This window comes from Ruegeria sp. N8, assembly GCF_056531325.1.
In genome coordinates this window covers 276,904-330,097 of sequence record NZ_JBQFLQ010000003.1, presented here as the reverse complement: position 1 = coordinate 330,097, position 53,194 = coordinate 276,904, and the positions used below count along the sequence as shown (strand labels likewise).

At 59.8% G+C, this 53,194-nt stretch carries 64 protein-coding genes (1 of these 64 cut by a window edge); 34 read left to right on the top strand and 30 right to left on the bottom strand.

The genetic code is table 11. From position 1 onward, the window contains the following. The 4 genes in view from fliF to fliP are tightly spaced (each overlapping or abutting the next) and all read left to right on the top strand, a layout consistent with a single transcriptional unit that may run on beyond the window. A protein-coding gene (gene fliF, locus ACR0C5_RS09360; RefSeq protein ID WP_480876119.1) for a flagellar basal-body MS-ring/collar protein FliF crosses the window boundary here: on the top strand, positions 1–902 show its 3' portion. It extends 688 nt beyond the left edge of the window; 902 of the gene's 1,590 nt are visible here — the last part of the coding sequence; its start codon lies beyond the left edge, outside the window; the stop codon is at positions 900–902. Next, complete coding sequence (locus tag ACR0C5_RS09355; RefSeq protein WP_480876117.1) at positions 902–1,498, top strand: FliH/SctL family protein; 597 nt, start codon at positions 902–904, stop codon at positions 1,496–1,498. Before fliF ends, ACR0C5_RS09355 begins: the two co-directional genes overlap by 1 nt. Beyond that, complete coding sequence (locus ACR0C5_RS09350; protein ID WP_170789529.1) at positions 1,491–1,778, top strand: FliM/FliN family flagellar motor switch protein; 288 nt, start codon at positions 1,491–1,493, stop codon at positions 1,776–1,778. Before ACR0C5_RS09355 ends, ACR0C5_RS09350 begins: the two co-directional genes overlap by 8 nt. Further along, positions 1,778–2,506 carry a flagellar type III secretion system pore protein FliP gene (gene fliP / locus ACR0C5_RS09345; RefSeq protein WP_480876115.1) on the top strand — a complete coding sequence of 243 codons (729 nt, stop codon included), beginning with the start codon at positions 1,778–1,780 and terminating at the stop codon, positions 2,504–2,506. The genes ACR0C5_RS09350 and fliP overlap by 1 nt, the downstream gene beginning before the upstream one ends. 4 nt (positions 2,507–2,510) lie before the next feature. On the opposite strand, the gene ACR0C5_RS09340 is transcribed toward fliP, so the two are convergent. Then, on the bottom strand, positions 2,511–3,953 hold the full coding sequence (locus ACR0C5_RS09340; protein ID WP_480876113.1) for a sensor histidine kinase: 1,443 nt from the start codon (positions 3,951–3,953) through the stop codon (positions 2,511–2,513). Then, the gene (locus tag ACR0C5_RS09335) at positions 3,950–4,684 is read right to left on the bottom strand and encodes a response regulator transcription factor (RefSeq protein ID WP_480503458.1); all 735 of its coding nucleotides are present in this window, start codon (positions 4,682–4,684) and stop codon (positions 3,950–3,952) included. Before ACR0C5_RS09335 ends, ACR0C5_RS09340 begins: the two co-directional genes overlap by 4 nt. A 220-nt stretch (positions 4,685–4,904) precedes the next feature. On the opposite strand from ACR0C5_RS09335, the gene ACR0C5_RS09330 reads away from it, so the two are divergent. From ACR0C5_RS09330 to ACR0C5_RS09315, 4 genes are read left to right on the top strand one after another with little or no spacing between them, the layout of a single operon-like run. Continuing rightward, complete coding sequence (locus tag ACR0C5_RS09330) at positions 4,905–6,149, top strand: ABC transporter substrate-binding protein (RefSeq protein ID WP_170355923.1); 1,245 nt, start codon at positions 4,905–4,907, stop codon at positions 6,147–6,149. Between the two features lie 58 nt (positions 6,150–6,207). Next, positions 6,208–7,080 carry a carbohydrate ABC transporter permease gene (locus ACR0C5_RS09325; RefSeq protein ID WP_170387762.1) on the top strand — a complete coding sequence of 291 codons (873 nt, stop codon included), beginning with the start codon at positions 6,208–6,210 and terminating at the stop codon, positions 7,078–7,080. After that, positions 7,073–7,978, top strand: a complete 906-nt coding sequence (locus tag ACR0C5_RS09320) for a carbohydrate ABC transporter permease (RefSeq protein ID WP_480876111.1) — start codon at positions 7,073–7,075, stop codon at positions 7,976–7,978. The genes ACR0C5_RS09325 and ACR0C5_RS09320 overlap by 8 nt, the downstream gene beginning before the upstream one ends. 5 nt (positions 7,979–7,983) lie before the next feature. Continuing rightward, entirely contained in the window at positions 7,984–9,081 is a 1,098-nt protein-coding gene (locus tag ACR0C5_RS09315; RefSeq protein WP_480876110.1) for an ABC transporter ATP-binding protein, read from the top strand. A 58-nt stretch (positions 9,082–9,139) separates the two neighbouring features. Here ACR0C5_RS09315 and ACR0C5_RS09310 read toward each other — a convergent pair whose 3' ends face one another. Together ACR0C5_RS09310 and ACR0C5_RS09305 are read right to left on the bottom strand one after the other, a co-directional pair. After that, positions 9,140–9,742, bottom strand: coding sequence for an MlaC/ttg2D family ABC transporter substrate-binding protein (locus ACR0C5_RS09310; RefSeq protein WP_480876109.1), 603 nt, complete (start codon positions 9,740–9,742; stop codon positions 9,140–9,142). After that, positions 9,732–10,559 carry an MlaA family lipoprotein gene (locus ACR0C5_RS09305; RefSeq protein ID WP_480876108.1) on the bottom strand — a complete coding sequence of 276 codons (828 nt, stop codon included), beginning with the start codon at positions 10,557–10,559 and terminating at the stop codon, positions 9,732–9,734. The genes ACR0C5_RS09310 and ACR0C5_RS09305 overlap by 11 nt, the downstream gene beginning before the upstream one ends. A 285-nt stretch (positions 10,560–10,844) precedes the next feature. On the opposite strand from ACR0C5_RS09305, the gene ACR0C5_RS09300 reads away from it, so the two are divergent. From ACR0C5_RS09300 to ACR0C5_RS09285, 4 genes are read left to right on the top strand one after another with little or no spacing between them, the layout of a single operon-like run. After that, positions 10,845–11,300, top strand: a complete 456-nt coding sequence (locus ACR0C5_RS09300) for a RidA family protein (RefSeq protein WP_480503453.1) — start codon at positions 10,845–10,847, stop codon at positions 11,298–11,300. Further along, the gene (locus ACR0C5_RS09295; RefSeq protein WP_480876106.1) at positions 11,297–12,064 is read left to right on the top strand and encodes a glycerophosphodiester phosphodiesterase family protein; all 768 of its coding nucleotides are present in this window, start codon (positions 11,297–11,299) and stop codon (positions 12,062–12,064) included. The genes ACR0C5_RS09300 and ACR0C5_RS09295 overlap by 4 nt, the downstream gene beginning before the upstream one ends. A 45-nt stretch (positions 12,065–12,109) precedes the next feature. Next, positions 12,110–13,297 (top strand): GNAT family N-acetyltransferase, encoded by a 1,188-nt coding sequence (locus tag ACR0C5_RS09290; protein WP_480876105.1) that lies wholly within the window; start codon positions 12,110–12,112, stop codon positions 13,295–13,297. Next, positions 13,294–13,587 (top strand): 4a-hydroxytetrahydrobiopterin dehydratase, encoded by a 294-nt coding sequence (locus tag ACR0C5_RS09285; RefSeq protein ID WP_480876104.1) that lies wholly within the window; start codon positions 13,294–13,296, stop codon positions 13,585–13,587. The genes ACR0C5_RS09290 and ACR0C5_RS09285 overlap by 4 nt, the downstream gene beginning before the upstream one ends. Here the strand turns inward: ACR0C5_RS09285 and ACR0C5_RS09280 are convergent. The 4 genes from ACR0C5_RS09280 to ACR0C5_RS09265 all read right to left on the bottom strand — a co-directional run bounded on the left by ACR0C5_RS09280 (position 13,584) and on the right by ACR0C5_RS09265 (position 15,113). Further along, the gene (locus ACR0C5_RS09280; RefSeq protein WP_480876102.1) at positions 13,584–13,895 is read right to left on the bottom strand and encodes a hypothetical protein; all 312 of its coding nucleotides are present in this window, start codon (positions 13,893–13,895) and stop codon (positions 13,584–13,586) included. The two genes, ACR0C5_RS09285 and ACR0C5_RS09280, sit on opposite strands and share 4 nt — an antisense overlap. A gap of 28 nt (positions 13,896–13,923) precedes the next feature. Further along, a complete protein-coding gene (locus ACR0C5_RS09275) occupies positions 13,924–14,271 on the bottom strand; it encodes an EF-hand domain-containing protein (RefSeq protein WP_170789538.1) in 348 nt (115 codons plus the stop codon). Between the two features lie 10 nt (positions 14,272–14,281). Beyond that, complete coding sequence (locus ACR0C5_RS09270) at positions 14,282–14,527, bottom strand: glycine zipper 2TM domain-containing protein (RefSeq protein WP_170772870.1); 246 nt, start codon at positions 14,525–14,527, stop codon at positions 14,282–14,284. A 100-nt stretch (positions 14,528–14,627) separates the two neighbouring features. Continuing rightward, complete coding sequence (locus ACR0C5_RS09265) at positions 14,628–15,113, bottom strand: peroxiredoxin (protein ID WP_170755218.1); 486 nt, start codon at positions 15,111–15,113, stop codon at positions 14,628–14,630. A gap of 99 nt (positions 15,114–15,212) precedes the next feature. Here ACR0C5_RS09265 and ACR0C5_RS09260 point away from each other — a divergent pair, with 99 nt between their 5' ends. Genes ACR0C5_RS09260 through ACR0C5_RS09245 form a run of 4 tightly spaced genes read left to right on the top strand, consistent with a single transcriptional unit; the run spans position 15,213 to position 17,820 of the window. Then, the gene (locus tag ACR0C5_RS09260) at positions 15,213–16,424 is read left to right on the top strand and encodes an NAD(P)/FAD-dependent oxidoreductase (RefSeq protein ID WP_480876100.1); all 1,212 of its coding nucleotides are present in this window, start codon (positions 15,213–15,215) and stop codon (positions 16,422–16,424) included. After that, entirely contained in the window at positions 16,421–16,981 is a 561-nt protein-coding gene (gene rsmD / locus ACR0C5_RS09255) for a 16S rRNA (guanine(966)-N(2))-methyltransferase RsmD (protein WP_480876098.1), read from the top strand. Before ACR0C5_RS09260 ends, rsmD begins: the two co-directional genes overlap by 4 nt. Further along, a complete protein-coding gene (locus tag ACR0C5_RS09250; protein ID WP_480858049.1) occupies positions 16,974–17,609 on the top strand; it encodes an HAD family hydrolase in 636 nt (211 codons plus the stop codon). The genes rsmD and ACR0C5_RS09250 overlap by 8 nt, the downstream gene beginning before the upstream one ends. Positions 17,610–17,634: 25 nt before the next feature. Further along, complete coding sequence (locus ACR0C5_RS09245) at positions 17,635–17,820, top strand: hypothetical protein (protein ID WP_170785172.1); 186 nt, start codon at positions 17,635–17,637, stop codon at positions 17,818–17,820. Here ACR0C5_RS09245 and map read toward each other — a convergent pair. Then, positions 17,808–18,620, bottom strand: a complete 813-nt coding sequence (gene map, locus ACR0C5_RS09240; RefSeq protein ID WP_170772862.1) for a type I methionyl aminopeptidase — start codon at positions 18,618–18,620, stop codon at positions 17,808–17,810. The genes ACR0C5_RS09245 and map overlap by 13 nt on opposite strands. Positions 18,621–18,867: 247 nt before the next feature. Between map and ACR0C5_RS09235 the strand changes: the two genes are divergently transcribed. Then, positions 18,868–19,230 (top strand): hypothetical protein, encoded by a 363-nt coding sequence (locus tag ACR0C5_RS09235; RefSeq protein WP_480876096.1) that lies wholly within the window; start codon positions 18,868–18,870, stop codon positions 19,228–19,230. On the opposite strand, the gene sfsA is transcribed toward ACR0C5_RS09235, so the two are convergent. Beyond that, on the bottom strand, positions 19,227–19,937 hold the full coding sequence (gene sfsA / locus ACR0C5_RS09230; RefSeq protein ID WP_480876094.1) for a DNA/RNA nuclease SfsA: 711 nt from the start codon (positions 19,935–19,937) through the stop codon (positions 19,227–19,229). The genes ACR0C5_RS09235 and sfsA overlap by 4 nt on opposite strands. A gap of 51 nt (positions 19,938–19,988) precedes the next feature. Between sfsA and ACR0C5_RS09225 the strand changes: the two genes are divergently transcribed. The 4 genes from ACR0C5_RS09225 to ACR0C5_RS09210 are packed head-to-tail and all read left to right on the top strand — an operon-like array spanning position 19,989 to position 22,902. Further along, positions 19,989–20,711, top strand: a complete 723-nt coding sequence (locus ACR0C5_RS09225) for a competence/damage-inducible protein A (protein WP_170772855.1) — start codon at positions 19,989–19,991, stop codon at positions 20,709–20,711. After that, a complete protein-coding gene (locus ACR0C5_RS09220) occupies positions 20,708–21,415 on the top strand; it encodes a GNAT family N-acetyltransferase (protein ID WP_170772853.1) in 708 nt (235 codons plus the stop codon). Before ACR0C5_RS09225 ends, ACR0C5_RS09220 begins: the two co-directional genes overlap by 4 nt. A 15-nt stretch (positions 21,416–21,430) precedes the next feature. Continuing rightward, positions 21,431–22,003, top strand: coding sequence for a peroxidase-related enzyme (locus ACR0C5_RS09215; protein WP_170772851.1), 573 nt, complete (start codon positions 21,431–21,433; stop codon positions 22,001–22,003). Then, positions 22,000–22,902 (top strand): OmpA family protein, encoded by a 903-nt coding sequence (locus tag ACR0C5_RS09210; RefSeq protein WP_170772849.1) that lies wholly within the window; start codon positions 22,000–22,002, stop codon positions 22,900–22,902. The genes ACR0C5_RS09215 and ACR0C5_RS09210 overlap by 4 nt, the downstream gene beginning before the upstream one ends. Positions 22,903–22,907: 5 nt before the next feature. Here ACR0C5_RS09210 and ACR0C5_RS09205 read toward each other — a convergent pair whose 3' ends face one another. Beyond that, a complete protein-coding gene (locus tag ACR0C5_RS09205) occupies positions 22,908–23,870 on the bottom strand; it encodes a sodium-dependent bicarbonate transport family permease (protein ID WP_170772847.1) in 963 nt (320 codons plus the stop codon). A gap of 98 nt (positions 23,871–23,968) precedes the next feature. On the opposite strand from ACR0C5_RS09205, the gene ACR0C5_RS09200 reads away from it, so the two are divergent. Next, on the top strand, positions 23,969–24,886 hold the full coding sequence (locus ACR0C5_RS09200) for a hydrogen peroxide-inducible genes activator (protein WP_480876091.1): 918 nt from the start codon (positions 23,969–23,971) through the stop codon (positions 24,884–24,886). 52 nt (positions 24,887–24,938) lie between these two features. Here the strand turns inward: ACR0C5_RS09200 and ACR0C5_RS09195 are convergent, their stop codons facing one another. Both ACR0C5_RS09195 and ACR0C5_RS09190 read right to left on the bottom strand, forming a co-directional pair. Further along, positions 24,939–25,844 carry a LysR family transcriptional regulator gene (locus ACR0C5_RS09195; protein ID WP_170772843.1) on the bottom strand — a complete coding sequence of 302 codons (906 nt, stop codon included), beginning with the start codon at positions 25,842–25,844 and terminating at the stop codon, positions 24,939–24,941. Positions 25,845–26,127: 283 nt separating this feature from the next. Next, the gene (locus ACR0C5_RS09190) at positions 26,128–28,155 is read right to left on the bottom strand and encodes an NADPH-dependent 2,4-dienoyl-CoA reductase (RefSeq protein WP_170789551.1); all 2,028 of its coding nucleotides are present in this window, start codon (positions 28,153–28,155) and stop codon (positions 26,128–26,130) included. Between the two features lie 138 nt (positions 28,156–28,293). Here ACR0C5_RS09190 and ACR0C5_RS09185 point away from each other — a divergent pair, with 138 nt between their 5' ends. The 3 genes from ACR0C5_RS09185 to ACR0C5_RS09175 all read left to right on the top strand — a co-directional run bounded on the left by ACR0C5_RS09185 (position 28,294) and on the right by ACR0C5_RS09175 (position 31,069). Further along, positions 28,294–28,779 carry an RNA pyrophosphohydrolase gene (locus tag ACR0C5_RS09185; protein WP_480876089.1) on the top strand — a complete coding sequence of 162 codons (486 nt, stop codon included), beginning with the start codon at positions 28,294–28,296 and terminating at the stop codon, positions 28,777–28,779. 80 nt (positions 28,780–28,859) lie between these two features. Beyond that, a complete protein-coding gene (locus ACR0C5_RS09180) occupies positions 28,860–30,233 on the top strand; it encodes a radical SAM protein (RefSeq protein ID WP_170772835.1) in 1,374 nt (457 codons plus the stop codon). After that, on the top strand, positions 30,230–31,069 hold the full coding sequence (locus ACR0C5_RS09175; RefSeq protein WP_170772833.1) for a DUF547 domain-containing protein: 840 nt from the start codon (positions 30,230–30,232) through the stop codon (positions 31,067–31,069). Before ACR0C5_RS09180 ends, ACR0C5_RS09175 begins: the two co-directional genes overlap by 4 nt. A gap of 48 nt (positions 31,070–31,117) precedes the next feature. On the opposite strand, the gene ACR0C5_RS09170 is transcribed toward ACR0C5_RS09175, so the two are convergent. Beyond that, positions 31,118–32,107, bottom strand: a complete 990-nt coding sequence (locus ACR0C5_RS09170; RefSeq protein WP_170772831.1) for an adenosine kinase — start codon at positions 32,105–32,107, stop codon at positions 31,118–31,120. After that, positions 32,104–32,748, bottom strand: coding sequence for an endonuclease III (nth, locus tag ACR0C5_RS09165; RefSeq protein ID WP_170772829.1), 645 nt, complete (start codon positions 32,746–32,748; stop codon positions 32,104–32,106). Before nth ends, ACR0C5_RS09170 begins: the two co-directional genes overlap by 4 nt. A 116-nt stretch (positions 32,749–32,864) precedes the next feature. Here nth and ACR0C5_RS09160 point away from each other — a divergent pair, with 116 nt between their 5' ends. Continuing rightward, complete coding sequence (locus tag ACR0C5_RS09160) at positions 32,865–33,707, top strand: bifunctional helix-turn-helix domain-containing protein/methylated-DNA--[protein]-cysteine S-methyltransferase (RefSeq protein ID WP_170772828.1); 843 nt, start codon at positions 32,865–32,867, stop codon at positions 33,705–33,707. Positions 33,708–33,870: 163 nt separating this feature from the next. Continuing rightward, entirely contained in the window at positions 33,871–34,521 is a 651-nt protein-coding gene (locus ACR0C5_RS09155; RefSeq protein WP_170355987.1) for a peroxiredoxin, read from the top strand. A 38-nt stretch (positions 34,522–34,559) separates the two neighbouring features. Here ACR0C5_RS09155 and ACR0C5_RS09150 read toward each other — a convergent pair whose 3' ends face one another. From ACR0C5_RS09150 to ACR0C5_RS09140, 3 genes are all read right to left on the bottom strand, one after another. Beyond that, positions 34,560–35,282 (bottom strand): glycosyltransferase family 25 protein, encoded by a 723-nt coding sequence (locus tag ACR0C5_RS09150; RefSeq protein ID WP_170772827.1) that lies wholly within the window; start codon positions 35,280–35,282, stop codon positions 34,560–34,562. Between the two features lie 69 nt (positions 35,283–35,351). Next, a complete protein-coding gene (locus tag ACR0C5_RS09145) occupies positions 35,352–36,041 on the bottom strand; it encodes an outer membrane protein (RefSeq protein WP_170772824.1) in 690 nt (229 codons plus the stop codon). A gap of 132 nt (positions 36,042–36,173) precedes the next feature. After that, positions 36,174–36,659: a PACE efflux transporter gene (locus tag ACR0C5_RS09140; RefSeq protein WP_170772822.1), complete on the bottom strand. Its 486-nt coding sequence runs from the start codon at positions 36,657–36,659 to the stop codon at positions 36,174–36,176. A gap of 243 nt (positions 36,660–36,902) precedes the next feature. Between ACR0C5_RS09140 and ACR0C5_RS09135 the strand changes: the two genes are divergently transcribed. After that, positions 36,903–37,538: a DUF1326 domain-containing protein gene (locus ACR0C5_RS09135; RefSeq protein WP_170789560.1), complete on the top strand. Its 636-nt coding sequence runs from the start codon at positions 36,903–36,905 to the stop codon at positions 37,536–37,538. A 57-nt stretch (positions 37,539–37,595) separates the two neighbouring features. Beyond that, positions 37,596–38,117, top strand: a complete 522-nt coding sequence (locus tag ACR0C5_RS09130) for a GNAT family N-acetyltransferase (RefSeq protein WP_170789561.1) — start codon at positions 37,596–37,598, stop codon at positions 38,115–38,117. 64 nt (positions 38,118–38,181) lie between these two features. Here the strand turns inward: ACR0C5_RS09130 and pnp are convergent, their stop codons facing one another. Further along, positions 38,182–40,329: a polyribonucleotide nucleotidyltransferase gene (gene pnp / locus ACR0C5_RS09125; protein ID WP_480876085.1), complete on the bottom strand. Its 2,148-nt coding sequence runs from the start codon at positions 40,327–40,329 to the stop codon at positions 38,182–38,184. A gap of 346 nt (positions 40,330–40,675) precedes the next feature. Here pnp and ACR0C5_RS09120 point away from each other — a divergent pair, with 346 nt between their 5' ends. After that, positions 40,676–42,388, top strand: coding sequence for an adenylate/guanylate cyclase domain-containing protein (locus ACR0C5_RS09120; RefSeq protein WP_480503431.1), 1,713 nt, complete (start codon positions 40,676–40,678; stop codon positions 42,386–42,388). Between the two features lie 69 nt (positions 42,389–42,457). Here ACR0C5_RS09120 and ACR0C5_RS09115 read toward each other — a convergent pair whose 3' ends face one another. After that, positions 42,458–43,228: a nuclear transport factor 2 family protein gene (locus tag ACR0C5_RS09115; RefSeq protein ID WP_480858119.1), complete on the bottom strand. Its 771-nt coding sequence runs from the start codon at positions 43,226–43,228 to the stop codon at positions 42,458–42,460. 180 nt (positions 43,229–43,408) lie between these two features. On the opposite strand from ACR0C5_RS09115, the gene ACR0C5_RS09110 reads away from it, so the two are divergent. After that, complete coding sequence (locus ACR0C5_RS09110) at positions 43,409–43,786, top strand: winged helix-turn-helix transcriptional regulator (RefSeq protein ID WP_480876083.1); 378 nt, start codon at positions 43,409–43,411, stop codon at positions 43,784–43,786. 82 nt (positions 43,787–43,868) lie between these two features. Here ACR0C5_RS09110 and rpsO read toward each other — a convergent pair whose 3' ends face one another. The 6 genes from rpsO to rbfA all read right to left on the bottom strand — a co-directional run bounded on the left by rpsO (position 43,869) and on the right by rbfA (position 47,998). Further along, a complete protein-coding gene (gene rpsO / locus ACR0C5_RS09105; RefSeq protein WP_039528663.1) occupies positions 43,869–44,138 on the bottom strand; it encodes a 30S ribosomal protein S15 in 270 nt (89 codons plus the stop codon). A gap of 146 nt (positions 44,139–44,284) precedes the next feature. Further along, the gene (locus tag ACR0C5_RS09100; protein WP_480876081.1) at positions 44,285–45,283 is read right to left on the bottom strand and encodes a calcium-binding protein; all 999 of its coding nucleotides are present in this window, start codon (positions 45,281–45,283) and stop codon (positions 44,285–44,287) included. A gap of 95 nt (positions 45,284–45,378) precedes the next feature. Next, positions 45,379–45,882, bottom strand: coding sequence for a DUF1643 domain-containing protein (locus ACR0C5_RS09095; RefSeq protein ID WP_170772806.1), 504 nt, complete (start codon positions 45,880–45,882; stop codon positions 45,379–45,381). Positions 45,883–45,902: 20 nt separating this feature from the next. Next, positions 45,903–46,808, bottom strand: a complete 906-nt coding sequence (gene truB, locus ACR0C5_RS09090) for a tRNA pseudouridine(55) synthase TruB (protein WP_480876079.1) — start codon at positions 46,806–46,808, stop codon at positions 45,903–45,905. 54 nt (positions 46,809–46,862) lie between these two features. Further along, positions 46,863–47,606, bottom strand: coding sequence for a phosphodiester glycosidase family protein (locus ACR0C5_RS09085; RefSeq protein WP_480503425.1), 744 nt, complete (start codon positions 47,604–47,606; stop codon positions 46,863–46,865). After that, entirely contained in the window at positions 47,603–47,998 is a 396-nt protein-coding gene (rbfA, locus tag ACR0C5_RS09080; RefSeq protein ID WP_480876077.1) for a 30S ribosome-binding factor RbfA, read from the bottom strand. The genes ACR0C5_RS09085 and rbfA overlap by 4 nt, the downstream gene beginning before the upstream one ends. 90 nt (positions 47,999–48,088) lie before the next feature. Here rbfA and dapB point away from each other — a divergent pair, with 90 nt between their 5' ends. Together dapB and ACR0C5_RS09070 are read left to right on the top strand one after the other, a co-directional pair. Next, a complete protein-coding gene (dapB, locus tag ACR0C5_RS09075) occupies positions 48,089–48,898 on the top strand; it encodes a 4-hydroxy-tetrahydrodipicolinate reductase (RefSeq protein WP_170772800.1) in 810 nt (269 codons plus the stop codon). 38 nt (positions 48,899–48,936) lie between these two features. Beyond that, positions 48,937–49,620 (top strand): DUF2306 domain-containing protein, encoded by a 684-nt coding sequence (locus tag ACR0C5_RS09070; RefSeq protein WP_170772798.1) that lies wholly within the window; start codon positions 48,937–48,939, stop codon positions 49,618–49,620. Here ACR0C5_RS09070 and ACR0C5_RS09065 read toward each other — a convergent pair. The 3 genes from ACR0C5_RS09065 to tmpA are packed head-to-tail and all read right to left on the bottom strand — an operon-like array spanning position 49,607 to position 51,995. Then, positions 49,607–50,275 (bottom strand): ureidoglycolate lyase, encoded by a 669-nt coding sequence (locus tag ACR0C5_RS09065; protein ID WP_480876075.1) that lies wholly within the window; start codon positions 50,273–50,275, stop codon positions 49,607–49,609. The genes ACR0C5_RS09070 and ACR0C5_RS09065 overlap by 14 nt on opposite strands. Then, positions 50,272–50,862 (bottom strand): (R)-1-hydroxy-2-trimethylaminoethylphosphonate oxygenase, encoded by a 591-nt coding sequence (tmpB, locus tag ACR0C5_RS09060; RefSeq protein WP_480876073.1) that lies wholly within the window; start codon positions 50,860–50,862, stop codon positions 50,272–50,274. The genes ACR0C5_RS09065 and tmpB overlap by 4 nt, the downstream gene beginning before the upstream one ends. Then, the gene (gene tmpA, locus ACR0C5_RS09055) at positions 50,859–51,995 is read right to left on the bottom strand and encodes a 2-trimethylaminoethylphosphonate dioxygenase (RefSeq protein WP_480876071.1); all 1,137 of its coding nucleotides are present in this window, start codon (positions 51,993–51,995) and stop codon (positions 50,859–50,861) included. Before tmpA ends, tmpB begins: the two co-directional genes overlap by 4 nt. Before the next feature lie 99 nt (positions 51,996–52,094). Here tmpA and ACR0C5_RS09050 point away from each other — a divergent pair, with 99 nt between their 5' ends. Further along, positions 52,095–52,949, top strand: coding sequence for a LysR substrate-binding domain-containing protein (locus ACR0C5_RS09050; protein WP_480876069.1), 855 nt, complete (start codon positions 52,095–52,097; stop codon positions 52,947–52,949). A 4-nt stretch (positions 52,950–52,953) separates the two neighbouring features. On the opposite strand, the gene ACR0C5_RS09045 is transcribed toward ACR0C5_RS09050, so the two are convergent. Next, positions 52,954–53,136 (bottom strand): DUF1674 domain-containing protein, encoded by a 183-nt coding sequence (locus ACR0C5_RS09045; RefSeq protein WP_170789570.1) that lies wholly within the window; start codon positions 53,134–53,136, stop codon positions 52,954–52,956. Between the last annotated feature and the right edge of the window lie 58 nt (positions 53,137–53,194).

The window sequence follows — 53,194 nt, the reverse complement described above, 5'->3', positions numbered from 1 at the left end:
AGGTCCTGCGTTTGGTCGAAGCCCGCGTAGGTACGGGCAATGCCGTTGTAGAAGTCAGCGTAGATACGGTGACGAAAACCGAATCCATTCGCGAGCGTCGCTTTGACCCCAACGGTCGTGTGGCGATCAGCACCGATGTCGAAGAACGTTCAGACAGCGCGCGCAATCAATCCGCCGATGTCACCGTTGCGTCGAACCTGCCGGATGGTGACGGCGCGGGGGGCGACGAGTCGAACTCGAACGCCACCCAGACGCGCGAGCGGGTAAACTACGAGGTGTCCGAGACGGAGCTTGAGGTTCACAACGCCCCCGGCGCGATCAAACGTCTGACTGTGGCCGTACTGGTGAATGGAACGCGCAGTGTGGATGCGACGGGCACGGAAGGTTTTGCCCCCATGCCCGAAACAGAGATGGAGGCCTTGAAGGAATTGGTCGCCTCGGCTGTGGGGTTTGATGCGGAACGCGGCGACGTGATCACGCTGAAATCCATGGACCTGCCGGTTGTTGAACCGCAGGGCACGCTGGCCTCGGCTTCGATCTGGCAGAAGGTGCATTTCGACGCAATGTCGCTGATCCAGATGGCAGTTCTGGCGATTGTGTCTCTGATCCTTGGGTTGTTCGTGATCCGGCCTATTTTGACCAAGCCGGTTGTGACCACGGCACTACTACCTACCGGAAGTCTACCCGAACCAGGCTCGGTTTTGACGGGTGAGATTGCGACCGAAGAAGGCGGGCAATTCGCACCGATCGCGGGTCAGGCCACCGGCGGAGATGTTCCAGCACTGTCGGCTCAGCCCGGGGCGGACCCGGTAGATCGGCTGCGGGCGATGATTGGCGACAAGCAGGAGGAAACGGTCGAAATCCTGCGCAGCTGGCTTGAAGAAGGCGAGGAAAAGGTCTGATGTCGATCGCCCATTTGCTGGAAGATTTCACGTTGCAGGCTGGCGGTGGAAAGCTGCACTTGCTGGATGAGGACGGGTTGGAGGAACAGCGTCTGGCGGCGTTCGAACAGGGCTATGCCGCCGGTTGGGAAGATGCCGTTCAGGCACAGGAGCAAAACCGAGGCCGGATCTCGACCGAGTTGGCCAAGTCGCTTGAGGACATGTCCTTCACCTATCATGAGGCGGTAACACGGATGACTCTGTCGCTGGAACCGATGTTCAACAGCCTGATGCTCGCGGTCCTGCCCGAAACTTTGGAGCGGGGTTATACCATCCGGCTGGCCGAACAACTGACCGACATGGCTCGCGAACAGATCAATGAGCCGATACAGGTTTTCGTACCCGAAGGCCTCGCGGCTGAGGTGAAAGAGATGCTGCCCGAGGGGATGGCCAAGATGGCGCAAGTCATCTCAGACCCGCAGATCAAACCCGGCCAGGCTAGATTGCAGGTCGGTATCTCGCGGCGCGAGGTGGATTGCGGCGGCCTGCTGACGTCGATCCGCGCCGCGTTCGACGCGTATGTATTCGAGGCAAAAGAGGCATTGAGCAATGAGTGATCCCCAAAGTCCCAAAAGCGAAAAATCCAACCCGTTTGAATCGGTCCCGATCGAGGTCACGGTCTCGGTCGGCCGCGCCCGCCCACTGATCCGCGATCTGTTGAACATGGGTGAAAATGCGGTGCTGACTTTGGACAAACGGATCGAGGATCCGGTGGATCTTTATGTAGGGGACCAGCTGGTGGCCCGCGGCTTGCTGGAAGAGATGGAAGGCGATCAGGCCGGACAACTGGCCGTGCGCCTGACCGAGATTGCCGATCTGCAAAACGGGATCGGTTGATGCGCATTCTGCCCTGGATCATCGTGGCGCTGCTGCTGACACCGTCTTTTGCAGAAGCGCAGGATGTGTCCTTGTCGCTGGGTGACGGGGGTTCCATCTCGGCGCGGACGATCCAATTGATCCTGTTGATTACCGTGCTCAGCCTCGCACCTGGGCTGGCGATCATGATCACCTGTTTTCCTTTTCTGATCACCGTGCTGGCCATCCTTCGGCAAGGGATTGGGTTGCAACAATCGCCCCCCAACATGCTAATCGTCAGCCTGGCTTTGTTTCTGACCTATTTCATAATGGAGCCCGTCTTTAACGAAGCCTGGACCACTGGCATCCAACCCATGGTCGACGAAACGATGGAGGTCGAGCCCGCTTTGGAACGCGCCCTTCAACCGTTTCGCGCCTTCATGGCCGCGCGGCTGGACCCGGACACGTTCTACGCCATGGCTGCGCTGCGCCCCGAAGGCAATACGGTGGATGTGTCGCCGGATGCGCCGCTGTCGATCCTGATGCCCTCTTTCATGTTGTCCGAGATTGCGCGGGCCTTTCAGATCGGTTTTCTGATCTTCCTGCCCTTTCTGATCATCGACCTTGTGGTAGCTGCGGTGCTGATGTCGATGGGGATGATGATGGTGCCACCCGCAACGGTTTCACTGCCGTTCAAACTGGCGTTTTTTGTCATTGCGGATGGGTGGTCCCTGATCGCCAGCGCTTTGGTGCGAAGCTACATGGGCTGACGGCCTATTGCCGCGTGATCGTCAATCGGGCGCGCAGCCCCTGATCTCCGGCCTCGAAATGCAGGCCACCACCATGCTGGTCAGCCACTGTGGCAGCAATTGTCAGACCCAGGCCGAACCCGTCTGACGAGCCGGTATTTGATCCGCGCTGAAACGGGGCCATCAGGGCCTCGATCTCATGAACGGACAGGTCATTGCCCTTGTCCTCGACCGTGACCGTTGCGGTGTGCGCGTCGGTTTCCAACTGGACATCGGCGTGGCGGCCATATTTCAGCGCATTGTCGATTAGGTTGGTCAGTGCCCGTTTCAGCGAAATGGGCCGACCCGTTACCAACATGCGCCGGGTTTCCAGCAACGTCCCATGCCCGCGGCGGGACATGAAAACGGACGGAGCGCCCTCGACCGCGACCGGGTCGACATTCTGAAGCGTCACCGGCAGGTCCATGTCCTGATAATCGGCGACGACAGATTCGACCAAGGATGTCAGAGAAATCTGGCGCGGTTCCTCGACGCTCAGTTCTGAACGCGTATAGGTCAGAACACTTTCGATCATGCCGGTCATCTGGTCCACATCCGCTTCCAGCTTTTCGCGCAGCTCGTCATCGGCGATCAACGCAGCGCGCAGCCGGACGCGGGTTGCGGGGGTGCCAAGATCGTGGCTGACACCCGACAAGACCGTGGCCCGTTGTTCTAGCAAGGCGCGTTCGGCGTCCAGATGGGCGTTCACCGCAGACACGATATCACGCAGCTCGGTCGGCCCGTCGGCGTCATAGCTGTCGGGGCCTCCGCGTCGCCGACGGTCGCGCAGGGCGTGGGCAAAACGGGTGAACGTATCAGACACGTTGCCGACCGAGGTCAGAAGGACCGCCAGAGCCACGATGCCCAGCAATATCGCGGGCAGGCGCAGATCTGTCGGCGCTGCGCCACAGCCCCAGATCCCGGTGCCATCCACGCGATACCACGGCCCGCGCCCAAACTGCGCAATCAGGATCGGTTCGCTGCAATAGGTGGCCAGCAGCCGGGTCAGGTTGCCCATCTTCTCAGGCCCGGTCTGATCACTGCGTGACACGATGTCCGAGACCGGATAGACCAGACGATCGGACAGGATCGCCAGCGTCAATTCACGCCCGTTGAGCGGCGCTGAACTGTCGGTCAGGATCGAAAGGTTGGTCAGGAACCGACGGCCCGAAGACCCAGGCAATTGCAGGAACTCTCCCATATCGGCCAGGGCGGCATCCGCCGGTGACAACGGCGAAATGGACAGCGGAGCGGCCGGAGCGATCCCGGTGCGCAGGTCTTCGTAGACGGTGAACCCTGCGACGAAGGATTGCGTCAGGAACTGATTCCAGGCGCGGGCCGAAGCAAACCACAGGCTGGCCGATACCAGCCCTGTTGCGAACGCTGAGATCACCCAAAACCAGCCTAGATTGCGCAGGCGCAGTGTCATTCCTCTTGCACCGACACGTCAGCGGCAAAAACATAGCCGACGCCGCGTTCGGTGCGCAGCATCTGCGGGTCCTTCGGGTTGACTTCGATCTTTGACCGTAGCCGCCCCACCAGCATGTCGATGGCGCGGCCCTGCGCCTCGGGTTTGTCGGAGCCGCCGGTGACATCCAACGCGGCGACGATCTCATCCCTTGTCAGGGGGATATGCGGATTGGCCAGCAAAACCTTGAGCAACGCCGTCTCACGCTGGGACAGCGCCACCAAATAGCCCTCGGGCGAATGCACCTCATCGCGTTTGCCGTCATAGAGCCAGCCGTCAAAGCGGAAGCTGTGGATGCGGCGGCGGTAGGCAAGCGACGATGACCGCCGCGCCCGTTGCATCACCGCCCGCACGCGAGCGAGCAGAAGCTGCGGGTTGAAAGGCTTGGCGATATAGTCATCGGCCCCGACCTCATACCCCGCCATGCGCTGATGGTCGGCTGAGAGGGCCGAGACCAGAATGATCGGCACATCCTGTTCGGCGCGCAGGCGGGCGCAGATCTCGACGCCGTTTTCATCGCCCAGCATTACGTCCAGCAGGATCAGGTCAATGCGGCCCGCCCCCAGATGCCCACGGATTTCGGATTCCGATCGGGCGGGCAAGGCGATGAACCCGTTTTGCTGCATGAACTGAGTCATCATCGACCGCATCTCTGGGTCGTCATCCACCACCAACAGTCGCGGAATGCTCATGATATCTGTCCTCCCCGGTTGTGGCCCCTCTGACATCGTCAATTGTAACGAACGGAAACAGATTCAATGTCAACGTAACACGCTGTAACAGAAGCGGTGAAAAATTGGTCTGACGCACGGGTTTGGCGCGGATTCCAAGTTGCCAGACGGCCCGTGCGCCCCAGTATGGCCGACATCGCTGCTGCGGCAGCCTCTTAGGTTCTCAGGGAGGAGACAAGAAATGAAACGTTTTGCATTTGCCACCGTATCGACGCTGGCTGTTGTGGCCGGATCGTCGGTGTTGGCGGGCCCCCAGGCAGAAGTTCTGCATTGGTGGACATCGGGTGGTGAGGCCAAGTCAGTTGCCGTCCTGCAAGAGGAATTCGCGGCCAATGGTGGCAGCTGGACCGATATGCCCGTTGCTGGCGGTGGCGGTGATGCCGCGATGACCGCGCTGCGCGCCCGTGTTCTGTCGGGCAACGCGCCGACGGCGGTTCAGCTAAAAGGCCCCGCCATTCAGGAATGGTATGAAGAGGGCGTGCTGGCCGATATCTCATCTGTGGCCGAGGCCGAAGGCTGGGCCGACGTTCTGCCCGCCTCGATCGCGGGCCATATGAAATGCGAGGGCACGTGGTGCGCTGCGCCGGTGAACGTACACCGCGTTGACTGGATCTGGGCAAACGCCGACGTTCTGGCCGCAAATGGCATCGAGATGCCGACCACGTGGGACGAATTCAACGCTGCCGCGGATAAGCTGCAAGCCGCAGGTGTGATCCCTCTGGCCCATGGTGGTCAGGCATGGCAGGACGCGACCGTTTTTGAAACCGTGGTACTGGGCATTGGCGGTCCCGAGTTCTTCCAGAAAGCGCTGGTTGATCTGGACCCTGAGGCGCTGACCTCGGACACGATGGTGCAGGTGTTCGACCAGATGCGCACAATGCGCGGCTACGTGGACGAGAACTTCTCGGGCCGCGACTGGAACCTGGCCACCGCGATGGTCATGAACGGTGAGGCGGCGTTCCAGATCATGGGTGATTGGGCCAAGGGCGAGTTCCTGGCGGCGGGCAAAAAACCCGGCGAGGATTTCCTGTGCGCCTCGACCCCCGGTGATGGCTATCTGTACAATGTCGACAGCTTTGCAATGTTCGATGTGGACGGAGATGACAAGAAAGCCGGTCAGGACCTGCTGGCCAAGCTGATCGTCGCGCCGAACTTCCAGAAAGTGTTCAACCTGAACAAAGGCTCGATCCCGGCACGGACCGACGTGGCACTGGATGACTTTGACATCTGCGCCAACTTGTCGGCCGAAGATATGGGTTCGACCTCGGACGCAGGCTCGCTGTTGCCGTCTTATGCCCACGGCATGGCGCTGCGCGGGTCGCAGTCTGGTGCGATCACGGATGTTGTGACCGCGCATTTCAACTCGGATATGTCGTCGGCTGACGCGGTTCAGCAATTGGCGGCGGCAGTGGCCAACAGCTACTGATCCAAATCGCTCTGCCCCCTATACTGACGGGGCAGAGCATCTTTCCCCGGAGGAAATCATGTCCGAATGGCTGGAAAACCACCTGCCCAAGGTGGTGCTGGCACCGTCGTTCATTGCCGTTTTGATCTTTGTCTACGGCTTTATCGGATGGACGGCCTGGGTGTCGCTGACCCGATCGAAACTGTTGCCGAAATACGAGATCAAGGGATTCATCCAGTATGAACGCCTGTTTGACTCACCCCGCTGGGATACGGCAATCAACAACCTGTATATCTTTGGCGCGCTGTTCATCGTGATTGCGATGGTGTTGGGCCTGTTGCTGGCGATCCTGCTGGATCAGAAAATCCGCGTCGAAGGGGCCATCCGGACGATCTATCTGTACCCGATGGCGCTGTCGATGATCGTGACTGGCACCGCGTGGAAGTGGATCCTGAACCCGGGTCTGGGCATTGAGTCCATGGTGCAGGGCTGGGGCTTTACCAATTTCGAGTTCGACTGGCTGGTGAACCCCGATTACGCGATCTACACCATCGTGATGGCCGCGATCTGGCAAAGCTCAGGCTTCGTCATGGCGCTGTTCCTCGCTGGTCTACGCTCGGTGGATGGTGAGATCATCAAGGCAGCCCAGGTCGATGGTATCCCCACATGGCGCATCTACACGGCGATCATCATCCCGTCGATGGCCCCGATCTTCCTGTCCGCCTTCATCGTGCTGGCCCACCTTGCGATCAAGAGCTTTGACCTTGTCATCGCCCTCACGGGTGGTGGCCCCGGTTACGCAACCGATCTGCCAGCCACATACATGTACGCCATGGCGTTTTCGCGCGGCGATATTGGTCAGGCGGCGTCGTCCGCGATGATCATGATGCTGGTCGTCTTTGCCATCGTCGTTCCCTATCTTTACTCAGAGCTGAGGGCGAAAAATGACTGATCTGTCGATGCCCCAATCCCAAACCGAACCCCGTAGCCAAAGTGCCGTTGGCAAAATTGCCCTGCGTTGGTTGCTGTACGTCCTGCTGGGCCTGTTTGCGCTGTATTACCTGATGCCGCTGTTTGTGATGTTGACCACATCGCTGAAAAGCCTTGAGGAAATCCGCACCGGGTCCCTGATCTCTTTACCGCGCGAGGTCAGCTTTGATGCCTGGAAAACCGCATGGTCCGGTGCCTGTACCGGTATTCAGTGCGAGGGCCTGCGGCCATATTTCTGGAACTCGGTCCTCATCGCGGTGCCTGCAGTGGCCATCTCGACCCTGCTGGGTGCGCTGAACGGCTATGTCGTGGCGCAGTGGCGGTTCAAAGGCGCGAACATCATTTTCTCGCTGATGCTGTTTGGCTGCTTCATCCCGTTTCAGGTGGTTTTGCTGCCGATGGCGCGCCTGTTGGGCATTATGGGGATCGCCGGGACCATTCCGGGCCTGATCTTTGTCCATGTGATCTACGGGCTGGGCTTCACCACGCTGTTTTTCCGTAACTACTATGTCACCATCCCGTCCGAGCTGACCAAGGCAGCACGCGTTGATGGGGCCGGGTTCCTGCGGATCTTCTGGTCGATCTTCCTGCCGCTGTCGCTGCCAATCATCGTTGTGACCGTGATCTGGCAGTTCACGCAGATCTGGAACGACTTCCTGTTCGGCGTGTCGTTCAGCCAGGCGGGTACGCAACCCGTGACAGTGGCGCTCAATAACATCGTAAACTCCACCACCGGCGTGAAAGAATACAACGTCGACATGGCCGCCGCGATTATCGCGGGGCTACCGACGCTGCTCGTCTATGTCGTTGCCGGTAAGTATTTCATCCGCGGCCTGACCGCCGGTTCTGTGAAGGGATAAGACCCATGGCACCCATCCTTGATATCAACAAACTCTATAAGAATTACGGTGCGACCGAGATTCTGAAGGACATCAACATCTCGATCGAACCGGGCGATTTCCTGGTGCTGGTCGGCCCCTCGGGCTGCGGTAAGTCTACCCTGCTGAACTGTATTGCGGGGTTGGAGGAGATCACTGGCGGCACCCTGTCCATTGGTGGCAATGACATGACCCATGTCAGCCCCAAGGACCGTGACATCGCGATGGTATTCCAGTCTTACGCTCTATACCCGACGATGACAGTGGCCAAGAACATCACTTTTGGCATGAAAGTGCGCGGGGTCGATCAGGCGACGCAGGATGCAAAGCTGAAAGAGGTGGCGCAACTGTTGCAGATCGAACCTCTGCTGAACCGCCGCCCCAGCCAGTTGTCGGGCGGTCAGCGCCAGCGTGTGGCGATGGGTCGGGCGCTGGTGCGTGATCCCAAGCTGTTCCTGTTTGACGAGCCTTTGTCGAACCTCGACGCCAAGCTGCGGGTCGAGATGCGGACCGAGATCAAGAAGCTGCATCAGACGCTGGATGCGTCCATCGTCTATGTGACCCATGACCAGATTGAGGCGATGACGCTGGCGACCAAGATCGTCGTGCTGAAAGGTGGTGTCGTTCAGCAGATCGGCACCCCTGCCGAGATCTACAACAACCCGGCAAACCTGTTCGTGGCTGATTTCATGGGCTCACCGGCGATGAACCTGATCCCGGCGCAGGCCAGTAAGAACGGCTCGGGCACGCAGATCGCTATCGCGCGCGACGGTGGCCAGACGTTGGTCCTGAATGATGCGCGCGACCTGACGCTGCCGCAGGACGTGATCCTGGGTCTGCGCCCGGAAGACATTGCCGAGGCAGGCTTCCGTGCCGGTGCCGGCGTGCAAGAGGCCGAATGCCTGGTCGATATGGTCGAACCCGCAGGCGCAGACACCTATGTGGTGTCTGAACTGGGCGGCAAGCAGGTTACCGCGCGATTGCACGCGGAAACCAGCGCGCAGGCGGGCAAGATGCTGAATCTGGCCTTCGACATGAGCAAAGTGTCTTACTTTGCTCAGGAAACCGGTGAACGCCTGAACTAAACGCACAGCGCCGCGCGACCAAAAGGTTGCGCGGCGCTGCTTGCATTTTTGAAGATGCTCAACCGACTTTGTTCAGGTCCTTGATCAACCTGTTCAGATCGCCACCACGGGCATCCAGCATCGCACCAATCTCGGTCCGTTCGGTCAGCAGCATGTTCACCCCTTCGATGAACATGTTGAAGAACCGGTCTCGGCCCGATTTGTCGGATACAAGGAAAGTCACCTCAAACGGGGACGAGCCCTGCAGCTTGACCGAGGTGCGTACTTCGTACCCAGCCTTGATTTTGCGGGCGTTGCGAACTGTAACCTGGCCGCCAATGAATTCACGGAAGCGGCGGCCATATTTGTTCGAGATATAGCCCTGAAAGGCTTTGGTGAATTGTCGCAACTGCGCCGGGCTGGCCGAGCGGCCATCGGCACCCAGTACGTAACGCGCCATGATTGGCACGTCGGCATATTGGGTAAAGATCTTCTCGAAATCGCGGATCATCGCGTTTTCGGATTTGCCCGAAGCGATCACGCGGTTGATGTCATCCACCACGCTGACCACCAGCGCCTTTGCGCTGGCCTCGGTCTGGGCGTAGGCGGGCAGGGCGGTCATCAGCGTCCCGGCCAGGCCGGTGGCGACGAAACCGCGTCGGTTCATCAGATTACTCGGCATAGGGGTCCTCGTAGGGGTCAAGATAGGGGTCCCTGACCGGGTCGGTCCCGGTTAAGGAATAGGGGTCGTCATACAGGCCCAGATAGGCGTCTTCGTCATCACGCGCCAGTTCAAAGCGGCGGTTTTGCAGGTAGATGGTTTGTGCCTGCGCATAGCTGTCGGCACTTTCATACAGAATCGAGTCCACCGTGTCCGAGAACCGGCCTCGATCGCCCATGCGGCGCACCACCTCGGCATAAACACCGATATTGTCGACCGGGCGCACCGGGGAAAAGTTGATCGGGTTCGAGAACAGGTTGAACACAACACCAATCGCATCACGCTGGGTCGAGGGACCATAGAACGGCAATTCGACGTAGGCGCCTTCGCCCACGCCCCAGACATGCAGGGTCTCGCCGAAATCGGTATCGACAGGCGGCAGGTTCAGCTCGTCTGCGGGTTTGGACAACCCGGCCCCGCCTACAGTGCTGTTGATGGCAAAGCGCAGCAAAGCGTTGCCCGACTGTTTCAGGTTGCCCTGCAACAGATAGTCCAGCGCCTGTCCCGGCAAGGTCAGGTTCTCGGCGAAATTGCTGAAGCTGGTCACGACCGGATCGGGGAAGATTTTCACATAGCCTTTTGACGCGGGTCGGAACAGAAAGCGGTCAACGCCGAGGTTGAAGTCGTGAATACCCCGATTGGTCTTTTCATAGGGGTCAAAGACCTCTCCGGGAGGGGCGTCAGCAGGCGGGCGCGTGGCGCAGGCACCAAGAGTTGCCGCCAGGGACACAAGGATCAGAGGCTTCAAGCTGACTTTGCTCAACACGGTCTTTGCCACTCCAACACGTCAGGAATGAAAATGCCTGGACGTTCAATCAATACTATCTTCGACCGCAACAAGCGGCGCAATTCAATGTCACATAGGTGTTTCTCAAATAGATTGAAACACTCAGCGTGTAACCCGGACAAGTGGTCAACGTAAAGTGACCCAACTTCAACAGTCCCGAATAAGAGAAGTTATGCTTACTGCGCGGGCAGCCGTAAAACTGCCGGTTTCATGCTTTTCGATCCGCGCTATCCCGGTTAGCGTCCGTCCGAGTCGAATTTAGTTGAGGAGTATCACATGAGCATCGCAGCCAAACTGGACAGCCTAGGCGTCACCCTGCCGGACGCACCTGCGCCTGCCGCCAACTATGTGCCCTTCGTGCGCGTGGGCAATATCGTCTATGTCTCGGGCCAGATCTCGAACGACGGCACGATGATCACCGGCAAGCTGGGTGATGACATGGATGTCCAAGCGGGTGCCGCGGCGGCCAAGGTCTGTGCAATCAACCTGTTGGCGCAGGTCAAGGCGGCCTGTGGTGGCGATATCGACAAGCTGGTACGCGTGATCAAGCTGACCGGGTTCGTGAACTCGACCGCAGATTTCACCGCGCAGCCGCAGGTGATCAACGGGGCCTCGGATTTTCTGGTCGAGGCGCTGGGCGAAGCGGGCCGCCACTCGCGCTCGGCTGTCAGTGCCGCTGCGTTGCCGCTGGGTGTAGCGGTCGAGATCGAAGGCATCTTCGAGGTCGCATGATACCTGCCCTACCTGATGTGCTCTTGCAGGCCCCGATTGCGCATCGAGCCCTGCATGACCTCTCGGACAACCGCCCGGAAAACAGCCGGGCGGCCATTCGCGCTGCAGTCGAGGCCGGTTACGGGATCGAGATCGACCTGCAACGCAGCCGCGATAACCGGGCCATGGTATTTCATGACTACGACATGACACGGCTGACCGGCCGATCCGGTCCGATCCAGCAGATTACGGCGGATGAAGCGCAAGCCACGCGGCTTTTGCACGGCGAGGACGGCATTCCGACCTTCGACGAGGTGTTGCAGATCGTTTCGGGCAAGGTCCCGCTGTTGATCGAGCTGAAGGATCAGGATGGGGCGATGGGCCCTAATGTCGGCCCGCTCGAGGCGGATACGGTGCGCGCGTTGCAAGGCTATGACGGGCCTGTGGCGCTGATGTCGTTCAACCCCAACTCGGTCGCTGAACTGGCACGGCTGGCACCGAATCTGCCACGTGGGATCACCACCTGTTCCTACCAGCCCGAAGTCGAGCATTTGCCGCATGCGGTTTGTGACCACCTGCGCGACATCCCCGATTTCGATCGGGTGGGGGCCGGCTTTATCAGCCATGAGGCCGCAGACTTGTCGCGCCTCCGCGTGGCTGCGCTGAAGGCGCAGGGCGTGCCGATCCTGTGCTGGACCATCCGCTCGCCCGAACAAGAGGCAGAGGCCCGCAAGGTTGCCGATAATGTGACCTTTGAAGGGTATTTGGCCGCCCGCCCGGGTTGAACCCCACCCCATCCGTCACAGATAAAGACAAGACGCGGAGGGCACATGGATCAGGCGCAAATCGAGGTTCGGGTACTGGGGTCGCTCTCGCAAATCCCTGCGGCAGAGTGGGACAGATGTGCCTGCCCCGAGGCTGCGGATGGTGGTCGTCCAATGGACCCGTTTACCACGCATCGGTTTTTGTTGGCGCTGGAAAATAGCGGCTCGGTCGGGCGGGGCACGGGTTGGCAGCCGCAATATCTGACCGCTTATCTGGACGGGATGCTGATCGGGGCGGCACCGATGTATGCCAAGTCGCATTCTCAGGGCGAGTATATCTTTGACCACAACTGGGCGCATGCCTACGAAAATGCGGGTGGACGCTATTACCCCAAGCTGCAAATTGCGGTGCCTTTTACGCCCGCCACGGGGCGACGGTTTCTGGTTCGGCCGGGCTATGAGGGCGTCGGGCTATCGGCCCTCGTACAAGGTGCGGTGCAACTGGCGGCGGATAATCAGGTCTCATCCATCCACGCGACCTTCTGCACCGAGGCCGAGGCCGAAGCGGGTGAAGAAATGGGTCTGATGGTGCGCCATTCGCAGCAGTTTCACTGGCTGAATGATGGCTACTCGGAATTCGACGGGTTTCTGGCGGCGCTCTCGTCGCGCAAACGCAAGAATATCCGCAAGGAGCGCGCGCAGGCCTGTGGGTTTGGTGGAGAAATCCGCACGCTCACCGGTGACGACTTGCGGCCCGAACATTGGGACGCGTTCTGGCGGTTCTATCAGGACACCGGCTCGCGCAAATGGGGGATGCCATACCTGACACGTCAATTCTTTGACATTGCCCATGAAACCATGGCCGACGACATGGCGCTGGTTCTGGCCGAGCGTGACGGATACCCGATTGCTGGTGCGTTGAATTTCATTGGGCGCGAGACGCTGTATGGCCGCTATTGGGGCTGCGTCGAACACCATGCCTGCCTGCATTTCGAACTGTGCTATTATAGGGCGATCGACTTCGCCATCGCGCAGGGCCTGGCGCGGGTCGAAGCGGGCGCGCAGGGGGAACACAAGCTGGCGCGCGGCTATCTGCCCACGCGAACGCACAGCCTGCACTGGGTCAACGACTCCGGTTTTGCCGATGCGATCAGAAAATATCTCGACGCCGAGGCCCACGCTGTGGGAGAAGAGATCGAGATTCTGACGGATTACGGCCCGTTCAGGAAAGCGAACCCGGAGGAACAGCAATGACCGAACTTTTGTCGACCGAGACCCGCGGCCCCCTTCTGGACCCGCTGTTTCAGAACGGCTGGACCATGGTTGAAGGCCGGGACGCGATCACCAAGACCTTCATCTTCAAGGATTTTGTCCACGCCTTTGGCTGGATGACGCAGGTGGCGATCTTTGCCGAGAAATGGAACCACCACCCTGAATGGTTCAACGTCTACCGCACGGTCGAGGTCACTCTGTCCACCCATGATGTAGGCGGGCTGTCGGCGCTGGACGCCAAGCTGGCCCGCAAGATGGACAGTCTGGTTTAACCCCGGTCGCTTGCCGAGCCGACGCCACCCGCCAGCGAGGCGGCAACACCCATTTGACGGAACTCATCCGGCGTGACGGTGCCGCTGCTGACGTCGATATTGCCGGGGATGCGCGTCGTGCGCAGGCCGTTCGACCGCACCGACCGCGCCGCCGGGTCAATATACAGACAGCGCGTATCAAAGCAGGTCATCCCGCTGGTATTGATCTGAATCCGTTGCTGGCCGTCTGGTCCTGTCACAATCGGCGCCTGCGGCACGTCGCAAGCCGCTAGCAGACCCAGAACACCCAGCGATATCCATTTGTTCATCATACGCTCCTGTCGGGTTCGGGCGGCCCTAGTCCAACTGGCCGTTCCCGTCTTTGTCGGCAGACGTGAAGTCGTCGTTCATCTGCGCATCGAACTCTGACCGAGAGATAATGTTATCCTGATTGCGGTCAACGCTTTGGAATTGCTTTATGTCCAGAAAGGGCTTGGCTTCGTCTAACCCCAGAGTGCCGTTCTTGTCTTCGTCCATCGCCTGAAACGCATAGTCGGAAAAAGCGTTGAACTCATCCTTTGACAGAAATCCATCGTTGTTGGCGTCGATGGCTTTCAATTCATTCTCATGCAGCTCTGCTACCGTTTCGGCCGCAACGGACCCAGCCAAAAGGGTCAGGCCAAGTGTCAAAATCCCAAGTTTCATGATGTCCCCCTCAGCACGCGAATTTCTGACCTTCGATCCCGCCGACGGCAGCCCCTGCTGCTGTCAGGATCGTCTTGCCGGACCCGCCGCCAAACTGATTGCCGATGACGCCACCCAATAGCGCGCCGCCGACCGTGCCGCTGAGGCAGGCGATCTCATGTTGGCGGGCGGCTTGTTGTTGTGGTGTGGGGGCCGGGCCGCACGCGGCCAGTGCGCCTGCTGTGCCCAGACATAGGGTAATGGACTTGAGCTTCATAAAAGGACTCCCTGAACAACTAGGCCGAGTATTTGCCGTTCAGGGGTATCTATCAAGTTAAATAGGGCAAAGGCCCCGACAGAACCGGGGCCAAACCGGATCAGATGACGTCCAAAAGACCCTCACCAGCCGAGATTTCGCACGCGCCGGGGCTTTCTTCCAGGTTCAGCGCGGTGACTTTGCCATCCTCGACCAGCATCGCATAGCGTTTCGAGCGCGCGATCAGCCCGGCCGGCGGAGCGTCGAAATCCATGCCGATGGCCTTGGTGAATTCGGACGCGGCATCTGCCAGCATGGTCAGGCCCGCATCTGACGCGCCGGTGGCCTCGCCCCAGGCTTTCATCACGAAGGGGTCGTTGACCGACAGGCAGATGATTTCGTCCACGCCTTTGGCATCGAACTGATCCTTGGTGCGCATGAAGCTGGGCACATGGGCCGAATGGCAGGTGGGCGTGAACGCGCCGGGGACGGCAAATATCACCACTTTGCGCCCGTTTGTTTTATCGGAAATCCGGACCTCCTCGGGGCCTTCCGCACCGATCTGGGTCAGTGTGGCGTCGGGCAGCGTATCACCTGTTGAAATCATTTTTGTGCTCCTGTCGTTTGGATTTGCAGAGTCGGGCTTAGCCGCAATATAGGTGGTCGCGTGGAGGAGACCACGGGAATTCGACAGGGTGAGGGGAAGATGAGCCATATTGTCGTGATCGGTGCCGGGCAGGCGGGTGCATCGCTGGTGGCGCGGCTGCGCAAAGACGGGTTTGACGGGGACATCACCCTGATCGGGGCCGAGCCGCATCTGCCTTATCAGCGCCCGCCCCTGTCCAAGGCTTATTTGCTGGGCGAGATGGAGCTGGAGCGCCTGTTCCTGCGCCCCGAGAGCTTTTATGCCGAGAACAACATCACCCTGCGTCTGGGTCAGCGTGTGACCGCGATTGATCCGCAAGCCAAGACCGTGTGGCTGGGTGATGAAGTCATTTCCTATGACGAACTGGCCCTGACCACCGGGTCTGACCCCCGCCGCTTGCCTGCCTCGATTGGTGGCGATCTGGCAGGCGTGCATGTGGTGCGGGATTTGGCCCATATCGACGAGATGGAGCCGCGCGTGACCGACGGCGCCCGCGCGCTGATCGTGGGCGGTGGCTATATCGGGCTCGAGGCGGCTGCGGTTTGCGCCAAGCGCGGCGTCAATGTGACCTTGGTCGAGATGGCAGACCGAATCCTGCAACGGGTCGCTGCACCTGAGACCAGCGATTACTTCCGCGCGCTGCATTCCGGATACGGTGCCGATATCCGTGAAGGCGTCGGGCTGGACCGTCTGCTGGGCGAGGATGGCAAGGTGGTGGGCGCGGTTCTGACCGATGGCACCGAGATTGCCGTTGATTTCGTTGTGGTTGGTGTGGGCATCGCGCCCGCGACCCAACTTGCAGAGATGGCGGGGCTGGAGCTGGAGAACGGTATCAAGACCGACGCCCATGGCCGCACATCCAATCCGTCGATTTGGGCGGCAGGCGATTGTGCGTCTTTCCCGCATGGCGAAGGGCGCATTCGTTTGGAAAGCGTGCCCAACGCCATTGATCAGGCCGAGATCGTGGCCCAGAACATGCTGGGCGCGGCCAAGGATTACACTGCAACACCGTGGTTCTGGTCCGACCAGTATGACGTCAAGCTGCAGATTGCGGGTCTGAACACGGGCTATGACCGCGTCGTGACCCGGCAAGGTGAGGGCGCAACCGTGTCCTTCTGGTACTACAAAGGCGATCAACTGATTGCGGTGGACGCGATGAACGACCCTCGTGCTTATATGGTCGGCAAACGCCTGATCGACGCGGGCAAGACCGCCGATCCCGCCGTGGTAGCCGACCCGACTGCGGACCTGAAACCGCTGCTCAAAGCGTGAGGATTATCGCCGGAGATTTCCGAGGCCGAGCCCTGGCCTCGGTCGGCAAAGGCGATTCGGGGGCGCATCTGCGGCCTACCACGGACCGGGTGCGCGAAAGTCTGTTCAACGTCCTCAGCCATCAGATTGATTTTGACGGGCTGCGCGTGCTGGACGTGTTTGCTGGCACTGGTGCGCTGGGGCTTGAGGCACTGTCGCGTGGTGCTTCCCATGTGACCTTCGTGGATGACGGGCGCGTAGCGCAGGGTCTGATCCGAAAGAATATCGACCTGACCCGCAGTGCAGACCGCACCCAGCTGATCCGACGCGACGCGACCCGGCTGGGTGAAAACACCGACGCGCCTTATGATTTGCTCTTCCTCGACCCGCCCTATGGCAAGTCGATGGGCCAGAAGGCCATCGCGGCTCTGACCCAAGGGTGGATCGCGGACGACGCGCTGATTGTGTGGGAGGAGAACGCGCCGATGCAACCGCCCGAGGGGTTCATCCTGCAAGACGCCCGCAAATATGGCGACACGCATATCACTCTGATGTGGAAGGACCGCGCCGATGCATGATCTGGTCATTTTCGATTGTGACGGCGTTCTGGTGGACAGCGAAAGGCTGACCAATCAGGTTCTGGTCGACAACCTTGCACGTTACGATTTGCATGTGTCGCTGTCGGAATGCATGTCTCTGTTCGTAGGCGGCACCATGAGCGGCGTCCACCAACAGGCGCGCAACCTTGGGGCAGACCTGCCCGACGACTGGGTGGAGCAAATCTATACCGAGGTTTACGCCGCCTTGCGCGCCGGAACGCCTCTGGTGCCCGGTGTTCGGAACGTGTTGCGGCGGCTGGAGACCGCCAGTGTTCCCTATTGCGTGGCCTCGAATGGCCGCCCAGAGAAAATGCAGATCACGCTGGGCCAGAACGGGCTTTGGGATCGATTCAAGGACGTCATGTTCTCGGCCCAGGTAATGGGGACCGCCAAGCCGGACCCGACCCTGTTTCTGACCGCAGCGCAGCATTTCGGTGCTGTCCGCCCGGTTGTCATCGAAGACAGCGAAAATGGCGTCACTGCTGCGATCCGGGCCGAGATGCGCTGTCTGGCTTATGCCGCCCATGATGACGGCGCGGGATTGTCCGCTTTGGGTGCCGAGGTGTTCACGCAGATGTCACAACTACCCGAGCTTTTGGGACTCTGATCGCAAAACATGCTAGGGTTTCAGCATGGATCGCGCATTACCCCCATTGTTCTGGGCACCCAAGCAGGATGCTGCCACAGACTCAGCCACCGGCCCCGAGCGTAAACCGCTGCGCGCACCGGTTTTCATCCATGACGCCGTCATCCCGTGGCGGGACGAGACCCTTTTGCTGAAGCTTCTACGCGATCAGGCCAAAGATCAGGACGAATAGGTCGGGTGGAACATATCACCCGGCGACAGGGTGAAAATCTCAACCCCGTTTGCCGTCACGCCAACCGAATGTTCGAACTGCGCCGACAGAGACTTGTCGCGGGTCACAGCTGTCCAGTCATCGGCCAGCGTCTTGGTCTCGGGGCGGCCCAGATTGACCATGGGTTCGATGGTGAAGAACATGCCCTCTTCCAGCACAGCGCCGGTGCCGGGGCGACCGTAATGCAGCACGTTGGGCGGCGCGTGGAACACACGTCCCAGACCGTGACCGCAGAAATCGCGTACAACGCTCATACGGTGCGCTTCGACATAGGCCTGAATAGCGTGGCCGATATCACCGAAAGTGTTGCCGGGTTTAACCATCTCGATCCCCTTGAACAGGGCATCATGGGTCACTTGGATCAGACGCTCAGCCTTGCGGGGCAGCTTTCCGGCCACATACATGCGCGAGGTGTCACCGAACCAGCCATCCACGATGACCGTGACGTCGATATTCAGGATATCGCCCTCTTTCAACCGCTTGTCACCGGGAATGCCGTGGCAGACCACGTGATTGACGCTGATACAGCTGGCGTGCTGATAGCCCTTGTAGCCGATGGTTGCCGAGGTCGCGCCCGCGTCTTCGACCATCTGAGTGATCAGCCCGTCAATCGCGCCTGTGGTTTGGCCGGGAAAGACATGCGGAGCGATGTCATCCAATATCCGCGCAGCCAAGGCCCCTGCCGCGTGCATCCCGGCAAAGTCACCCTGTTCGTAAATGCGGATACCGTCCTTGGTCAGACGGCCACGATGTTCTTTCATCGGTGCGAGGCTCCAAATGTTTCGCGCAGCGCTCCTTTTACGCTGCTTGTGCAGAAAGTACCAGAGGGCGTCCGGTCGCGGCGGGATCGATGGTTCAGATGAGGCGCAAAGCCTGGAAATTCAACCTTCAGTATGGGTTATGATCTTAAATCATAGCGTGTCAAAAGTAAATTTGCGCGCGATCTTGTGATCTGCGCAAGTGCAGAAAGCCGGTACAGACATGTGTGGCGCGTAAAGGATGGTGAATATGAAAAAGGGTCTGATCCTTGCAGTTTTGACCCTTGTGGGATGTCGGGAAGAGGTTCAGACGCTGTCCGCGACCGATGTGGCCGCGCTTTTGGCGCAGGATCGTAGGATCACATTCGAACGGTTTCACATCTCGGGCTCGGCGCGGATTGGCCGCGATGGCCAGTTCGCGGTGCTGGTGCCTCGGCTAGGGCAAGACACAGGCACGTGGTGGCTGGAAGGCGATGCAATATGCAGTCAATGGGCCGCGTTCCGGCAGGGGGCAAAGCTGTGCGCGACGGTGGGCCGGACAGAAAGCGGTGGTTATCAGGCGTTCAGCCCCGACACGGGGTCTTATCTGGGCGACTTGCAAATTCTTGACTAAGGGCGACCGTCGACGTGCCAGATCTTGTCGGTGTCGACCCAGACCCCTTCGGGCGTGATCGTGATACCGCAGATCAGCCGCTCGACCCCTTGTGCGGCCTCGAACGCGGCTGCATAGGCGGGGTCGATATCGGCAGCCAGAGCAAAGCGGTCGCAGTCGGTGCGTTGCACCAGATACAGCATGATCGCCCGGTGGCCTTGCGCTGCCGTTGCAGCCAGCTCTCCCAGATGTTTGGTGCCGCGCGCGGTCACGCTGTCGGGAAATTCGGCCAGACCGGGTTGGCGGGACAGGGTGACACTTTTGACCTCGACATAGGCATCGGGCAGGCCGGGTTGGGTCAGCAAAAAGTCGATGCGGCTGTTTTCGCCGTACTTGACCTCGGGCCGGATGGTTTCATAGGCGGCCAGCGCCGGGATTTCACGCCCTAGTAACGCCGCGCGCAGGGCCTTGTTTGGTAGCGATGTGTCTACCCCGGTAAAATGCCCATTTTCGTGGTCGACCAGCCGCCAGCCATATTTCAGCTTTTTCTTGGGGTCGTCATTGGGCTCCAACCAGATTTTCTGGCCTGGTTCGGCCAGACCCATCATTGAGCCGGGATTGGCGCAATGGGCGGTTACTTCGTGCCCGTCCTCCAGCTTGCAATCGGCCAGAAAGCGTTTGTAGCGGCGGATCAGGCGGGCGGGGACAAGAGGGGTTTCAAATCGCATGGCCTAGGGCCTATACCTGCCCCAACGGTCGATCAAGAGGGGGTATGCGCCATGGCCAATCCAACCGCTGCAATGCTGGTGATCGGAGATGAAATCCTGTCGGGCCGCACGCGCGATGCCAATATGCACTATCTAGCGGGTGAGCTGACCAAGCAGGGCATCGACCTGAAAGAGGTGCGTATCGTCAGCGATGACGCCCCGGCGATTGAAGCCGCCGTTAAGGCGCTGTCCCAAGCGCATGACCATGTGTTCACCAGCGGTGGTATCGGGCCGACCCATGACGACATCACCGCCGATTGCATCGCGCGCGCCTTTGACGCGGCCATTGATATCCGTGCCGACGCGCGCGCTTTGCTTGAAGCGCACTACAAGAATTCCGGGTTGGAGTTGAACCCGGCCCGCCTGCGCATGGCGCGCATCCCGGATGGGGCCACGCTGATCGACAACCCGGTCTCGACCGCACCGGGGTTCACGATTGCGAATGTGCATGTCATGGCCGGGGTCCCTTCGGTCTTTCAGGCGATGGTGGCCAGTGTGCTGCCCGGCCTGACCGGCGGCAGCCCGCTTTTGTCGCAGACCCTGCGCGTGCATCGGGGCGAGGGCGATATCGCGGGGCCGCTGGCAGCGTTGGCTGCGGATTTTCCCGATCTGGCCATTGGCAGCTATCCGTTTCAGATCAACGGGGCCTTTGGCGCGAATATCGTGGTGCGCGGTACCGACGGGGCGCAAGTTGATGCAGCGGTCACACGGTTGGCGAAAGAGTTCGAGCTTTGACCGATTGGGCCAACATCGTCGATGGCACATGGCCCGCCGCGCAGTACACGAAGCAGGGCCCATTCCAATTGCGCCAAGGGCAGGGCGGTGGATCACGCGTGTCGGCGGCCAGCGCGCGAGGACCCGCGACCGAAGCACAGATCGACGCTGCCGAAGCCGCGATGCTGGCGATGGGGCAGAAACGCATCTTTTGCCTGCGACCGGGGGATGAGGCGCTGGATCAGCAGCTCTCGGACCGAGGGTACGACGTGCTGGACCCGGTCAACATCTACACCTGCCCCGTGTCGCATCTGACCGACATCCCTGTTCCGCGGGTGACTGCCTTTGCCATTTGGGACCCGCTGGCCATCATGGTCGAGATCTGGGCCAATGGCGGCATCGGCCCAGAACGGCTTGCGGTCATGGAACGCGCGCCGGGGCCGAAAACTGGCCTGCTGATGCGCCGCGTGGATAAACCGGCCGGGACGGCGTTTGTCGCTATCCACGACGGTGTCGCCATGGTCCACGCGCTGGAAATCCTGCCGGAACACCGCCGTCACGGGCTGGGTCAATGGGCGATGCGAGCGGCGGCCTTCTGGGCGCAAGAACAGGGGGCGCGTACGCTCAGTGTGATTTGCACCAAGGTCAATGATGGGGCCAATGGTCTCTATCATGCGCTGGGGATGGAGATCGCCGGAGAATACCATTACCGTCAGCTTATCTAAGGAGAAAAACCTGACGTGACCGATCCCTCTCTGCCGACTGCATTGAACCTGCCGATGGTCGATCCCCTACCAGCGGAAACCCAGCGGTATTTCGATATCTGTGTGGAGAAGCTGGGCTTTGTGCCCAATGTGTTGCGGGCCTATGCCTTTGACATCGACAAGCTGAACGCCTTTACCACCATGTACAACGATCTGATGCTGGCCGAAAGCGGCGTCACCAAGCTGGAACGTGAGATGATTGCGGTTGTCGTCTCGGCCATCAACAAGTGCTTTTATTGCCTTGTGGCGCATGGAGCGGCGGTGCGGCAGATGTCGGGTGATCCGCAACTGGGTGAGATGTTGGCGATGAACTATCGCATCGCTCCACTGGAAGCGCGGCAACGGGCGATGCTGGATTTCGCGGCCAAGATGACCCATGCCAGCGCTGAGATTGAAGAACCGGACCGCCAAAACCTGCGTGATGCGGGTTTCAGCGACCGTGATATCTGGGACATTGTCAATGTGGCCGGCTTTTTCAACATGTCGAACCGGGTCGCCAGCGCCACGGCGATGGTGCCAAACGACGCCTATTTCGCGCAGGCCCGATGATCCTGCGCGCCGGCCTGATATCGCTATGTCTGGCTGGTTCTGCGTTGGCGCAGGATGTGGCCTTGCCGTCGGGTTCGCGACTGGTCAGCGAACGAGTCAGTCCGCTGGACAGCTATGACTTGCCCACCGGCGGATTCGCGACTGGCAAAGTCCCTGCCCTCACAGTCGAGGGCCGCGTCGAGCGCCTGACATGGCGCCTGCAATCAGGGTCCAGCACCACGTTGCAGCTATTGGCCCCACTGCGTCAACAGATCATGGATCAGGGCTTTGACATCATCTTCGAATGCGACGCGATCACCTGCGGCGGTTTCGACTTCCGTTTTGGAACCGAGGTCGTGCCCACCCCGGATATGTACGTGGCCATTCAGGACTATCGCTTTCTCTCGGCCACCCGTGGGGATGAGGCGCTGAGCCTGCTGGTCAGCCGCAATCCGCCCGACGGATATGTGCAGATGATCCGTGTCACGCCCGTGGACGCGCCCGAACCGCCGCCTCTGGTCGTTGAGGAAACGGTGAAGCAGACAGACGGGCTACTGGACGCACTGGAACAGAATGGCCACGTTATCCTTGAAGACCTGCATTTCAGAACCGGTGAGATCACGCTGGGCGAAGGCCCGTTTCCTTCGCTGGCGCTGATCGCGTCTTATATGGCCGACAATCCCAACGTCCGATTGGCGCTGGTGGGCAATACCGACGATACGGGTACGCTCGAGGCGAACATTTCGGTCAGTACGGGGCGTGCGCAGGCTGTGCGCGTGCGGTTGATCGAACAGCACGGCGTTGCCGGAAACCGTCTTGAGGCGCGCGGCATTGGCTATCTGGCCCCCATGACCTCAAATGCCACGCCCGAGGGCCGCGACCAGAACCGCCGGGTTGAGGCGGTTCTGCTGGTGAACTGACCTGCCTACATCACCCACCAAAGATAAAGCGGCAGGCCAACGGTGATGTTGAACGGGAAGGACACGCCCAGAGACAGGGTCAGGTAAATCCCGGATTCCGCCTTGGGCAGGGCGATTTTCATGGCCGCAGGCACCGCTATATATGAGGCCGAGGCGGACAGAACCATCAGCAGGAACAGGCTGCCTTCGGACAGACCGATCAGCGCGCCCACGGCCCAGGCCATCATCGCGCCGATCAGGGGCATCAGGACCCCAAAGGCGAACAGGCCGACCGACAGCTTGTCGCGATTGCTCAGTAGGCTGCGCCCCGCCGACAGACCCATATCAAGCAGGAACAGGCACAAAATCCCGGTAAATGGCGTCACGATGAAGGGCGCAATCATCTGCATCCCCTGACCGCCGGTGATAGCCCCGATCAGGAACGCTCCGGTCAGCAGAACGATGGAGCCGTTAGCCAGTAGGTCACGCCACAACCCGTCATCCTTTACGCCATTGCCATTGGACCGGTGTGCCAGCCAAAGGGCGGACAGGATGGCCGGAACCTCCATCGCGGCGGCGACGGCGACCATGAACCCGTCATGACTTAACCCGACAAGGTTCAAAAGACTGGTCGCTGTCACAAAGGTCACAATCGAGATCGAGCCGTAATGCCCTGCAACCGCGGCTGCGTTCAGGCTGTCCAACCGTGTCATCACTCGCAACAGCCCGAAAGCAACGAAGGGGATGGCAAAGGACAGCGCCACCCCGCCCAGAAGCGTCAGGAACAGGTCCATGTGGATGCCGTGCTCGGCCAGGTTGCTGCCGCCTTTGAACCCGATGGCAAGAAGCAGGTAGAGCGACATGAACTTGGCCGCGCCCGCCGGGATGGACAGATCACTGCGCACAAACGCGGCCACCAGCCCCAAGGCAAAAAACAAAATGGTGGGCACCAGCAGATTGCTGGACAGAGTTTCTAGTACGCTGGGCATTTACGGCTCCTTTTCCGGCGGTCCGGGGCCTAGTGCCTTGCAGAGTTGAATCAGCCCAATATTATCTTTCTAACAACTGAATAGTTTGGAACTATGAAATGCGACCCACCCTGCGCCAGCTGGAATATATCGTCACGGTCAGTCGCTTGGGCAGGTTCGGGCTGGCTGCTGACGTTCTCAATGTCAGTCAGCCCAGCCTCTCGGCGCAAATTGCGACGGTAGAACAAGAGCTTGGCTTGCGTATCTTTGAACGGGACCGGGGCGGGGTACAGGTTACAGCGCGGGGCGAGGAGTTCATTGCCCGCGCTCAGAAAATCCTGGCCGAGGTACAGGACCTGCGCCATGCGATGACCAGCGATACCCCTGTCGGAGGGCGGCTGCGGTTGGGTGTATTGCCGTCGATTGGGCCCTACCTGTTGCCGCAAGTCATCAAGCATGTGCACCAGGAACGGCCCGGATTGCGCTTCGTCGTGCGCGAAGAAAACACCCGAGACCTTGAGCAGGGATTGAAATCCGGCCGGTTCGACATGATCATTTCAACCCCCGAAGATCACCCCAATACGCTGCAACAACGCCTGTTCAACGAAACGCTCTGGATTGGGGTGGCCGTGGACGACGTACTGGCGCGCGATCTGCACGGGGTCACAGCCGAGGATTTGCGCGACCGTCTGATCCTGACTTTGGACCAAAGCCACCGTCTGTCCCGGATCGTCTATGCGCTGGCGGCGGAATGCGGAGGCGTGGTATCCGATGAATACGAGGGCACGACACTGGATTCTATCGTGCTAATGGCAGCCTCGGGGGTGGGGGCTGCGGTTTTGCCCGATCTCTATGCAAGGCGGCAGGGTATTTACCGAGACGAGGTGCGTCTGCGCCCTTTGACGATCCCCAACGCCAACCGCGATATCGCGCTGTTGTCGCGGCGCGGGGAAGCCGCCCTGCCCGGACAAAACATCCTGATCCAATCCCTGCGCACCGTTGCCAAGGGCATGGGGCTGTCGGTCTTCATGGAATAAAAAAAGACCCGCACAATTGTGTGCGGGCCGTTCAGTCTTCACCGGGGAGAAATTACCAATCCATCGGGCCCTTGTCGTTGAAGGACTCGACCAGAAAATCAATGAATGCGCGCACCTTGGGCTGTGTGAAACGGCCCGGAGGGTACACTGCATAGACGCCCTGCAACTCATCAGGCAGCGACGGCATCGCATCCAGAACCTTGCCGCTTTTCAGCGCGTCAGCGTACAGATAGCTGGGCAGATGCGCGATCCCAAGGCCCGAGATCGCTGCGTTCAGCAGGGACTGCCCGTCATTCACGCTCAGCCAGCCGGCGGTACGGACCTGACGCTTTTCGCCCGATGGCGCGGTCAGTTTCCACACGTTGCCGGAAGATTGGCTGGAGTAATGCAGCAGCTTGTGCTCGTTCAGATCGTCGATCTTTTGGGGGCGGCCATATTTGTCGATGTAACTGGGGGCCGCGACCATCCGTTTCACGGTTTCGGTCAGTTTGCGGGCGCGCAGGGTGCTGTCTTCCAACTCACCAATACGCACGGCCACGTCGAACCCTTCCGAGATCAGCTCAACATACCGGTTGTTCAGCACCATGTTCACGGTGATATCGGGATAGGCCGACAGGAATTCTGACAGGACCGGAGACAGATGATTCACGCCAAAATCCGTGGCCACACTGATGCGCAACAGGCCCGAAGGCGCGGATTGCATCGACGTCACCAGCGCATCAGCCTCGCCTGCGTCATTCAGCACACGGCGCGCGCGGTCATAGTAGGCCAAACCGATTTCCGTAGGCGACACGCGTCGCGTTGTGCGGTTCAAAAGACGGGCGCCCAGACGCGCCTCGAGGCTCGAGACGTGCTTGGACACGGCCGATTTGGAGATGCCCATTTTCTTGGCCGCATCTGTGAAGCCACCTTGGTCCACCACATTGGCAAAGGCTTCCATTTCGGTCAGTCTGTCCATACTCGTACCCCAAGTCTTGGTTCGTTGACTGACCTTGGCGCTCAATCTGGGCGGAAACTGGGCAGACATGGGATAATATCAGGGATTTAATCTGGATCGTTTGCGGATAGGAAACGTGGAAACGGTGGTTTCTAAATTCGCCACAAACCCGAAAACTATGGGGTTTTACCGGCAGCATTACACATATGTTAATCTGAGGATGGCAAATTTGTGACCGTTGAACGTGTCACCAAAGCCATTTTTTCGTTGCGGCGCAGGCCCGGCGCGAACCGGGCCCGATGCCTCAAAAAGTCGCCGCCAGACGTGTGCCTTGATTAATTGCGCGTTTGGCGTCCAACTCTGCCGCCACATCCGCCCCGCCGATCACGTGCGGAGTTATACCGCGTTCGATCAGCGCATCCGCGAGGCTGCGTTCGGAAACCTGACCCGAGCATAGAACAATCGTGTCCGCCGCAATCACGGTTGGGTCGGCGCGCTCTTCGCCAAAGCTGACATGTAGGCCGTCATCGTCGATGCGTTCATAGTTCACACCGCCGACGAAATTGACGTCTTTCATCTTCAGCGTCGCGCGGTGAATCCAGCCGGTTGTTTTACCCAGACCTTTGCCATGCGCCTGTTTCTTGCGCTGTAGCAGCGTGACCTGACGCGCAGGCGCTGCCGGTTGCGGTCCTTCGGGCGCCAGGCCCGAGCGATGCTCGGCGGGGTCGGTGACGCCCCATTCTTTCATCCATGCGGGCAGGTCAGTGGTGATGCTATGGCCGTCCTCCAGCAGGAATTCGGACACGTCAAACCCGATGCCTCCTGCGCCGATCACGGCGACGGATTTGCCGACCTCGGCCTTGTGGCGCAGCACGTCGATATAGTCGATCACATTGTCCCGATCCTGCCCCGCAATCTGCGGATCGCGCGGGGTGACGCCCGTGGCGATGACAACTTCGTCAAAGCCGGTCAGGTCGTCGGCCGTGACCTCGCGGTTCAGTTCAACCTTCACGCCCAGATCCGCGATCATGGTGCGGAACCAATCGACCAACCCCCAGAACTCTTCCTTCCCGGGCACCTGTTTGGCCATGTTTAACTGCCCGCCGATCTCACCAGCGCGGTCGAACAAGGTGACATCATGGCCGCGCTGGGCGGCGGTCATGGCGGTGGACAGGCCGGCAGGGCCTGCACCGACGATGGCTATGGTTTTCAGTGTACCGGCTTTGCCGATCACCAGCTCGGTTTCGTGACAGGCGCGCGGGTTCACCAGACAGGATGTCAGTTTGCCGCCGAATGTGTGGTCCAGACAGGCTTGGTTACAGGCAATACAGGGCGCGATCTGTGCCGATTTGCCGTCCATCGCCTTGGCGACGAAATCCGCATCCGCCAGCATCGGGCGGGCAAGTGACACCATGTCGGCGCAGCCGGTGGACAGAACCTCTTCGGCGACTTCGGGCGTGTTGATCCGGTTCGAGGTAATCACCGGAATGCTCACCTTGCCCATCAGCTTTTTAGTAACCCACGCAAAAGCTGCGCGCGGCACGGATGTGGCGATGGTCGGAATCCGCGCCTCATGCCAGCCGATGCCGGTGTTGATGATCGTGGCTCCCGCTTGTTCAACCCGTTTCGCCAGTTCGACAACCTCATCATGGGTGGAGCCATTGGGCACAAGGTCGATCATCGACAGGCGGTAGATGATAATGAAATCACGGCCCACGGCCTCGCGCGTGCGGCGCACGATTTCAATCGGCAGGCGCATCCGGTTCTCATACGAGCCGCCCCAGCGATCTTCGCGCTTGTTGGTGTGGGTCACGAGGAACTGGTTAATGAAATAGCCTTCCGATCCCATGATTTCGACCCCGTCATAGCCCGCCTTTTGGGCCAGCTTGGCGGCGTTGACGATGTCGCTGATCTGTTTCTCGATCCCGTCTTCGTCCAGCTCATTGGGCGGGAAGGGCGAGATGGGTGATTTCACAGGGCTGGGCGCCACGCATTTGGGGCCATAGGCATAGCGACCCGCATGCAGGATCTGCATGGCGATCTTGCCGCCTGCCTCATGCACACGCTGGGTCACGATGGAGTGGTTTTCGACGTCCTTCTCGGTGGTCATCATCGACGCGCCGGGCAGGACCGAGCCTTCGAGGTTCGGGCCAATCCCGCCCGTCACCATCAGCCCAACTTCGCCGCGGGCACGGTCAGCATAGAATTCTGCCACGCGGTTCCAGTCGCCGGTCTCTTCCAGACCGGTATGCATCGAGCCCATCAGGACCCGGTTTTTCAGAGTGGTAAAGCCCAGATCCAGCGGGGCCAGCATGTTTGGGTACGCAGTCATGGTAACTCTCCCTCCCGAATTCTTTGTCGTTAGATTGACGTTTGCGTCAACATTGTCACGCGAAACCTTGCGTCACGGTCTTTGCTGTCCTGACAGCACTTGATACAGACAAGGCGTGACAGGAAAAAGAGGCCGCACATGACCCCCGATGAAATCGCCAAACTGCCCTATCGGCCCTGCGTCGGGCTAATGCTGATGAACGCTCAAGGTCATATCTTTGTCGGCCAGCGCAATGACCGCCACGCCGATGCCTGGCAGATGCCGCAGGGTGGGGTAGACAAAGGCGAAGACCCGCGCGATGCGGCCCTGCGAGAGCTGTGGGAAGAGACGGGTGTGACCGCTGATCTGGTCGAGGTCGTGGCCGAAACTCCCGGCTGGCTGCCCTACGATCTGCCCCATGACATCGTGCCCAAGATTTGGAAAGGCCGCTATCGCGGGCAAGAGCAGAAATGGTTCCTGCTGCGTTTCACGGGCCGTGACGATCAGATCAATATCGACACCGATCATCCCGAGTTCACCCGCTGGAAATGGCAGGAGCCCTCACGCTTGGTTGAAGAAATCGTACCCTTCAAGCGCGATGTCTACGCGCAGGTGGTTGCAGCATTCAGCGCATTTCTGCGGTAGGCGTGCGCTTCACTCACCCTGCGACAACTTGCCGTGAGGGGGCATAGTTCGGGCCACACGGCATCTCTAGCTTGGTCCGCATGAGAGACACCGCGCACAGCCCCCCCGCCATCGTCCCTGCAGGTCGCAAGTTCATCGGTTCTGACCGCCGCGCGCCTCTGCGCGAGGGTTTGCAAGGCTGTGGCGAATACCATGCCGGGCAAACGGCGGGGCGGTTCTATCCCATCGCTTGCGTTGCGCTGGAGGTCACGCAAAGGTGCAATCTGGATTGCACGCTGTGTTACCTCTCGGACCGGGCCGAGATGACCTATGACCCTCCTCTGTCGGTTCTGTTTGCGCGGTTGAAGTCGATTCAAAGCCACTACGGCACCGGCGTATCGGTGCAGTTGACTGGCGGTGATCCGACCCTGCGCAAGATCGAGGATCTTGAGGCGCTGTGCCGGGAAATCCGCCGTTTGGGTATGCGGTCCTGTCTGATGACAAACGGGATTCGCGCCAGCCGCGCCAAGTTGATGCGGTTGGCAGCGGCGGGGCTGGACGACGTGGCCTTTCACGTAGACATGACGCAAGAGCGCAAGGGGTTCACCTCGGAAGAAGAGCTGAACACTGTCCGCCGCGCCTATATCCGGCGGGCCCGGGGGTTGGGGCTGCGGATTCTGTTCAACACCACGGTGTTTGCCGGGAATTTCGGCGAACTGCCCATGCTGGCGCGGTATCTGCGGGATCGACCCGAGGTGGCGTTTGTCTCGTTCCAGATGCAGGCCGATACCGGGCGCGGCGTGTTGCGTGAACGGCCCGAGATGATCACGCAGGACAGCGTCGCGCGCGCGGTCGAGGAAGGCTATGGGACGCCGCTGCATTTCGGCACGGCGGCTGTGGGCCATTCCAAATGCAACCGTTACGCCAGCGTCCTGACGGCCGGAGGGCGCGCGGTCTCGCTATTGTCTAACCAAAGCTTGGTGCATCGGGTGATGACAGCGCTGGAAGGGGTGGACGACAATCAGGACGCCCATATCCGTATTCGCCCCAAGGTTGGGCGCATGATCCGACGACATCCGCTGCTGGCCCTGCGCGCATTGGGGCAACTTGGGCTGAGCGTCGCTCGTCTGGGTACTGGCGTGCTACGTGGCCCGGTGCGGCGGCAAGCGGTGTTCATTCACAATTTCATGGCGGCAGATCAGTTGGACGAAGACCGCTGCGCCTCGTGCGTGTTCATGGTGGCCACGGCGAACGGGCCGCTTTCGATGTGTGTCCATAACGCGCAGCGCGACATGCATCTGGCCAGCCCTGACCGGATTGACGGGCCGACCGGTCCAAGCTGGTGGAACGCTGCCGTTCCGCGTCTGTCCAATGGCCCGGACCTGCCTGAACTGAGCGATCCGGCGCTTGCTCCGATGAAACGGCTGAAAGGGCAGATGCGCGCCCTGCGCCAGTCCCGAAAGGATGCCTCATGAGACGTCTGCTGATCCTGCTGTTGCTGCCCCTGCTTGCGGCTTGTGCCAGTGTCGAACGACTGGCCCTTCCCGCGCCCGAACCTTTGGCGAACAGCGCCCTGACCCGCGTCGCCCAACCGCCCGGAGAGCGTGTTGATCACCGCGACTGGACCACCTTTCTGAACCGCTATGTCGCGCCTGATGCGCAGGGGGTGAACCGGATGGCTTACGGGCAGGTCTCGGCCGACGACAAAGCACGTTTGGACGGGTATATCGAAGATTTGCAAGCAGTTGACCCTGCGGCGCTGACCCGTGATCAACAGCTGGCCTATTGGATCAATATGTATAACGCGGTGACGGTGGATGTGATCCTTGAGAACTACCCCGTCGCCTCGATCCGCGACATCAAGGACGGGCCGCTGTCAATCGGGCCGTGGAACCGGCCCATAGTGACGGTCGCCGGGCAGAGCTTAACCCTGAACGAGATCGAACACCGCATCATCCGCCCTGAATTCAACGAGCCGCGCATTCATTATGCCCTGAACTGTGCCGCTGTGGGCTGCCCCAACCTCATGGACCGCGCCTGGCAGGCCGAGACGCTGGAGCGTGATTTTGCCGCCGCCGAACACGCCTATATCAACGACCCGCGCGGCGTGCGGTTTAATGACAATGGCGGGCTGATCCTGTCCAAGATCTTCATCTGGTTCCGAGAGGATTTCGGACCGAACGAACAGGCGATTCTAACCTATGTCCGAACGGTCGCCGACCCCGATCTGGAAGCGCGGCTGCAAGATATGTCCCGTGTCAGTGCCTATAGTTATGACTGGGCACTGAACGACGCGGCGGCGGGGTCGTAAAAAAGCTGCGCCAAGGTCATCTGGGCGCCCTCGGCGCTACTCAGCGACTTACAGCAAGCCTTCGGCGCGCAGCAATTCCTGCATATTCGCTTCTGGCCTTGGGCCGATATGGCTGATCACTTCGCGGGCGCAGACATTTCCGATCTTGGCGCAGGTCTCGTAATCACGCCCTGTGGCCATACCGAACAGGAACCCAGCGGCGAATTGATCGCCCGCGCCGGTGGCGTCCACGGGCACAACCTTTTCCACCGGCACGTCCACCCGCTGACCATCGAACAAAACCGAGACGCCATCACCCGACCGGGTGCATACGACCAGAGGGCAAATCGCGGCGGTTTTGGCCAGAGCATCCTCGAGATCATCGGTTTCGAACAGCGATTTGATCTCGGCCTCGTTGCCGATCACGAAATCCAGCTCGTTCTCGATCAGCAGCAGGAAATCGACCCGGTGACGTTCCACGCAGAACGGGTCGGAAATGGCGATCCCCGCCTTGCCGCCGCCCTTGTGACAGGTGCGCGCGGCCTCAAGAAACGCGGCTTTGCCCTTTTCCTTGTCGAACAGATACCCCTCAAGGAACATGATTTGGCTGTTGCCTGACACATCCTCGGACACGTCCTGTGATGACAGTTCCGAGGAAATGCCCAGATAGGTGTTCATTGACCGTTCGCCGTCGGGCGAGACAAAGATCATCGAGCGTGAGGTCGGCAGCTCGCCACCCGACACCGGCGGGTTGACGAAATCGACGCCGTCCTCGTTCATCGCATCCGCATAGAACCGCCCCAGCGCGTCGTCATGCACCCGGCCAATGAATGCCGCATCCAGTCCCAGTGCCCCGGCACCCGCGATGGTATTCGCGACCGAGCCGCCGGGCGTCTGCACGCGCCCCTCCATCGAGGCATACAGCACTTCGCCGCGCTCCTGCTCGATCAGTTGCATGATGCCCTTTTCGATGCCCATCAGTTCCAGAAAGCTGTCATCGGCCTGGGAGATCACGTCCACAACGGCATTTCCGATACCGGTGAGCTGGTAGGTTTTCATAGGGTCTTGTCCTCAAATTCGCAGAGATCGCGGATGATACAGGTTCCGCATTGGGGTTTGCGCGCCTTGCAGTGATAGCGACCATGCAGGATCAGCCAGTGATGCGCGTGCAGTTGGAAATCGGCGGGAATATTGTCTTCGATGGCGCGCTCGACGGCATCTACGGTCTTGCCGGGACAAATGCCGGTGCGGTTGCCGACGCGGAAGATATGGGTGTCGACCGCCTGCGCCGGTTGCCGCCACCACATGTTCAGAACCACATTGGCCGTCTTGCGCCCGACACCGGGCAGCGATTGTAGCGCGGCACGGGAATTGGGCACTTCGCCGCCATAGTCTTCGACCAGAATGCGGCTGAGTTTGATGACGTTCTTGGCCTTCTGGCGGAACAGGCCAATGGTCTTGATATGCTCGGTCAGGCCCTCTTCGCCCAAATCCAGCATCTTTTGCGGTGTGTCGGCGATTTTGAACAGCTCGCGCGTGGCTTTGTTAACGCCCGCATCGGTGGCCTGCGCCGATAGCGCCACGGCCACGACCAGAGTATAGACGTTCACATGATCCAGCTCGCCCTTGGGTTCGGGGTCGGCGTCCTGAAAACGCGTAAAGATCTCGCGGATCGTGTGGTAATCGAGTTGCTTTGCCATCCGGGCCTTAATGCCGCCCGCAGGCGCATGACACAAGCCCAAAGCCAATGCGCATGTTTCGGGTCGCGGTGGCGTGGCGCGCGGGATATGGTCCGGGGCAGCAGATGAGGTGAGTTATGAACGTCCAGACCCCCGAAAGCGGATACCACTACAACGTCATGCGCCGCGCGATCGAGCTGATTGATCAGGGCGGCGAATCCCTGTCGCTGGACGAACTGGCCCGCCAGATGGACATGAGCCCCGCGCATTTTCAACGCCTGTTCTCACGCTGGACTGGGGTATCGCCGAAACGCTATCAGCAATATCTGACGCTGGGCCACGCCAAGGCCTTGCTGCACGAGCGGTTCACCACGCTGGAGACCGCGCATAACGTGGGGCTGTCCGGAAGCGGCCGTCTGCATGACCTGTTCCTGAAATGGGAATCCATGAGCCCCGGCGAATACGCCCGCAAAGGCGCGGGCCTGACGATTTACTGGGGCTGGTTCGATTGCCCCTTCGGCCCGACGTTGGTGATGGGCACTGACAAAGGGATTTGCGGTATGGCCTTTGGCGCAGAAACCGGCGAAGCGGCGGCAATGGAGGATATGACCTCGCGCTGGCCCAAAGCCAGCTACATCGAGAACGCCGAAAAGCTGCGCCCATGGGTCGAGGCGTCGTTTGGCGCGAAACGGTCCGAGACGCCGCTGCACCTGATCGGTTCCCCGCTGCAGATCAAAGTGTGGGAGGCGCTGATGCACATTCCTTCGGGGCAAGTCACGACCTATTCCGAGATCGCGCAGCGGGTGGGGTCCCCGCAGGCGGTGCGGGCCGTGGGTACGGCCGTTGGGCGCAACCCGGTCAGTTGGTTGATCCCATGCCACCGGGCGTTGCGCAAGTCTGGCGGGCTAGGGGGCTATCATTGGGGCCTGCCCGTCAAGCGCGCCATGCTGGCTTATGAGGCCGCGCAGGCCGAGGCCTGAGACAGGCGCGCCGCGTTTTTGTTGGGGCGAATTCCTGAATTTCAGGATAATATCGTGATACGTGAATTTTGAGCGATCCCTCAAAGAACGGTTTAACTTACACACAAAGTGATTAAATTCGCATCAGCCTGCCAGGCTGACCAACAGGAGAAGGAGACGCATTATGGGCTTGCGCATCAACGACACCGTCCCAAATTTCACCGCAGAAACGGATCAGGGCACCATTCAGTTCCACGACTGGATCGGTGACAGCTGGGCTATTCTGTTCTCGCACCCCAAGGACTTCACTCCTGTCTGCACCACCGAGTTTTCTGCCGTGGCGCAACTGAATGACGAATGGGCGGCACGCAACACCAAGGTTCTGGGTGTGTCGGTCGATGGTGTGGAAGACCACAAGAAGTGGAAGAAAGACATCGAGGCCTATGGCAATGCCAATCCTGGTTTCCCGATCATTGCCGACGATGGGCTTGCGGTCTCGAAAGCCTTCGACATGTTGCCTGCCGAAGCTTATCTGCCCGATGGCCGCACCCCGGCGGACAGTGCCACCGTGCGTTCTGTGTTCATCATCGGCCCGGACAAGCAGTTGAAGCTGTCAATGACCTATCCGATGACCGTGGGTCGCAATTTTGCGGAAATCCTACGCGCGCTGGACGGTCTGCAAATGAGCAGCAAAGGCGTCGCAACCCCGGCCAACTGGGTGCCCGGCGAAGACGTGATCATCCCGCCTGCGGTGTCGAACGAGGAGGCCAAGGAGAAATTTGGCGAGTTCGAAACGATCTTCCCTTATCTGCGCAAAACCAAAGCGCCGAGCTAAGAAACAACAAAGCGGGGCATCAGGCCCCGCTTTTTCGTTCAGCAAGCCGGCTTTTGCGGATGGCTGTGTAGATAGGCGCGATAAGCTGCGCGCTTGAACTCGCGGGTCAGTTTGTCGCCCAGCGGAGGACGAGTCTGGATTGTGGACCCGCCGATTTCGCGAGCCACTTCCTGATTGCCACTGCCCTGAAGCGACAGGATTGGTTGGCCGGTTAGCCAGTGCATTTGCAGGAAGGTATCCACAGGGCGGTCGATCTTGTCAGTTGCGGCCAAAAGCCGTTCTGCCGCGCGGTGCCCGACAAGCTGGCACACACATTGCAACCCGATCACCTTTGGCAGGATCAGACGCTGATCATTGGTTTTGGCCAGCACTTGCGCCGCAACTTCGCGTTGTTTTACGGGAATGCGGATATAGTGCTCGGGCGTGGCAAAGGCCGCCAACATCTTTAGCGCTTTGGCCATGCGAATGGGGTCAATGCGCAGGTCATCTTCGGTGATGATGGCCATATCGATCTTTTCGTCCACCAGTTTGCGCCAAAGACGACGATGGCTTTCAAACACCCCGATCTCCGCAGGGCGCAATTTAAACGGGTATTCTGGATGGTGCAAATTGCCGGGAAACAGCGCAACATCGGCGATCTGCGCCGGGTCGCGACCGTTTACCGCTTCGAATAATTCCGCGTTCGGAAGGTCGCTGCAAAGTTTCTCGGCATTGGGTCGCCGCGCGGCACTAGAGGACATATGGATGACGAAAGATCGCATGTCCTCGTGCATAGAGCACGCGGACATGCGGGGGAAGGGAAACCGGAGAGAAACACTTCCCCTATTCGATCAAAATCTTTGGCGCACGCCGAAATTGATGCTGAACGCGTCGATGTCATCTTCGACGGTGCCGGTCAACGCGCCGTTCGGGGCCAGACGGTCCGAGGAAACGTCGAAGGCGCGCGAATAGCGCGTATCCAGTGTCAGAGCCGTGTTTTCGCTGACATCATAGGCAACGCCTGCGATGATCTGAGCGGCAAAGTTGGTGTCACTGTCATCCAACTCCACACCCGGTCCGTATGAGAAATCCAGATCGGTGTAGGCGACACCCAGACCCAAGCCGACATAGGGCGTGAGCGCGCTAGCGGTTTTGAAATCGACCAGAACATTGGCAAACAAGGACGTTTGGGTCACATCACCCGAAACGTTGACTTCGCTTGCGGGCCCGTTGCCGGAAAAATTCACTCCGTCTACGTCATTGTCCCGATAAGAGAGTTCAAGTTCGACCCGAGTGGCGATGCTGTCATTGCTCCACTGTGGGATTTCTTTGCCGATGGCAATGCCCAGTCCAAACCCACCGTCAAAATCGGTATCGACGGACTCCGGGCCACCATTGACGGTGCCGGTGAAATCGCTGTCCTGCAAATTGCTGTAGCCAGCAAATCCGTGGACGTAGAGGTCATCTGTGAGGCTTTGCGCAACCGGTGCTGACGCGCTGAGGCCCAGCACCGCCGAGGCGAGAATAATTCGCTTAACCATGTCCATGTCCTTTGTTCCAAATGGTTATGAACCCACATGTGGACAAACTCGCCGCAAATGAAAGACAGGCGAGCTTCACTTCGATTCACAGCTTATTGGGGTGGAGTGATCGAACAAACAGCGCGGGTTTGTTCAGATGTTATTGCAGACCGCCGCGCCGGGATCGCATTGCGGTGTGTCCTCGACCGCAGAGACAGGTCTTACGGGGCGTAACCGGTCATAAATGATATGAAAAACATAGGTGTAGATCGAATAGGTGATCGTCAGCCCAAGATTGAAAGCCAGTGCGGCCTGCAGGGAATGGCCGCCAAAATACATCAGCAACGGGCATGTAATAATAATCGCGGTGACCTCATGCAGCACCGCGTGGACGATCCGCAACCAGTGGGGGCGGGCGCTTGCCAGGCGGCGGGTTCGGTGCCGCTCTATCCAGTCGAACGACGTGTTGAAAATGGGCGACCAGATCAAAATGACGATGGACAGCAGGGAAATCAGCGCAAACCCATGCGCCATCGACGCCCCCGCGATATACGCATAAACCGGCGAGACGAACGCAATCCCCACAACCTCGAAACTACATGTTTGGATGACTCGTTCTTTGAACGATCTTAATGTCATGGCCCATTCCTTCGCACACACTTATTGGCTGTGCGACGTCGGCCCTGCATGCTCGGTCGCGGGTCTTTCGACCCTTGCGCAAATTGTCATGCCGAAAGCCTTCTGACTGTGAAGTTCGACACATTCGCGCGTCTTTCCCATTCGATTTTCCGCAGCGGTTCGGGATTTTGCGTAAATATGCTATGGTGCCGCGATCGGGGCGGGTGATGACAGGTATCGGGCTTTCACATCAGGAGAGTTTCGATGGCATTCACAGATTGGTACGTTGAGGGCGAAGCCTTCGGGAATTGCAACTGCGGCTACGCCTGCCCCTGTCAGTTCGAAGAATTACCCACCAATGGCAATTGCAGGGGTTTCGAAGTGCTGGAGGTCTCCAAGGGGCATTTCGGCGACACTGATCTGGCAGGCACCAAAGCGGCCCTGATCTACGCGTGGCCCGGTCCGATTTTCGAAGGTGGCGGAGAGATGCAGGTGATCATTGACCCCAGCGCCTCGGATGCGCAGCGCGATGCGTTGGAAAAGGTCTTTCACGGTGAGGAAACGGATGAAATGGCCACCCATTGGTTCGTCTTCCGCGCCATGTGCAAAACCGTACACGAGACCCTGTATCTGCCAATTGATTTCGACATCGACATAGAAGGGCGTAAAGCCAAGGTCACAGTGGGCGATGTGCTGCAATCTACGGGGCGTCCAATTCAGGCCCCGCATGGCGGCGGCGAGCATCGCGTTCGGATCGACATTCCCGGCGGGATCGAATTCACACTGGCCGAGATCGGTAGCGCCTCGACCACGGCAAACGCGGCGATCAAGCTGGATCTGAACGACAGCTATGGGCAATGGCATGTGATGAAACACGGACCGTCCGGGGTGGCGCATTGAATAATGGCTTGTGCTCACACCCGCAGCAGGGTCAACTGATCCGTGAGCTGTGACCCGATGATTGAAATTGAACACTGTGCCGCGCTGCCGCCTAAGGATCAGCTGAATGGCATCCTGTCGCAATATTACGATCTGATCGTCGAGCGCATGGGCGCCATGGGGTTCGAGATTGATCCATCCGCCCCGGAAAGCGCCTTAGCCGAATTCTGGGCGCGCCCCGAGGATTACCTGCCACCCAATGGTTGCCTGGTCGTGGCGCGGGATGGGAAGTCCGCGATTGTGGGATGCGGGATGCTGAAGCGTCTGGATCAAGAGACCGGTGAGTTAAAGCGCGTCTTTGTCACCGAAAGTGCCCGTGGCACCGGAACCGGGCGCGCGTTGATCGTGGCGCGAGAGAATGCCGCAAGACAGATGGGGTTGAAACGGCTGGTGGCCGATACGTTGACCCCAAATGTTGAGATGCGCAGCCTGTATCCGAAGCTTGGGTTTGTGGAACTGGACACACCGATTGAGACAACAACCTACAGGGACCAACCGATGTTGCGGCCGCATCTGCATTACTTTGCAAAGGACTTGTAGGGTCACGAAAAAAAAAGACCCCGGCCAGAACCGGGGTCTTTGGTAATTCGAAAAGAGGCGCTGATTATTCGGCGTCTTCTTTCTTTTCTTTCTTCTCGGGAACGATCTCTTCACCGGTTTCCTGATCGACCACTTTCATCGACAGGCGAACCTTGCCGCGGTCGTCAAAGCCCAGCAGTTTGACCTTCACTTCCTGACCTTCCTTCAGAACATCCGACGGATGGTTCAGGCGGCGGTTTTCGATCTGGGAAACGTGGACCAGACCGTCGCGCTTGCCGAAGAAGTTCACGAAGGCACCGAAGTCGACGATCTTGACCACTTTACCAGTGTAGATCTGGCCTTCTTCGGGCTCTGCGACGATCGAGTGGATCATCTCGTAAGCCTTCTTGATCGACTCTCCGTCCGGCGAGGCGATCTTGATCACGCCGTCGTCGTTGATGTCGACCTTGGCACCCGAAACCTCGACGATTTCGCGGATGACCTTACCGCCCGAGCCGATCACTTCGCGGATCTTGTCGGTTGGGATGTTCATGGTCTCGATGCGCGGGGCGTGGACCGAGAATTCGTTGGTCTCGGACAGGGCTTTGCCCATCTCGCCCAGGATGTGCATCCGGCCGTCCTTGGCTTGCGCCAGGGCTTTCTCCATGATCTCGGGCGTGATGCCCGCAACCTTGATGTCCATCTGCAACGAGGTGATGCCGTTTTCGGTACCCGCAACCTTGAAGTCCATGTCGCCCAGGTGGTCTTCGTCACCCAGAATGTCCGACAGGATGGCATAGTTGCCGTCATCTTCCAGAATCAGACCCATGGCCACACCGGCAACTGGTGCTTTCAGCGGAACGCCCGCATCCATCATCGACAGCGAGCCGCCGCAGACCGACGCCATCGAGGACGATCCGTTGGATTCGGTGATCTCGGACACGATGCGGATCGTGTAGGGGAAGTCGGTCGCCGCAGGCAGAACCGCCTGCAGGGCGCGCCATGCCAGCTTGCCGTGGCCGATCTCACGACGGCCGGGGCCACCTACGCGGCCAACCTCACCAACCGAATAGGGGGGGAAGTTGTAGTGCAGCAGGAAGTTCGATTTGAAGTTGCCGTGCAGCGCGTCGATGAATTGCTCATCATCACCGGTGCCCAGCGTGGTCACGGCCAGCGCCTGCGTTTCACCACGGGTGAAAAGGGCGGAACCGTGCGTACGCGGCAGCATCGAGGTTTCAGCAACGATCGAACGGATATCGGTGGTCGAACGGCCGTCGATCCGCTTGCCGCCTTTGACGACGTCGCCTCGCAGGATGCCGGCTTCCAGCTTTTTCATCGCGGAACCGAGGTTGCCGTCTTCCAGCTGTTCTTCGGTCAACGCTTCTTTGATTGCTTCGCGGGCCGCGGCAACGGCGGTGGTGCGCTCTTGCTTGTCGGTGATCGCGAAGGCGGCGCGCATCTGCTCTTCACCGGCTGCGGCCACAGCAGCGTAGAGGTCCGCATAGTCGGGGGCGGTGAATTCAAACGGCTCTTTCGCAGCTTCTTCGGCCAAGCTGATGATCAGGTCGATAACCGGCTGAATTTGTTCATGCGCGAAGGTCACGGCGCCCAGCATTTCGGCCTCTGACAGCTCGTAAGCTTCCGATTCCACCATCATCACGGCATCTTTGGTGCCGGCGACAACCAGATCCAGACGCTGTTCAGGGTTTAGGCGCAGGTCCTGCATGTCGTCTACGGTCGGGTTCAGGACGTATTCGCCATCCACGAAACCAACGCGGGCACCGGCGATCGGACCCATGAACGGCGCGCCGGAAATAGTCAGAGCAGCCGACGCAGCAATCATTGCAACGATGTCGGGATCGTTGACCAGATCGTGGCTCAGCACGGTGCACATGACCAGAACTTCGTTTTTGAAGCCATCGACGAACAGCGGGCGGATCGGACGGTCGATCAGACGCGCGGTCAGCGTCTCTTTTTCGGTCGGGCGCGCCTCGCGCTTGAAAAAGCCACCCGGAACTTTACCGGCAGCATAGTATTTCTCTTGATAGTGGACGGTCAGCGGGAAAAAGTCCTGACCGGGCTTTTGGCTTTTGGCAAAGGTCACGTTGGCCATGACGCTGGTTTCGCCCAGCGTGGCAATCACGGTGCCGTCCGCCTGGCGGGCAACCTTGCCGGTTTCCAGTGTCAGCGTCTCTTCGCCCCACTGAATCGATTTCTTTGTTACATCAAACATATGCGTATCCTAGAACGGAGCACTCCCGCCCCTGCGGGTCTCCGGTTTGCATGGCGGCCCCATTGCCGCCGACCCCATTTATCTTCCATTCGAGTGCCAGGGTCCGGGCACAACGTCTCAGATACCCGCGCGCATACATGAGTTTGAGGGGGAAGGGAAGCGAAACCGAAGCACCGACCTTTAGTTGCATGCTTGTCAAACTGGGAGTTGACACCGCGCGCGTGAAATCAGGTTGGAACGAAAGCGAAATGTGCCAAGGCTACGGACAAACTTCGCGGATGTCCTGCGCAAATAACCTGACAGACGGTCTCCCGCGCGGTAAGTTGCCTTTGTTGGGGGGCTGTCAATGAAAAGACGACTTACGACGGTGCTGGCGGCAGATGTCGTTGGATACTCGGCGCTGATGGATCAGGACCGGCAGGGCACGTTGGCCGCGCTCAGGTCGTTTCGTGAAGACACGCTCAAGTCCTTGCTTGAGGCGCATAAGGGGCGCTTGATCAAAAGCATGGGGGACGGGTGGATTGCCGAATTCCCCTCGACATCTGACGCCGCCGATTGCGCGATTGCGGTCCAATCTGCACCGAAGGCAGACACCATTCGGCTGCGTATCGGTATCCACACGGGCGAGGTGATCTCGGATGGCGACGATATCTTCGGTGATGGGATCAACATCGCCGCGCGGCTTGAGGCATTGGCTGAACCCGACCAGATCCTGATCTCGGACACGTCGCACAACAGCCTGGACCGGGGTGATGCGGCCCAGTTCGACGGGGGCGAGCAGACCGAGTTGAAAAACATCACGCGCCGCATCGGTGTCTGGTGCTGGCCCAAGGGGACGTCGGCCAATCTGTCGACCTCGGCCGACACGCGCCCCGGGATCGCCGTGCTGCCCTTTGACAATATGTCCGGCGACCCCGAGCAGGAGTTTTTTGCCGACGGCATGACCGAGGACATCATCACCGAGCTGTCGCGGTTTCGGTGGCTGATGGTAGTGGCGCGCAATTCATCTTTTATTTTCAAAGGAAAAAGCACTGATATCCGCGAGGTCGGGCGTAGCCTGGGCGTTCGCTATGTGCTGGAAGGGTCGGTCCGTCGGGCGGGCCAACGTGTTCGGATTACCGGGCAGTTGATTGACGCGGAAAACGGCAGCCACCTTTGGGCAGATCGGTTTGATGGTGTGTTGGACGATATTTTCGATCTTCAGGACAAGGTCACGCAAGAGGTGGTGACAGCAATCGAGCCGTCACTGCGTCACGCTGAAACCACCCGCTCGCGCGCCAAGCCAACCGAAAGTCTGGAGGCGTATGAGCTGTATTTACAGGCTCTGTCGCATTTCCATTTGCTGACCGATGAAGACAATCGCGAAGCGATCCGGCTTACCACTCTGGCACTGGAGCGCGACGCTGACTATGCAGCCGCAGCCGGGTTGTTGGCATGGCTGCACATCCAGCGCCTTGTGCAGGGTCTGGAACCTGTGGGCAAAGGCCCCAAGGCCGCCGTAGCTGCCGCCGAACGCGTGTTGATGAGCGACCGGGCTGACGGAATCGCAATGGCCTATGCGGCGCACTCGATCTCGATGCTGGCGCGGGATTTACCGCGCGCACGGTCTGCTTTCAAACAGGCGCTGGCCGAGAATCCGAATGCCGCGAGTGTTCATATGCTGGCTTCGATCAACCTGTGCATGCTAAATCGACCGGACGAGGCACTGGATCATGCGACGCAATCCGTTGAACTCAGCCCCAAGGACCCGATGCGACACGCCGCGCATATTGCCCGATGCAGCGCTTTGTTCCAGCTTGCCCGGTACGAAGAAGCCGCCGCAGCCGCGCGTGAGGCTCTGGCCGTTCGGTCCGGTTTTGTCATGAGCCACTTGATGCTGATTGCCGCGTTGGGGCAACTGCCGGATACAGCCGCGGCGAAGTCTGCGGTCAATGACCTTAATGCGCTTCGGCCCGATATCACCGCGTCTACCGAACAAGCCAAACTGCCTGTGTTTTCGATGACAAATGCTTCGGAAAATTGGCGCGCCGGGTGGCGGAATGCTGGTCTTCCTGATTGAAGAAAGCGGAAAACGCCCGCGGGTTTGACGGGCGCTTTCTCATGGCGCTTCAGGGGCGGTCAAGCTTACTCAGAACTTGCCGTTCCCATGTGCCATTTCGGACGGGATAGGTGAGACGACGTCCCAGTGCTCTACGATCTTGCCATCTTCCACGCGCCACAGATCGAAGAAGGCCCAGGGTTCGCCGCCCATGACAGCATCGGTCGCGACAAAGACGAAATTGCCCTCGGCCACGGCGAATTGAGGCTCAAACTTGGTAATTATCATTCCCTGTGCAGCAAATGCTTCGATCGCGGCCATCAATCCCGACAGGCCGTCTTCGATTGACGGGTTGTGTTGCATGTAAACTTCGGGGTCCATGTATTTCGAGACATTCTCTGGTGCTGCCCCGCCCAACACGTCGCGTACAAAACCCAGAACCAAGGCTTTGTTTTCTTGGGTCTTGTCGAGATCGGTGATCTCAACCGCACCATCCGTCATGCCGCGCCCTGACGCGGTGGTTTCGGGGATAGGTTGCAAGTTGTCCCAATGTTCAACCACTTTCCCGTCTTCTACGCGAAAGATGTCAAACGCAGCGAGCGAGGACGCGCCGAACGCGTCGGCATTGTCATAGGTGTTGTGCAGTACGACCAGATCACCTTCGGTGATCACGCGATGGGTGGTCGCGGTCATACCAGCCTGACCGACCAACGAGATCAGGCCCATCAGTCCTTCGGCCCCGGTCGGTACCTGCGGATTGTGCTGAACATAGTCGGTGCTTACCATCTGACGCGCAGCTTCGGGGTCATGGTCCAGGAAAGCGGCAGAAAAAAGTGCGAGGACAAGATCTTTGGGGGTCATGGTGAATTCCTGATGATTCGTGTTGCGTTGATAGTAGGTATCAAAAACGCACCAAAGGGCAATTACGCACCTTAAAGTCACCGGGTTACTTTTAGGATACTGGCGAAAAAACAGTATGTTGCATTTGTGCTATGAGGTATTGTAGTCGTTTCTGGTATTCATAATGAACTTGAGGGTGTCATGCTTCCCATTGGCGTTAGCAATAAAGCCGAAGCGTCGAACTGTTCGATCCGATCCATTTTGTCCAACGTCACAGGCAAGTGGCGGATGATCATCATTCTGGCGCTAGAAGATGAGCCGAAGCGGTTCGGAGAGCTCAAGCGATGTATCGGTGACGTTACGCAAAGGGTGCTGACCGAAAATCTGCGGGGGCTACAGCGGGATGGATATTTAACGCGTACTGTCGATCCCGGTCCGCCTGTCGCTGTGTCTTATGCACTGACACCTCAGGGCCGCAGCTTATTGGAACTGCTCAGGCCGCTCGTCTACTGGTCGCACGAACAGATGGATCAGGTTAAGACCGCGCGCATGGAATATGATCGCGCCGCGTCGGACTGACAGCACAATAGCTTCGATAGATCGTCCCGAACAAAAAACGCCCACCAAATTGGCGGGCGTTTCGAATTGAACGAAAAAGCGCTTAGCGGCGGATGCCCAGCTTTTTGATCAGGTCCTGATAGCGTGCTTCTTCCTTGCCCTTCAGGTAGTCCAGCAGTTTACGGCGCTGGGCGACCATTTTCAGCAGACCGCGACGACCGTGGTTGTCTTTTTTGTGGGTCTTGAAGTGCTCGGTCAGGGTGGTGATGCGCGAGGTCAGGATGGCAACCTGGACTTCAGGCGAACCGGTGTCGCCTTCTTTGGTTGCGAATTCTTTCATGACGCGTGCTTTTTCAGCGGCAGTAATCGACATCGGGGTCTCCTTGTAAAAAGGTTGAGGTTAATGGCGCAGGCCGGGATGTCGTCCAGCACAGGCCCATGGAGAAAACCGCACCGATTCCGAAGCGGATGCGCGCGTATAAGCGGATTTTCGGCGGATAGCAAAGGGATTCTGCCCGATCAGCCCAGCGCGTTCAATTGCGCCAGCGCGCCCTCGCCAATCAGTTGGATATCCTCGGCGGTCAATCCTTCGGCTGCCAGCAGTTGCACGGCGGTCTGCCCGTTGATCACGACATTTGTCAGATTGTCATCTTCGGCATCGGGTTCAACCTGAATGTCGGGGTCTTCCTCGCCGGTCCACGAGATCAGCAGCTTGTCCTGACCGGGTTGGAAATCCATCACTGTGACCGGGTCGTCCTCTTCTTCCGGCGCAACGATGATTTCATCCGCGCCATTGCCGCCAGTCACAATGTCGCCCCCGTCGGCCAAAATGGTGTCATCCCCTTCGCCACCGTTGAGGAAATCGACCTCATCCTCGCCTTCGGCATCCTGTCCGATTAGAACATCGTCGCCGTCGCCCCCAAACAGCACATCCTCGCCCGCGCCGCCGTGCAGCGTGTCGTCGCCATAGCCGCCATGCAGGGCGTCATCCCCGTCACCCCCGCTCAGATTGTCGTCGTCCTGACCGCCATAGAGGTCGTCGTCCCCGACGCCGCCCTCCAAATGATCCGCGCCGAAATGACCGTAGAGCGTGTCATCCCCTTCCTCTCCGGTCAGAAGATCATCGCCGTCCTCGCCATGCAGGATGTCATCGTCCAAGCCGCCCAAGACCGTGTCATCCCCGTCCCCGCCATGCAGGGTATCATCGCCCGCGCCGCCCATCACGGTGTCATCCCCGGCATAGCCGTTGATCTGATCGTCGCCGTCCTGACCGGTCAGAATGTCCTGCTCTTCGGTACCAGCAAGGATCAGATTGCCTTCATGTTCAGAAACGACAGTGCCGGTTGACGGTGCGTCTGGCACATCGTCAATCTCAAGCAGATTGCCTTCCGAGATCTCTTCGGCGTCATCTTCAATGACTTCGTCTTCTTCGGGCTCGTCCTCGGGTTCAAAAATGTCGCTGATCGCATAGGCCGCGCCACCCAGTGCTGCGATGCTGAGAAACCCGATCATGAACATGGAACCCCTCCGCGAACGCATTGCCCCGAGGATGATTTATCCCATGCGTTCAGGTGGTTGGTCAAAGACTGCTTGGGGCTGTGGTTAACCCTTTGTCACCATAGCTCGGGTTGCTGGGTATAGGCGATGTAGAGCGGGTGTTTCGGGTGGCCCGCCTTGGTAAGTCCCAGATGGAACAGAGGATGCCCGGTGCCGCGCAGCAGGGTCTCGACCGCCGGGCCGCGGTTCAGATGTTCTCCATGCGTGCCCCATGCGGCGATGACCTGATCGGCCCATTCGACACCGTCGAGAATGGCCGCGTCATTCGCAGGGCCCACCGGATCGGTGGCGGCGCGCATCTTGCGGGGGTCGGTGTCGCGCCAGGCAAAGATGTTCGTCACTTGAAACGCGCCAAACCCCAGCGCCCGCGCCCGCCGTTCACAGCGTTCGACGGTGGGATCGTTCTGCACCTCGGTCGCGGTCGAAGGGTTGAGCATCACAAACAGCGCCTTGCGCCCGCCCGCATCCCACATACGGGTCAGGCTATAGCGATACTTCTCGCAATCGGAGTAGACGGCGGTCGAGGGCGCATCGCCCTTGGTGTGCGTTCGGGTGATCATGCCCCCGCCTAGCACGGCGTTCAGGCGACGAACACCCGGCTGGGATGCAATTCGCCGGATTTATAGATACCCACGGCCACAGCTTTGCCGTCAAGTGAGGCCCAAGCCTCGTCGCCATATTCCACGTCGCTGGCCAGCACCATGCCCGGATTGCCATTGCGCAGACGGGTGGCGCCCTCGGGGGTACATTTCAACTCGGGCAGGTCGGCGAGGCCGGTCTCCAGCGGGTGGAGGTAGTCATCCAGAGCCTCGGTCTTTGCCATTTCGTCGATCTGGTCGACGGACAGTCCATCTTCGACCTCGAACGGACCGGACCAGATGCGGCGTAGTTCTTTGACGTGGCCGTGACATCCCAGCGCGGCACCCAGATCGCGGGCGATAGAGCGCACATAGCCACCTTTTCCGCAGGTCATTTCCAGCACCATATGATCGTCATCCAGGCGGTCGACAAGGATCAGCTCCTCAACCCACAGTGGCCGGGCGGACAGCTCCACATCCTCGCCATCGCGGGCCAGTTTATAGGCGCGCCGTCCGTCGATCTTCACGGCGGAAAACTTGGGCGGCACCTGCATGATGTCCCCCAGAAACGGGGTTAGCGCCTGTTTGATGTCGTCATCCGAAGGGCGCGCATCGCTGGAGGCGATCACCTCCCCCTCGGCATCGTCGGTATTGGTGGCCTGACCCAGACGCACGGTGAAGGTGTAGGCTTTCAAGGCGTCGGTGATGTAGGGAACGGTTTTGGTCGCCTCACCCAGCGCCACGGCCAGAACGCCGGTCGCCTCGGGGTCCAGCGTACCCGCGTGGCCCGCCTTTTTCGCATCCATCGCCCACCGCACCTTGTTGACCACGGCGGTCGAGGTCATGCCCGCAGGCTTGTCCACCACCAGCCAACCGGAAATGTCGCGGCCCTTGCGTTTGCGTCCCATATTACACCTTGATTCATGCTGAGGCGCGCGGGGTAGCGGATCACATGGGCGCTGTCAATTTACAGGTGCGCTTTCGACCACACCCACGATGGGCCCCAGTGAAAAGCCGATATCCGAACGGCCCCCGGCCCGGTCATACATGCGTGAAATATTCCCGTCGAAGAACAGTGCGTTGGGGGTTTTCAGCACGTCCCGAAACAGGCTGCCGAATTCGTGGAAGGTGACGTAATCGTCCGAGATCGCAAACACCGCGCGGGTGCCATCAGCACTAGTGCCCACCCCGTTGCGCACGAACAGAGAGGTCGAGTCGGGCAGAAAACGCGGATGCAGCTCTCCGTCGATCACCAGCATGGGGCCGGATTGGGTGGCAAAGCGGCACTCAGGGGCCTGATCCACATAGTCAAGCGTCTCGAACACATCGGCGCGGCCCTCGCGGATGCAGAACACCCCATTGGGTAGAAGGCCGAAATTGCCGGGGCCGGGGTTGGAGATGACGCGCATCTGCTCTTGGCCGTTCTCGACATAGTGACCCACGGGCGAGCGGTCGTCGTGATACATGCCCGCATTCATCGCAAAGGCCAGGCGTTCACCGCCGGGGGCCAGCGCCTCATTCACCGAGGAAAAATGCCCCAGCAGATCGCCGCTGTCGTCGTTCAGAAATAGACGCAGGTCTTCGTTTGCCGCGTCCACCTCACAAACAGTGTATCGCTTGTCGTCGTGGGTGACTTTTTCACAGCTCACCGCACCGGCCTGCGCGGCCCACAGGAGCGCGCCCAATGTGGCCAGCGTGCGGATCACTCGTCCAGATCGCGGCGCACCGCGTCCTGTTCGAACATGCGGCGGGTGTCGTCCAGACGGTCAAACGTGTCATCCAGACGGAACCGCAGATCGGGCGAGAATTTCAGGTTCAGCTTCTTGCCGATCATGCGGCGCAGCTCGCCCTTGTTGCGGGCCAACAGATCGATCACGTCCTCCTGCCCCTTCCCGCCCAAGGGCAGCACATAGACGGTGGCTATCTTGAGATCGGGCGAGGTGCGCACCTCACCCACGGTGATTGACATACGGTTCAAGTCGGGGTCGTGGACATCTCCGCGCGCCAGAACCTCGGACAGGGTGCGACGGATCAGTTCGCCGACACGCAGCTGTCGTTGGGACGGGCCGGGGCCATCGTGGAATTTGTTCTTTGCCATGACTTCGATCTAAGCCCAAATCCCACCTTTGCCAAGCGGGCGCGAACCGGGTAGGAGGCTTTGAGCCGATTGCAATGAGGGAAGCAAGCCATGACCCATATTCCGGGGATCGTCATCACAGGGGCTTCGGGCCGTATGGGGCAGATGCTGATCAAGACCGTGTCTGAGAGCGATCAGGCGCGTCTGGTCGGCGTTGTTGAACGCGCGGACCATGACTGGATCGGTCAGGATGTGGGCACGGCGATGGGCGGCCCCGCGTTGGGCGTCACTGTCACAGATGACCCACTGGAAGCGTTCGCGCAGGCGCAGGCGGTGATAGACTTCACCGCGCCCGAGGCGACGCTGGAATTTGCCGCGCTGGCCGCACAAGCGCGCTGTGTACATGTGATTGGCACCACCGGTATGACGGATGAGCAGATTGCCGCGCTGGAACCTGCCGCGCGCCATGCAGTGATCGTGCGGGCGGGCAATATGAGCCTCGGCGTCAATCTGCTTGTGCAGCTGACCAAGAAAGTTGCCGCCGCGCTGGATGAGGATTTCGATATCGAAGTGATCGAAGGTCATCACCACCACAAGGTCGATGCGCCCTCGGGCACTGCCTTGATGCTGGGTGAGGCCGCAGCCGAAGGGCGCGGGGTCAATCTGGCGGACGTGTCCGATCGCGCCCGCGACGGCATCACGGGCGCGCGCAAACGCGGCGATATCGGTTTCCACGCCATTCGCGGCGGAGACATCGTGGGCGAACACGATGTTTTATTCGCAGCTCCGGGCGAACGTATCGTGCTGCGCCATTTGGCCACCGACCGCGTCATCTTCGCCCGCGGCGCGCTGAAAGCGGCGCTGTGGGGGCAGGGCAAAGCCCCCGGTCAGTATGATATGGTGGATGTGCTGGGGCTCTGAGCTATGGACGTGCTGACCGACGGCCCTATGGTCAGCTTATGCAGACCGTAAGATCTCGAGCACTTTTGGGCCTGTTGCTGATTGGGTTCTATCTGACTCTGCTGCCTTTCGTTGTACACGGCGTAGGTATGATCGGTATCGGATTGTCCGCAGCCGCTGCGCAGCAAAGCTATTTGTTTGCAGATGGGCAGCCCGTCGGCAATTTGGCGATGGTGCTGCATATTTGCGCCGGAACTGTTTTGGTCGCGCTTGTTCCTTTGCAGCTGCTGAAAGGGGTGCGGCGCACGTTCACCGGCTTTCATCGTCAGCTGGGCAGAGTGCTGGTCGCATTGGCGTTGTTCACGGGTTTGGCCGGAATGACCTATATCCCCCTACGTGGCACGATCGGTGGGTCGGTCATGTCGGCGGCCTTTTTCCTTTATGGGCTTTGCCTGTTCACGGCAGCGCTGATGGTGGCGCGTATGGCGTTGAACAAAGACCGTGCCGGTCATTGGGCTTGGGGCCTGCGCCTGTTCTGGCTGGCGCTGGGATCGTGGCTTTATCGGGTGCACTACACGATCTGGTATCTGTTGACCGGTGGGCTGGGGTCCGAGCCCGATTTCTCGGGCCCGTTTGACCTTGTGCAAAACTTTGCGTTCTACGTGCCATATCTGATGGCCGTTCAGCTATGGATCACCCGCAAGCAACGGGCGCATACTGGGGCTTTGCCTACACGTCCTTAATCTTGTCCGCGCGCAACGGGCAAGACAGGTAGACGCCGAACTCTTTCCCGATATCGGCGCTGACGCGCGCATGAACTGCGCCCTGACGGTCAAGAAACCGCTGGCTGTCTTCGACCGGGAAAATTCCCTCGTGCCAGATGCCGGGATGAATATAGAGCCCGCGTGAGCCGTCACACCAGAAGGCCACGACCTTCTCGGGCGTCAGGTTGTCGCCGGGCAGGGCAGCAGGAACGATGAAGGGCTTGTTGTCCAGGGGCCAGAACATCTGACCGCCATCCGGGTGATAGTTCATGTGCCACAGCAGGACCTGATCACGAGGCGCGGTTTGGCGTGCCTTTTGCGCCTGCTGCGGATCGGCGGACCAGCCCAGAACATAGTGGCCTTTGACCGCCTCGTTCTCGCCATAGAGCACGTCGCCTTGCCAGTCGCATTTGAACGTGCCTTCAACCCAGCCGCCTTCGTCACCGGTGCCCTCGTCGATGGGCCGCCAGCCTTGCTGCGGCCAGCAGGTGATCTCGATCTCGAACCCCTCGGGGTCATCGACCAGACAACCGTAGCCTTTGACGGATGCATCGGTGGCTCGGATCAGGGGCACCTCGTGCCACGGCAGGGACGGCTTGGTGCTGGCTTCAAAGATGTACTCAGGCGCGGTCATGCGGCCTCCATATGCTTATCGACCATGCGCTGCACCATCGGGGCGAAATGGGCGAAATCGGGGGTTTCCATGCCCGCGCGTTTGCCAGCCTCGTCCAGATAGCGGACCTGAATGATCTCTTTCAGGTTCGGGTTGGCCTCGAACGCGGCCACCTCTTCGGGGTTCATCGGGCCGCCCTGCAACTCCAATGTGTGGACCGAGGCGGTGGACAGCCGGTTGAAATACTCGGGCTTGGTGGCGCAGAGATAGCGCTTGGCCGCCACGTGATACCGGCAGCAATCGGTGATGACGGACGGGAAGAACTGCTCCAGCACTTCGGCACCTGCATCCTCGTGGTGGCGGTCTTCGGTGTCGTCGGGGTGATAGGTGCCGAACTCGGACGTAAAGTGGCCGATATCGTGCAGCAGGGCGCCGACGATGATTTCCTCGGGCATGCCGTTCTGTTCAGCAATCGTGGCCCCTTGCAGCATATGTTCGGCCATGGTGACGGGTTCGCCCAGATATTCCTCACCACCGCGGCGGTCGAAGATGTCGCCGATGAAGGCCACAATGTTGGTGCGGTTCAGGGTCGAGAAATCGGGTTTCATTCTGCCGCCTCCGGTTGCGCCATCTCCATCGCCGCTAGCGTGGACAGCAGCCCGTCCTTGTCAGCGTAGCAGCCTTGCAGCCACCGCGACCCGGCCCCGGAATAGCCCAGCCGCGCATGCAGCACGCGGGTGTTGTCGACGATAAAGCTTTCACCCGGTTCCAGCTTGAACGACACGCCCATGGCCGGGTCGTCAATGATGGCTCCCAACTGACGGTAGGCGGCATAGTAGGCCCCCATCTGGTCAAAGGGGATGTCCACAAACGGCGCAGACGACCGATTGTTGAACCGGATACCAATCAATTCGCCATCGGGCGACAGTTCGATCATCGGGCGGCGGGATCGCAGGCAAACCCCGTCTTCGCCCTTGTATTCAAACCGCGCCGGGTATCCGGTCAGCAGGGCAAAGCCTTCGGGGTTCTGATCCCGCAGTTTTTCGGCGGCGCGGAAGCCATCGACCACGATGGAATCGCCACCCTCGGCGCTGTTTTCAAGGCAGTAGAGGATTTGCAGCGTTGGCACCGGGTCGCGATAAGGGTTGTCTGTGTGTGCCTGCAAACCGAGCCCGGTAAAGGCAAGGTTGGTGGGGTTCACTTCAGTCCGAACCTCGAAATAGGGGCCATAATTGGTCTCGCGCACATAGCCGAACAGGTCGGCCACTTGCAGTAGCGATTCCGGCTCGGTCGGGCCGTTTGTCAGCTTGGCGAAGCCATATTCGGCGACGGCGGCCAGCCAGTTGCGCTTGGCAGTGGGATTGGAATGAACCTGCGTCCAATCTCCGGCGGGGGCTTCGATGCTCTGCGCCCACGTGGTGATGCCGGGGGCGAGGCGTCCAAACTCGGCACTTTGGGTGCGGTCATAGCTGTGTGCGGCAAGCCAGTCGGCGGGAAAGGTGACCGTCTTGTCTTCGGGCTGAAAGGTGACGCGAAGATCGCCCTCTTCCATCTCAGCGGCGCTTATCGTGGTATCGACGGGAATGTCACCGATGGTAATCAGGCGCTGACCATTGCCCGGCGCGCGGGTGTCGGGGTCCAACGCGTTGTCGCGCAGCCAGATGGAGTGAAATCGGGATTGGGTGCCATCGGCAAATTCGACAGTCACGATCTGGGCCGTGTGAGTGGCAGTGCGCAGCATGGGGCTTCTCCTGTTCGGCGCGAGCTATGCTTGAGGTGATACGTGCCTCGTGGCATTAACACAATTAAACCTTATTGCGACTGAGGGCTGGAAAATCTTATGACTAAGAAGAAGATCGGATTGCCGCCTCTGGACTGGCTACGGGTGTTCGAGGCCGCCGGTCGGCTGGGCGGGTTTTCCGCTGCCGCGCGTGAGTTCGGCTTGACACAAGCGGCCGTCAGTCAGCGGATTGGAAACCTGGAATCCTGGCTGGGCCGGACCCTGTTTGTGCGCGAAGCACGTGGCGTGTCGTTGACGGTCGAAGGCGAAAGCTATTTGCCGCTGGTGCAGGACAGCTTACAGGCGCTGGAACGAAATACCGAGGATCTGTTTGGCAAATCTCCGCGTGAGTTGCGCGTTGCGGGGCTGTCGTCGAACATCCATGCGCTTGTGGTTCCGGCGATATCCCGGTTCCAGCGGATGCGCCCGAAAGTGCGGGTAATGACGGATTCGGTCGCGCGACGGTCATCGCTGGATGAAGAGCGGACTTGGCTGCAAATCCGCTATGGGCGCGGCACGTGGTCGGGGCGCGAGGCTGAACGGATCGCGCCCGAGGTTCTGGTGCCCTTGGCCGCCCCGGGCGTGGAGTGGGGAGCGCCCCTGATCGAGCTGCGTGGGGAGCGGCCCGCCTGGCGCGACTGGGCGCGCAAGACGGGTCATGACGATCTGCCGCCTTCGGTGATCAGCTTCGATTCGATGGAACACGCCCTGTCGGCGGCGCGGCAAGGGATGGGTGTCGCGCTGGGGTCTGAACCTCTGGCGCAGGCCGATTTACAGGCCGGGCGCTTACGGCGTCTGGATCTTCCCGAGTTGAAAACAAAAGACGGCTATTGGCTGACATGGCCCGAGGATCGGGCGAAATCCAAAAAACAGCGCGCGTTAATTGCCGATTTCCTGACCGCGCTGCGGGGCTGAGTGATCAGAAGTCGATTGCGATGCCCTTCTTTTCCCAATCACCGTAGCGGGCGGGGTCAGGGCCATCACGCCCGCCCAGTTCTTTGGGCTGTTCCTTTGCCTCAGCCTCGGCCTTGCGGCGACGGTCCTCGGCCTCGGCCAGGGCGCGTTGGGCGGCGGGCGGCAGGTCTTTGCGCTGGTCGCTCATGAGATCGGGTTCCTTTCCGTTCCATGGCTTGATATACGCCCCCGTCCGCGTTTGGCAA

Bases quoted from the DNA above. Each gene is read 5' to 3' on its own strand.
- ACR0C5_RS09095 (WP_170772806.1), bottom strand. From the start codon at position 45,882: ATGATCACCCGAACGCACACCAAGGGCGATGCGCCCTCGACCGCCGTC.
- ACR0C5_RS09050 (WP_480876069.1), top strand. From the start codon at position 52,095: ATGACTAAGAAGAAGATCGGATTGCCGCCTCTGGACTGGCTACGGGTG.
- ACR0C5_RS09110 (WP_480876083.1), top strand. From the start codon at position 43,409: ATGCTTCCCATTGGCGTTAGCAATAAAGCCGAAGCGTCGAACTGTTCG.
- ACR0C5_RS09355 (WP_480876117.1), top strand. From the start codon at position 902: ATGTCGATCGCCCATTTGCTGGAAGATTTCACGTTGCAGGCTGGCGGT.
- ACR0C5_RS09115 (WP_480858119.1), bottom strand. From the start codon at position 43,228: ATGACCCCCAAAGATCTTGTCCTCGCACTTTTTTCTGCCGCTTTCCTG.
- pnp (WP_480876085.1), bottom strand. From the start codon at position 40,329: ATGTTTGATGTAACAAAGAAATCGATTCAGTGGGGCGAAGAGACGCTG.
- nth (WP_170772829.1), bottom strand. From the start codon at position 32,748: ATGGCAAAGCAACTCGATTACCACACGATCCGCGAGATCTTTACGCGT.
- ACR0C5_RS09225 (WP_170772855.1), top strand. From the start codon at position 19,989: ATGGCCAATCCAACCGCTGCAATGCTGGTGATCGGAGATGAAATCCTG.
- rpsO (WP_039528663.1), bottom strand. From the start codon at position 44,138: ATGTCGATTACTGCCGCTGAAAAAGCACGCGTCATGAAAGAATTCGCA.
- ACR0C5_RS09235 (WP_480876096.1), top strand. From the start codon at position 18,868: ATGAAAAAGGGTCTGATCCTTGCAGTTTTGACCCTTGTGGGATGTCGG.
- ACR0C5_RS09250 (WP_480858049.1), top strand. From the start codon at position 16,974: ATGCATGATCTGGTCATTTTCGATTGTGACGGCGTTCTGGTGGACAGC.
- ACR0C5_RS09325 (WP_170387762.1), top strand. From the start codon at position 6,208: ATGTCCGAATGGCTGGAAAACCACCTGCCCAAGGTGGTGCTGGCACCG.
- ACR0C5_RS09130 (WP_170789561.1), top strand. From the start codon at position 37,596: ATGATTGAAATTGAACACTGTGCCGCGCTGCCGCCTAAGGATCAGCTG.
- ACR0C5_RS09210 (WP_170772849.1), top strand. From the start codon at position 22,000: ATGATCCTGCGCGCCGGCCTGATATCGCTATGTCTGGCTGGTTCTGCG.
- dapB (WP_170772800.1), top strand. From the start codon at position 48,089: ATGACCCATATTCCGGGGATCGTCATCACAGGGGCTTCGGGCCGTATG.
- ACR0C5_RS09290 (WP_480876105.1), top strand. From the start codon at position 12,110: ATGGATCAGGCGCAAATCGAGGTTCGGGTACTGGGGTCGCTCTCGCAA.
- ACR0C5_RS09340 (WP_480876113.1), bottom strand. From the start codon at position 3,953: ATGACACTGCGCCTGCGCAATCTAGGCTGGTTTTGGGTGATCTCAGCG.
- ACR0C5_RS09205 (WP_170772847.1), bottom strand. From the start codon at position 23,870: ATGCCCAGCGTACTAGAAACTCTGTCCAGCAATCTGCTGGTGCCCACC.
- ACR0C5_RS09150 (WP_170772827.1), bottom strand. From the start codon at position 35,282: ATGCGATCTTTCGTCATCCATATGTCCTCTAGTGCCGCGCGGCGACCC.
- ACR0C5_RS09065 (WP_480876075.1), bottom strand. From the start codon at position 50,275: ATGACCGCGCCTGAGTACATCTTTGAAGCCAGCACCAAGCCGTCCCTG.
- ACR0C5_RS09275 (WP_170789538.1), bottom strand. From the start codon at position 14,271: ATGAAACTTGGGATTTTGACACTTGGCCTGACCCTTTTGGCTGGGTCC.
- ACR0C5_RS09145 (WP_170772824.1), bottom strand. From the start codon at position 36,041: ATGGTTAAGCGAATTATTCTCGCCTCGGCGGTGCTGGGCCTCAGCGCG.
- ACR0C5_RS09120 (WP_480503431.1), top strand. From the start codon at position 40,676: ATGAAAAGACGACTTACGACGGTGCTGGCGGCAGATGTCGTTGGATAC.
- ACR0C5_RS09100 (WP_480876081.1), bottom strand. From the start codon at position 45,283: ATGTTCATGATCGGGTTTCTCAGCATCGCAGCACTGGGTGGCGCGGCC.
- ACR0C5_RS09195 (WP_170772843.1), bottom strand. From the start codon at position 25,844: ATGGACAGACTGACCGAAATGGAAGCCTTTGCCAATGTGGTGGACCAA.
- ACR0C5_RS09180 (WP_170772835.1), top strand. From the start codon at position 28,860: ATGAGAGACACCGCGCACAGCCCCCCCGCCATCGTCCCTGCAGGTCGC.
- ACR0C5_RS09175 (WP_170772833.1), top strand. From the start codon at position 30,230: ATGAGACGTCTGCTGATCCTGCTGTTGCTGCCCCTGCTTGCGGCTTGT.
- ACR0C5_RS09295 (WP_480876106.1), top strand. From the start codon at position 11,297: ATGATACCTGCCCTACCTGATGTGCTCTTGCAGGCCCCGATTGCGCAT.
- ACR0C5_RS09260 (WP_480876100.1), top strand. From the start codon at position 15,213: ATGAGCCATATTGTCGTGATCGGTGCCGGGCAGGCGGGTGCATCGCTG.
- ACR0C5_RS09170 (WP_170772831.1), bottom strand. From the start codon at position 32,107: ATGAAAACCTACCAGCTCACCGGTATCGGAAATGCCGTTGTGGACGTG.
- sfsA (WP_480876094.1), bottom strand. From the start codon at position 19,937: ATGCGATTTGAAACCCCTCTTGTCCCCGCCCGCCTGATCCGCCGCTAC.
- ACR0C5_RS09320 (WP_480876111.1), top strand. From the start codon at position 7,073: ATGACTGATCTGTCGATGCCCCAATCCCAAACCGAACCCCGTAGCCAA.
- tmpB (WP_480876073.1), bottom strand. From the start codon at position 50,862: ATGAAACCCGATTTCTCGACCCTGAACCGCACCAACATTGTGGCCTTC.
- ACR0C5_RS09245 (WP_170785172.1), top strand. From the start codon at position 17,635: ATGGATCGCGCATTACCCCCATTGTTCTGGGCACCCAAGCAGGATGCT.
- ACR0C5_RS09135 (WP_170789560.1), top strand. From the start codon at position 36,903: ATGGCATTCACAGATTGGTACGTTGAGGGCGAAGCCTTCGGGAATTGC.
- ACR0C5_RS09190 (WP_170789551.1), bottom strand. From the start codon at position 28,155: ATGACTGCGTACCCAAACATGCTGGCCCCGCTGGATCTGGGCTTTACC.
- ACR0C5_RS09350 (WP_170789529.1), top strand. From the start codon at position 1,491: ATGAGTGATCCCCAAAGTCCCAAAAGCGAAAAATCCAACCCGTTTGAA.
- tmpA (WP_480876071.1), bottom strand. From the start codon at position 51,995: ATGCTGCGCACTGCCACTCACACGGCCCAGATCGTGACTGTCGAATTT.
- ACR0C5_RS09185 (WP_480876089.1), top strand. From the start codon at position 28,294: ATGACCCCCGATGAAATCGCCAAACTGCCCTATCGGCCCTGCGTCGGG.
- ACR0C5_RS09315 (WP_480876110.1), top strand. From the start codon at position 7,984: ATGGCACCCATCCTTGATATCAACAAACTCTATAAGAATTACGGTGCG.
- ACR0C5_RS09300 (WP_480503453.1), top strand. From the start codon at position 10,845: ATGAGCATCGCAGCCAAACTGGACAGCCTAGGCGTCACCCTGCCGGAC.
- ACR0C5_RS09200 (WP_480876091.1), top strand. From the start codon at position 23,969: ATGCGACCCACCCTGCGCCAGCTGGAATATATCGTCACGGTCAGTCGC.
- fliP (WP_480876115.1), top strand. From the start codon at position 1,778: ATGCGCATTCTGCCCTGGATCATCGTGGCGCTGCTGCTGACACCGTCT.
- ACR0C5_RS09160 (WP_170772828.1), top strand. From the start codon at position 32,865: ATGAACGTCCAGACCCCCGAAAGCGGATACCACTACAACGTCATGCGC.
- ACR0C5_RS09270 (WP_170772870.1), bottom strand. From the start codon at position 14,527: ATGAAGCTCAAGTCCATTACCCTATGTCTGGGCACAGCAGGCGCACTG.
- ACR0C5_RS09155 (WP_170355987.1), top strand. From the start codon at position 33,871: ATGGGCTTGCGCATCAACGACACCGTCCCAAATTTCACCGCAGAAACG.
- rbfA (WP_480876077.1), bottom strand. From the start codon at position 47,998: ATGGCAAAGAACAAATTCCACGATGGCCCCGGCCCGTCCCAACGACAG.
- ACR0C5_RS09310 (WP_480876109.1), bottom strand. From the start codon at position 9,742: ATGCCGAGTAATCTGATGAACCGACGCGGTTTCGTCGCCACCGGCCTG.
- ACR0C5_RS09330 (WP_170355923.1), top strand. From the start codon at position 4,905: ATGAAACGTTTTGCATTTGCCACCGTATCGACGCTGGCTGTTGTGGCC.
- ACR0C5_RS09140 (WP_170772822.1), bottom strand. From the start codon at position 36,659: ATGACATTAAGATCGTTCAAAGAACGAGTCATCCAAACATGTAGTTTC.
- ACR0C5_RS09265 (WP_170755218.1), bottom strand. From the start codon at position 15,113: ATGATTTCAACAGGTGATACGCTGCCCGACGCCACACTGACCCAGATC.
- ACR0C5_RS09070 (WP_170772798.1), top strand. From the start codon at position 48,937: ATGCAGACCGTAAGATCTCGAGCACTTTTGGGCCTGTTGCTGATTGGG.
- ACR0C5_RS09045 (WP_170789570.1), bottom strand. From the start codon at position 53,136: ATGAGCGACCAGCGCAAAGACCTGCCGCCCGCCGCCCAACGCGCCCTG.
- ACR0C5_RS09335 (WP_480503458.1), bottom strand. From the start codon at position 4,684: ATGAGCATTCCGCGACTGTTGGTGGTGGATGACGACCCAGAGATGCGG.
- ACR0C5_RS09285 (WP_480876104.1), top strand. From the start codon at position 13,294: ATGACCGAACTTTTGTCGACCGAGACCCGCGGCCCCCTTCTGGACCCG.
- ACR0C5_RS09280 (WP_480876102.1), bottom strand. From the start codon at position 13,895: ATGAACAAATGGATATCGCTGGGTGTTCTGGGTCTGCTAGCGGCTTGC.
- truB (WP_480876079.1), bottom strand. From the start codon at position 46,808: ATGGGACGCAAACGCAAGGGCCGCGACATTTCCGGTTGGCTGGTGGTG.
- map (WP_170772862.1), bottom strand. From the start codon at position 18,620: ATGAAAGAACATCGTGGCCGTCTGACCAAGGACGGTATCCGCATTTAC.